Annotated in this window: 45 protein-coding genes and 1 pseudogene (1 of these 46 running past the window's edge); 29 read left to right on the top strand and 17 right to left on the bottom strand. The window is 68.3% G+C overall.

All coding sequences use genetic code 11. The annotated features are described in order from the left end of the window. Together DID98_RS36655 and DID98_RS24720 are read left to right on the top strand one after the other, a co-directional pair. Positions 1–377 (top strand): annotated as a pseudogene (locus tag DID98_RS36655) (highly repetitive protein); the annotation flags it as partial. Between the two features lie 378 nt (positions 378–755). Beyond that, positions 756–1,154, top strand: a complete 399-nt coding sequence (locus tag DID98_RS24720) for a carboxymuconolactone decarboxylase family protein (RefSeq protein ID WP_044848113.1) — start codon at positions 756–758, stop codon at positions 1,152–1,154. Positions 1,155–1,194: 40 nt separating this feature from the next. Here DID98_RS24720 and DID98_RS24715 read toward each other — a convergent pair whose 3' ends face one another. Genes DID98_RS24715 through DID98_RS24705 form a run of 3 tightly spaced genes read right to left on the bottom strand, consistent with a single transcriptional unit; the run spans position 1,195 to position 4,629 of the window. After that, positions 1,195–2,181 carry an alpha/beta fold hydrolase gene (locus DID98_RS24715; RefSeq protein WP_124571619.1) on the bottom strand — a complete coding sequence of 329 codons (987 nt, stop codon included), beginning with the start codon at positions 2,179–2,181 and terminating at the stop codon, positions 1,195–1,197. Between the two features lie 7 nt (positions 2,182–2,188). Next, a complete protein-coding gene (locus tag DID98_RS24710; protein WP_124571618.1) occupies positions 2,189–3,730 on the bottom strand; it encodes an NAD(P)/FAD-dependent oxidoreductase in 1,542 nt (513 codons plus the stop codon). Beyond that, positions 3,727–4,629: an SDR family oxidoreductase gene (locus DID98_RS24705; RefSeq protein WP_124571617.1), complete on the bottom strand. Its 903-nt coding sequence runs from the start codon at positions 4,627–4,629 to the stop codon at positions 3,727–3,729. Before DID98_RS24705 ends, DID98_RS24710 begins: the two co-directional genes overlap by 4 nt. 88 nt (positions 4,630–4,717) lie before the next feature. Here DID98_RS24705 and DID98_RS24700 point away from each other — a divergent pair, with 88 nt between their 5' ends. Beyond that, positions 4,718–5,374 carry a TetR/AcrR family transcriptional regulator gene (locus DID98_RS24700; RefSeq protein WP_124489837.1) on the top strand — a complete coding sequence of 219 codons (657 nt, stop codon included), beginning with the start codon at positions 4,718–4,720 and terminating at the stop codon, positions 5,372–5,374. Between the two features lie 173 nt (positions 5,375–5,547). Here DID98_RS24700 and DID98_RS24695 read toward each other — a convergent pair whose 3' ends face one another. Continuing rightward, on the bottom strand, positions 5,548–6,501 hold the full coding sequence (locus DID98_RS24695; protein WP_124489836.1) for a LysR family transcriptional regulator: 954 nt from the start codon (positions 6,499–6,501) through the stop codon (positions 5,548–5,550). 126 nt (positions 6,502–6,627) lie between these two features. On the opposite strand from DID98_RS24695, the gene DID98_RS24690 reads away from it, so the two are divergent. The 6 genes from DID98_RS24690 (at position 6,628) to DID98_RS24665 (ending at position 14,463) form a co-directional block, all read left to right on the top strand. After that, positions 6,628–7,272 (top strand): glutathione S-transferase family protein, encoded by a 645-nt coding sequence (locus DID98_RS24690; protein WP_124571616.1) that lies wholly within the window; start codon positions 6,628–6,630, stop codon positions 7,270–7,272. 32 nt (positions 7,273–7,304) lie between these two features. After that, positions 7,305–9,353: a pyridoxamine 5'-phosphate oxidase family protein gene (locus tag DID98_RS24685; protein ID WP_124571615.1), complete on the top strand. Its 2,049-nt coding sequence runs from the start codon at positions 7,305–7,307 to the stop codon at positions 9,351–9,353. 123 nt (positions 9,354–9,476) lie between these two features. Further along, positions 9,477–9,680: a DUF2970 domain-containing protein gene (locus tag DID98_RS24680; protein ID WP_021164122.1), complete on the top strand. Its 204-nt coding sequence runs from the start codon at positions 9,477–9,479 to the stop codon at positions 9,678–9,680. 617 nt (positions 9,681–10,297) lie between these two features. After that, positions 10,298–12,523, top strand: coding sequence for a TonB-dependent siderophore receptor (locus DID98_RS24675; RefSeq protein WP_124571614.1), 2,226 nt, complete (start codon positions 10,298–10,300; stop codon positions 12,521–12,523). 59 nt (positions 12,524–12,582) lie between these two features. Next, a complete protein-coding gene (gene pnuC / locus DID98_RS24670) occupies positions 12,583–13,194 on the top strand; it encodes a nicotinamide riboside transporter PnuC (protein WP_124571613.1) in 612 nt (203 codons plus the stop codon). Between the two features lie 60 nt (positions 13,195–13,254). Then, positions 13,255–14,463 carry a phosphotransferase enzyme family protein gene (locus DID98_RS24665; RefSeq protein WP_124571612.1) on the top strand — a complete coding sequence of 403 codons (1,209 nt, stop codon included), beginning with the start codon at positions 13,255–13,257 and terminating at the stop codon, positions 14,461–14,463. 164 nt (positions 14,464–14,627) lie between these two features. Here DID98_RS24665 and DID98_RS24660 read toward each other — a convergent pair whose 3' ends face one another. Beyond that, positions 14,628–14,918: a DUF4148 domain-containing protein gene (locus DID98_RS24660; RefSeq protein ID WP_124520340.1), complete on the bottom strand. Its 291-nt coding sequence runs from the start codon at positions 14,916–14,918 to the stop codon at positions 14,628–14,630. Between the two features lie 418 nt (positions 14,919–15,336). Here DID98_RS24660 and DID98_RS36355 point away from each other — a divergent pair, with 418 nt between their 5' ends. Further along, complete coding sequence (locus DID98_RS36355; RefSeq protein ID WP_260428111.1) at positions 15,337–15,459, top strand: hypothetical protein; 123 nt, start codon at positions 15,337–15,339, stop codon at positions 15,457–15,459. An 83-nt stretch (positions 15,460–15,542) separates the two neighbouring features. Then, on the top strand, positions 15,543–15,971 hold the full coding sequence (locus DID98_RS24650) for a VOC family protein (protein ID WP_124488815.1): 429 nt from the start codon (positions 15,543–15,545) through the stop codon (positions 15,969–15,971). Between the two features lie 489 nt (positions 15,972–16,460). Here the strand turns inward: DID98_RS24650 and DID98_RS24645 are convergent, their stop codons facing one another. Further along, on the bottom strand, positions 16,461–17,756 hold the full coding sequence (locus DID98_RS24645; protein WP_124571611.1) for an O-acetylhomoserine aminocarboxypropyltransferase/cysteine synthase family protein: 1,296 nt from the start codon (positions 17,754–17,756) through the stop codon (positions 16,461–16,463). A gap of 133 nt (positions 17,757–17,889) precedes the next feature. On the opposite strand from DID98_RS24645, the gene DID98_RS24640 reads away from it, so the two are divergent. Next, on the top strand, positions 17,890–18,558 hold the full coding sequence (locus DID98_RS24640) for an O-methyltransferase (protein WP_044848099.1): 669 nt from the start codon (positions 17,890–17,892) through the stop codon (positions 18,556–18,558). Between the two features lie 110 nt (positions 18,559–18,668). Here the strand turns inward: DID98_RS24640 and DID98_RS24635 are convergent, their stop codons facing one another. The 3 genes from DID98_RS24635 to DID98_RS24625 form a co-directional block, all read right to left on the bottom strand. Continuing rightward, entirely contained in the window at positions 18,669–19,892 is a 1,224-nt protein-coding gene (locus tag DID98_RS24635) for an RtcB family protein (protein ID WP_124571610.1), read from the bottom strand. A 197-nt stretch (positions 19,893–20,089) separates the two neighbouring features. After that, positions 20,090–20,851: a bifunctional 2-polyprenyl-6-hydroxyphenol methylase/3-demethylubiquinol 3-O-methyltransferase UbiG gene (locus DID98_RS24630; RefSeq protein WP_124571609.1), complete on the bottom strand. Its 762-nt coding sequence runs from the start codon at positions 20,849–20,851 to the stop codon at positions 20,090–20,092. A 12-nt stretch (positions 20,852–20,863) separates the two neighbouring features. Then, on the bottom strand, positions 20,864–21,490 hold the full coding sequence (locus tag DID98_RS24625) for a LysE family translocator (RefSeq protein WP_044848096.1): 627 nt from the start codon (positions 21,488–21,490) through the stop codon (positions 20,864–20,866). 171 nt (positions 21,491–21,661) lie between these two features. On the opposite strand from DID98_RS24625, the gene DID98_RS24620 reads away from it, so the two are divergent. The 3 genes from DID98_RS24620 to DID98_RS24610 all read left to right on the top strand — a co-directional run bounded on the left by DID98_RS24620 (position 21,662) and on the right by DID98_RS24610 (position 24,121). After that, the gene (locus DID98_RS24620; protein ID WP_124488811.1) at positions 21,662–22,462 is read left to right on the top strand and encodes a helix-turn-helix domain-containing protein; all 801 of its coding nucleotides are present in this window, start codon (positions 21,662–21,664) and stop codon (positions 22,460–22,462) included. 138 nt (positions 22,463–22,600) lie between these two features. Beyond that, the gene (locus DID98_RS24615) at positions 22,601–23,020 is read left to right on the top strand and encodes an ATP--cob(I)alamin adenosyltransferase (RefSeq protein ID WP_124571608.1); all 420 of its coding nucleotides are present in this window, start codon (positions 22,601–22,603) and stop codon (positions 23,018–23,020) included. A 99-nt stretch (positions 23,021–23,119) separates the two neighbouring features. Further along, complete coding sequence (locus DID98_RS24610; RefSeq protein WP_124571607.1) at positions 23,120–24,121, top strand: LysR family transcriptional regulator; 1,002 nt, start codon at positions 23,120–23,122, stop codon at positions 24,119–24,121. 160 nt (positions 24,122–24,281) lie between these two features. On the opposite strand, the gene DID98_RS24605 is transcribed toward DID98_RS24610, so the two are convergent. Next, positions 24,282–25,190 carry a LysR substrate-binding domain-containing protein gene (locus DID98_RS24605; protein WP_124488808.1) on the bottom strand — a complete coding sequence of 303 codons (909 nt, stop codon included), beginning with the start codon at positions 25,188–25,190 and terminating at the stop codon, positions 24,282–24,284. A 108-nt stretch (positions 25,191–25,298) separates the two neighbouring features. On the opposite strand from DID98_RS24605, the gene DID98_RS24600 reads away from it, so the two are divergent. Together DID98_RS24600 and DID98_RS24595 are read left to right on the top strand one after the other, a co-directional pair. Then, entirely contained in the window at positions 25,299–26,381 is a 1,083-nt protein-coding gene (locus tag DID98_RS24600; protein WP_124571606.1) for a tartrate dehydrogenase, read from the top strand. Positions 26,382–26,582: 201 nt separating this feature from the next. Next, positions 26,583–27,893, top strand: coding sequence for an MFS transporter (locus DID98_RS24595; protein WP_124571605.1), 1,311 nt, complete (start codon positions 26,583–26,585; stop codon positions 27,891–27,893). Positions 27,894–28,020: 127 nt separating this feature from the next. On the opposite strand, the gene DID98_RS24590 is transcribed toward DID98_RS24595, so the two are convergent. The 4 genes from DID98_RS24590 to DID98_RS24575 all read right to left on the bottom strand — a co-directional run bounded on the left by DID98_RS24590 (position 28,021) and on the right by DID98_RS24575 (position 33,168). Further along, positions 28,021–28,518, bottom strand: coding sequence for a shikimate kinase (locus DID98_RS24590; RefSeq protein ID WP_124488805.1), 498 nt, complete (start codon positions 28,516–28,518; stop codon positions 28,021–28,023). Positions 28,519–28,725: 207 nt separating this feature from the next. Next, positions 28,726–30,060: an argininosuccinate synthase gene (argG, locus tag DID98_RS24585; protein ID WP_044848086.1), complete on the bottom strand. Its 1,335-nt coding sequence runs from the start codon at positions 30,058–30,060 to the stop codon at positions 28,726–28,728. A 350-nt stretch (positions 30,061–30,410) separates the two neighbouring features. After that, a complete protein-coding gene (locus DID98_RS24580) occupies positions 30,411–31,481 on the bottom strand; it encodes an FUSC family protein (protein ID WP_124488804.1) in 1,071 nt (356 codons plus the stop codon). Between the two features lie 154 nt (positions 31,482–31,635). After that, on the bottom strand, positions 31,636–33,168 hold the full coding sequence (locus tag DID98_RS24575) for a diguanylate cyclase (RefSeq protein ID WP_409333445.1): 1,533 nt from the start codon (positions 33,166–33,168) through the stop codon (positions 31,636–31,638). A gap of 518 nt (positions 33,169–33,686) precedes the next feature. Here DID98_RS24575 and DID98_RS24570 point away from each other — a divergent pair. From DID98_RS24570 to DID98_RS24555, 4 genes are all read left to right on the top strand, one after another. Further along, positions 33,687–35,222: an amino acid permease gene (locus DID98_RS24570; protein WP_124488802.1), complete on the top strand. Its 1,536-nt coding sequence runs from the start codon at positions 33,687–33,689 to the stop codon at positions 35,220–35,222. Between the two features lie 361 nt (positions 35,223–35,583). Beyond that, a complete protein-coding gene (locus DID98_RS24565; RefSeq protein WP_044848083.1) occupies positions 35,584–35,829 on the top strand; it encodes a DUF3717 domain-containing protein in 246 nt (81 codons plus the stop codon). Positions 35,830–36,079: 250 nt separating this feature from the next. Then, positions 36,080–36,997 (top strand): LysR family transcriptional regulator, encoded by a 918-nt coding sequence (locus tag DID98_RS24560; RefSeq protein ID WP_044848082.1) that lies wholly within the window; start codon positions 36,080–36,082, stop codon positions 36,995–36,997. A gap of 123 nt (positions 36,998–37,120) precedes the next feature. After that, positions 37,121–37,933 (top strand): alpha/beta fold hydrolase, encoded by an 813-nt coding sequence (locus DID98_RS24555; protein WP_124571604.1) that lies wholly within the window; start codon positions 37,121–37,123, stop codon positions 37,931–37,933. Positions 37,934–37,984: 51 nt separating this feature from the next. Here DID98_RS24555 and DID98_RS24550 read toward each other — a convergent pair whose 3' ends face one another. Continuing rightward, positions 37,985–38,338, bottom strand: a complete 354-nt coding sequence (locus DID98_RS24550; protein ID WP_044848115.1) for a hypothetical protein — start codon at positions 38,336–38,338, stop codon at positions 37,985–37,987. Positions 38,339–38,712: 374 nt separating this feature from the next. After that, positions 38,713–39,333, bottom strand: a complete 621-nt coding sequence (locus DID98_RS24545; RefSeq protein ID WP_124488800.1) for a TetR/AcrR family transcriptional regulator — start codon at positions 39,331–39,333, stop codon at positions 38,713–38,715. Between the two features lie 95 nt (positions 39,334–39,428). Between DID98_RS24545 and DID98_RS24540 the strand changes: the two genes are divergently transcribed. Next, a complete protein-coding gene (locus DID98_RS24540) occupies positions 39,429–40,670 on the top strand; it encodes a glycosyltransferase (protein ID WP_124488799.1) in 1,242 nt (413 codons plus the stop codon). A gap of 16 nt (positions 40,671–40,686) precedes the next feature. On the opposite strand, the gene hutC is transcribed toward DID98_RS24540, so the two are convergent. Then, positions 40,687–41,382: a histidine utilization repressor gene (gene hutC, locus DID98_RS24535; protein WP_124488798.1), complete on the bottom strand. Its 696-nt coding sequence runs from the start codon at positions 41,380–41,382 to the stop codon at positions 40,687–40,689. A gap of 494 nt (positions 41,383–41,876) precedes the next feature. On the opposite strand from hutC, the gene DID98_RS24530 reads away from it, so the two are divergent. From DID98_RS24530 to DID98_RS24505, 7 genes are all read left to right on the top strand, one after another. Then, positions 41,877–42,650: an ABC transporter substrate-binding protein gene (locus tag DID98_RS24530; RefSeq protein ID WP_124488797.1), complete on the top strand. Its 774-nt coding sequence runs from the start codon at positions 41,877–41,879 to the stop codon at positions 42,648–42,650. A 155-nt stretch (positions 42,651–42,805) separates the two neighbouring features. Further along, the gene (locus tag DID98_RS24525) at positions 42,806–43,495 is read left to right on the top strand and encodes an ABC transporter permease (protein WP_044848077.1); all 690 of its coding nucleotides are present in this window, start codon (positions 42,806–42,808) and stop codon (positions 43,493–43,495) included. Continuing rightward, positions 43,492–44,205, top strand: a complete 714-nt coding sequence (locus DID98_RS24520; RefSeq protein ID WP_044848076.1) for an ABC transporter permease — start codon at positions 43,492–43,494, stop codon at positions 44,203–44,205. Before DID98_RS24525 ends, DID98_RS24520 begins: the two co-directional genes overlap by 4 nt. Positions 44,206–44,229: 24 nt before the next feature. Further along, positions 44,230–44,997, top strand: a complete 768-nt coding sequence (locus DID98_RS24515) for an ABC transporter ATP-binding protein (RefSeq protein ID WP_124488796.1) — start codon at positions 44,230–44,232, stop codon at positions 44,995–44,997. A 70-nt stretch (positions 44,998–45,067) separates the two neighbouring features. Further along, positions 45,068–45,502 (top strand): cupin domain-containing protein, encoded by a 435-nt coding sequence (locus DID98_RS24510; RefSeq protein WP_124488795.1) that lies wholly within the window; start codon positions 45,068–45,070, stop codon positions 45,500–45,502. 294 nt (positions 45,503–45,796) lie between these two features. Next, the gene (locus DID98_RS35930) at positions 45,797–45,934 is read left to right on the top strand and encodes an HHHH-motif protein (protein ID WP_185500349.1); all 138 of its coding nucleotides are present in this window, start codon (positions 45,797–45,799) and stop codon (positions 45,932–45,934) included. Between the two features lie 68 nt (positions 45,935–46,002). Beyond that, on the top strand, positions 46,003–46,311 hold the 5' portion of the coding sequence (locus DID98_RS24505; RefSeq protein WP_044848073.1) for a DUF3761 domain-containing protein. Its footprint extends 159 nt past the window's final position; 309 of the gene's 468 nt are visible here — the first part of the coding sequence; it begins with the start codon at positions 46,003–46,005; the stop codon falls past the right edge of the window.

Below are 46,311 nucleotides of genomic sequence, written 5' to 3'. Positions count from 1 at the left end.
TGCCCGACGTGCCGGAGGTGCCCGACGTGCCGGAAGTGCCCGACGTGCCGGAAGTACCCGAAGTACCGGAAGTACCCGAAGTACCGGAAGTACCGGAAGTACCCGAAGTACCCGAAGTACCGGAAGTACCGGAAGTACCCGAAGTACCGGAGGTGCCCGAAGTCCCCGAAGTCCCCGACGTCCCCGACGTCCCCGAACTACCGCCGCCGGACGTACCCGACGAGCCGCCGCCGGACGTTCCGGAAGTCCCCGAAGTCCCGGACGTCCCCGACGTGCTCGGCTTGATCGACGGCGTGACCGGCCCGTCGACCGAGCCGCAGCCGTACAGTGAGAGCAGCGACAGGACGGCCAGCGATACCGTCGTCTTTTTTAAGTAATGGTGCATGGTGGCCTCGACATTGGAAGTTGTGTCCGGGCCATTACTGCAAATTCCGCGCCATGACATCTTCCGCGCAATGCGCCGGCGCTTTGTTGCGGGAATCGGGAATATCGGCGCGATTTAAACGGAGGAATTGGGGGTTTCGCGTGACGGGCGCGCCGGTTGCGCCGGTGTGCGCGCCGTGATGTTCCCGTAAGGTGCCGTAACGCCGGGCTGGATGTTACGTAGCGTTCGGCCCGGTGTTCCGCGTGTGAAGCAGCCGGCCGCGCCCCGAGGGCACGTTCTTTGACGAAACACCCGCGCGCCGCGAACATGACGCGAACCCACCCGGCCGCAGGCGACGCCGAAGCGGCCAAGACTTCAGACAGGACACGACATGAGCGAACAGGACAGGGAACAGGGCAAGGCGCGCCGCACCGAAGTCATGGGCGAGGCATTCGTCGAGCGCGCGATGCGCGACCTCGACGGTTTTTCGCGTCCGCTGCAGAACTGGCTGAACGAGCACGCGTGGGGCAGCACGTGGCAGCGCGGCGGCATCGACCTGAAGACGCGCAGCCTCTGTACGTGCGCGATGCTGGCGGCGCTCGGCCGCGGCACGGAACTGAAGGGCCACGTGCGTGGCGCGCTCAACAACGGCGCGAGCCTCGTCGAGATCCGCGAGGTGCTGCTGCACAGCGCGCTGTACGCGGGCGCGCCGGCGGCGGTCGAGGCGTTTCGCAGCGCGCGCGAGGTCATCGCGGAGCTAGGGCTGTCGCTGCCCGACGACGAAGCCTGACCGGCGCGCGCCGCGGCGCGGCCGGCAGGCCCGCCGACGCTCAATGCTCGACGTGCGCGCCCTGCGCCGGCGCCTCGACCGGCGCGGCGGCGACTTCGAGCAGCCAGTCCGCCGTTGCGTCGGGAATCGTGACCGGCAGCATGTGCCCGCCTTCGACGACCTTCAACCTCACGCGTGCCGACTTCTGCGCGAGCGCTTCGCCGTGCGTGCGCCAGTTCAGGATCGGATCGGCGCGGCCGTATAGCACGTCGACCGGCAGCGCGAGGTCCGCGTAGCGGCGCACCATCGCGGGCAGGTCGACGGGGGCCGACAGCAGGTCGGTCGCCGTCGCGTAGAACACGTGCGGCCGCAGCCCGAGCAGCCCGCCGCCCTTCACCGGGAAGTCGCGCGGCACGGCTTCCGGCGCGAACACCTGATCGACGGCCTTGCGGCCGGTCAGGATCGTCAGCGGGATCGCGAAGGTCCACGACACGAAGCGGCGCACCAGCGGCGACGGCAGCATCAGCGGCTTGAACGGTGCCGGCGGCTCGGTCTGCTCGTGCGACAGCGGCGCGATCAGCGCGAGCCGGCTCACGCGCTCCGGATGGTTGAGCCCGACCGCGAGCGCGATCGCGCCGCCGAGCGAATGGCCGACGAGCACGGGCCGGTCGAGCTTCAGTGCGTCGATGAACGCGGCGATCGTGCGGGCCTGCGCGAACACGTTCGCCTGCGAGCCGGCGCCGCGCAGCGAGCGGCCGGCGCCGGGCCGGTCGACGAGGATCACGCGATGGTGCTGCGCGAGCCGCGTGAGCGGCAGGTACGCGAAATTGCGCCACTGCCCGGCGAGCCCGTGCACGAACACGAGCGGCGGGCCGCTGCCGTACTCGACGTAATGGATGTGGTCGCCGCCGATGTCGACGAAGCGGCCTTCGGGCGGAAACGCGCGCGTCACGCGACGCGCGACGTAGCCGGAAAACAGCGCGAGCGCGGCGAGCATCGCGACGACGCCGAGCAGCACGTTCTGGATCAGGTGAAGCGTATGGCTCATGTCGGCCTCAACGGGTTTCGAGTACGGGTTCGGCGACCGGCGCGGCGGCCGGGCCGGCTTTCGCGCGGCGTTCGAACTGCATGGCCGAATCGGCGAGCCCGCTGAACTTCAGCGACGCGAGATCGAGCACGTAGTTCTGGTGGAACTTCCACGGCTTGCGGTGCCCCTGCTTCGGCAGGATGCCGGCCGCGCGCTGGATGTAGCCCGAGCTCAGGTTCACCGCCGGCACGTCGCCGAGGTCACCGGCGCCGAGCCGCGGCACGCAGGTGTCGTAGCCGTTCGCGCGCATGTGGTTGAGCAGCCGGCACACGTAGCGCGCGATCAGCTCGGCCTTCAGCGTCCACGACGCGAGGTTCGGCACGTCGCTGTACATCATTCCTTTGTAGGACACGGTCTGCGGCAAATCGACCGCGCGGCCGTCGACCGTGACGCGCGCGCCGCCGAGCAGCTTCACCTTCAGCCCGGTCGCGGTGACGATCACGTCCGCGACGAGCTGCTGGCCGCTCTTCAGCTTCAGGCCGGTCGGCGTGAAGCGCTCGATCTCGTCGGTGACGATCGATGCGCGGCCCGCGCGGATCGACTTGAACAGGTCGCCGTTCGGCACGAGGCACACGCGCTGGTCCCACGGCATGTAGCGCGGCGTCAGGTGCTTCGCGACGTCGAAATCGGGGCCGAGCTGCCTGCCTGCCGCGCGGATGATGAACTGTTTCGTCCGCTCGGGCTTGCGACGCGACACGTTGTACAGGTACATCGTCAGCAGCACGTTCTTCATGCGCACGAGCCGGTGCGCGAGCCGCGACGGCAGCACGCGGCGCAACGCGTTCGCGATCCTGTCGCGGGCGGGCAGCGACACGATGTAGGTCGGCGAGCGCTGCAGCATCGTCACGTGCTTCGCATCGACCGCCATCGACGGCACCAGCGTGACGGCCGTCGCGCCGCTGCCGATCACGACGACGCGCCGGTTCGCGTACGACAGGTCCTTCGGCCATTGCTGCGGATGCACGATCCGGCCTTCGAACGATTCCATGCCGGCCCAGTCGGGCAGGTAGCCGCCGTCGTAGTCGTAATAGCCGCTGCACATGTAGAGGAAGCGGCACGTGTAGACCAGCGTGTCGAGCGCGCCGTCCCGCATGCGCTCGATGCGCACCGTCCAGCGCGCGCGGTTCGAATCCCAGTCGGCCGCGACCACTTTCTGGCCGTAGCGGATCGTCTTGTCGATGCCGTACGCGCGCGCGGTGTCGCGGATATAGTCGAGGATCGTCTGGCCGTCCGAGATCGCCTTGTCGCTGTGCCACGGGCGGAAGCTGTAGCCGAGCGTGAACATGTCGGAGTCCGAACGGACGCCGGGATAGCGGAACAGGTCCCAGGTGCCGCCGATCGCGTCGCGCGCCTCGACGATCGCGACGCTCGCATGCGGGCAGCGCTTTTTCAGGTGATAGGCGGCGCCGATGCCGGACAGGCCGGCGCCGACGATCAGCACGTCGAGGTCACGGGTATCGCCGGAGGCGGACGGCGCGTCGCGCCGGTCGGTCGTCGTCGTCGAGGTCATGCGGGATCCTTGGTCGGTGTGGTCGGCCGCGCGGCGGGGGCACGGGTGCGCTCGAGATTGCGTGCGCGGGCGCGGCGCACGTGGCGCAGCACCAGCCGCTGGTAGCCGGCGCCGAGCAGGCGCGCGAGCTTGTCGAGGCGGCGCGCGTCGGCGCCGACCAGCACGCGGCGCGCGTTGCGCTCGACGCCGGCGAGAATCTGCCGCGCGGCGTCGTCGGCCGTCGTCGCGTTGATCAGGCGGTTCGCCTGGCGGCGGTGGGTCGCTTCGTCCTGGCCCGTGAGCGCGTGGATGCTGGTGTCGACGCGGCTCGCGTCGACGATGTTGGTCGCGACGCCGCCCGGATGCACGCAGGTCGCGCTGACCGGCGCGCCGTCGAGTTCGAGTTCCATCCGCAGCGCCTCGGTGAAGCCGCGCACCGCGAACTTGGTCGCGTTGTACGCGCTCTGCGTCGGCATCGCGACGAGCCCGAACAGGCTCGACGTGTTGATCACGTGCCCGTCGCCCGACGCGCGCAGGTGCGGCAGGAACGCCTGCGTGCCATGCACGACGCCCCAGAAGTTGATGCCGACGATCCATTCGAGATCGGCGATGCGCGCAGTCTCGGCGCTCGCGGCCAGCGACACGCCCGCGTTGTTGAAGACCAGGTTGACCTTGCCGTGTTCGGCGCGCACGAAATCGGCCCACGCGAACACCGCGTCGCGGTCGGCGACGTCGAGCCGCCGCGTGCTCGCGCGCACGCCGTGCTTCGCGCACGCGGCCGCGGTGGCGGCGAGCCCGACATCGTTGACATCGGCGAGCGCGACCTCGCAGCCGCGCCGCGCGAGCTCGACCGCGAGGCTGCGGCCCATGCCCGAACCGGCACCCGTGATCGCGGCGACCTTGCCGGAAAACCCCTTCATGCGTCGTTCCTCCTGTTCCGCTTGCGCTGCATCGGCGGCGCGCCTATTGTGGTGTTATTCGTCACCACTTTAGTTTTCGGGTGTCCTGATGTCAAATAGCGAAATGGAGAAAGCACTCGAAACGGAAAAACGGGGCCGGGCGTACGGCGGCGTGGCGCCCGAGGTGCGGGCCGCCGAGCGGCGCGATGCGTTGATCCGCGCGGCGACGCGCGTGTTCGGCACGGTCGGATTCCGCAAGGCGACCGTGCGGTCGATCTGCCAGGAAGCGAAGCTCAACGACCGTTATTTCTATGCGGCGTTCGACAGCACCGAGGATCTGCTGCGCTGCACCTACCTGCATCACGCGCAGCAGCTGCACGACGCGGTCGCACGCGCGGTGGCCGAGCGCGGCGGCGATCTGCGCGAAAGCGTCGACGCGGGGCTCGCCGCGTTCTTCGGCTTCCTGCGCGATCCATGCGCGGCGCGCGTGCTGCTGCTCGAGGTGATGGGCGTGAGCGCCGATACCGACATGACGTACCAGCGGATGCTGCTCGACTTCGGCAAGCTGATCATGGCGATCGGCGCGGCCCGCGAGGCCGCGACACCCGCCGAGCGCACCGAGCAGCGGCTCATCGGGCTCGCGCTGGTCGGCGCGATGACGAACGTCGGCGCGGCGTGGCTGCTCACCGGGTATCGCGACCCGGAGGCGCAGATGGTCGCGAGTTGCAGGAAGGTGCTGCTGGGGACGTTGCGGGAAGCGGGGTAGGCGGCGCGAGCGCGTGCCTGTCGTGTGCCGTCACGCGAACGCCGCGCGTAGCTGCAAGGCCTTCGCGCAGGAATACGAATTCGCGTTGTGTACGAACCCGAAGAGACTCGAAACGCGAAGCGGTCGCCAAAAGGCGGCGCTACGCGAAGGTCATGTGTCGGACGGTTGCCTTTTCAATCGTCGGCGCGTCGCGCCCGTGTCGCGCGCACACGCGGCGCGGCGGCCGTTGCCGCGATCCTTGCCTTCATCGCGTCGATGAACGCGCGCACCTTCGGCGACGGCAACCGCGTCGACGGATACACCGCATGGATCCCGGCCCGCGCCGAGCGCCACGCGGGCAGCAGCCGCACGAGCCGGCCGGCCGCGACGTCCTCCGCGATCGAGAAATCCGTCAGGAGCCCGAAGCCTCCGCCCGCGAGCGCGATCGCGCGGCAGGCCGTCGCGGTGTTCGACACGACCGGCGCGACGCAACGCACCGACGCATGGCCGCCGCGCGCGTGGTCGAGTTCGACCGTATGCGGGCGCGACAGCGTCGACAGCATCACGAACGGCAGCGCGGCGAGCGCGTCCGGGTCGCGCGGCAGCCCGTGCCGCGCGACGAACGCGGGGCTCGCGACCAGCCATTTCTCGTACTCGCCGAGCTGCACCGCGCGATAGTTCGAATCCGCGAGGCGGCCGATGCGGATCGCGACGTCGAGATTGTCCGCGACGAGATCGGCGATGCGGTCGTTCGCGATCAGTTCGACGTCGAGCCGCGGATGCGCGTCGCGCAGCGCGACGATCGCCGGCGCGACGACCAGCGCGCCGTAGTCGATCGGCACGCTCACGCGCAGCGTGCCGCGCAGCGGCCCGGCGTCGGACGACACCGCGTCGAGCGCGCTTTCGGTCGCGCGCACGATGTCGCGGCACGCGTCGTAGAACGCACGCCCCGCATCGGTCACGCTCAACCGTCGCGTGGTGCGCACCAGCAGGTTCGCGCCGACCTCGGATTCGAGGCGCTGCATGTGCGTGCTGACGACCGTCTTCGCGAGGCCGAGCCGCTCGGCCGCGGCCGTCAGCGAGCCGGCGTCGACCACCGCGACGAAGATCGCCAGCCGGTTCAGGTTCACGTCGCGCAGATCGGCCATCGTCGATTGTCCTATGGAAGCGGATAATGTTTCAGCGATTATCCGTCTTCTGGCCGAGAACGGCGAGCGCTACGCTGGGGCCGTTCGTCGCCGATTCCCGGCGGCGCGAGATCCAGGAGCTTTCCCATGCCAGCCGCCAGCAAGCCCGCCCGTCCGGTTCGTGTCTATTCGTTCCCGCTGTCCGGGCACGCGCATCGCGTCCGGCTGTTCCTGTCGTTCCTCGGGCTGCCGTTCGAGACCGTCGACGTCGACCTCGCGGCCGGCGCGCAGCGCGAACCTGCGTTCCTCGCGCTCAATCCGCTCGGCCAGGTGCCGGTGATCGACGACGACGGCACCGTGCTCGCCGATTCGAACGCGATCCTCGTGTATCTCGCGAAGCGCTACGGCGACGCGCACTGGCTGCCCGACGATGCCGCCGGCGCGGCGACCGTGCAGCGCTGGCTGTCGTACGCGGCCGGGCCCATCGCAACGGGGCCGGCGGCCGCGCGGCTCGTCACCGTGTTCGGCGCGCCGCTCGATCATGACGCGGCCAAGCGCACGGCCGCGAAGGTGCTTGCCGTGATCGACCGGGAACTCGCCGGCAAGCCGTTCGCCGCGGGCGCGCAACCGACGATCGCCGACATCGCTGCCTACACGTACATCGCGCACGCGCCGGAAGGCGGCGTGTCGCTCGAACCGTATCCGCATGTGCGCGCGTGGCTCGCGCGCGTCGAGGCGCTGCCGGGCTTCGTCGCGATGCCGCCGACCCGCGCCGGCCTGCTCGCCGCCTGACGGCGAAGCCGCGATTTCACCGGGGGAACACGATGACCGCGCCGACTGCCGCCGTACCGGGCTGGGAACTGGATGTTGCGCCGTTTCATGTGGGCGAGCTGGCCGTGCAGCAGCGCGCGGGCGTGACGCAGGCCGCTGACGCGGCCGGCCGGCGCGGCATCCGGCGCTTCATGCCGGACCAGCACCGCACGTTCTTCGCACAGTTGCCGTTCTTCGTGCTCGGCGGCGTCGATCCGGACGGCCAGCCGTGGGCGACGCTGCGGGTCGGTATGCCCGGTTTCGTGACGACGCCGGACGCGCGCACGCTGCGCATCGACGGCGACGCGCTGCCCGGCGATCCGCTGGCCGGAGCATGGCAGCCCGGCGTGCCGCTCGGCGGGCTCGGGATCGAGTTCGACACGCGCCGGCGCAATCGCGTGAACGGCGTCGTGCGCGCGGTCGACGGCGACGCGCTGACGATCGCGGTCGAGCAGAGCTTCGGCAACTGTGCGAAGTACATTCAGGGCCGCACGCCGACGTTCGTGCCGCGCGAAGGCGATGCGTCCGTCGCGGCCGACGTGTCGGACCGGCTGAGCGACGCGGATCGCGCGCTGCTCGCGCAGGCCGATACGTTCTTCGTCGCGAGTGCGAACACGTCGGCCGGTGCGGGTGCCGCGCGCGGCGCGGATGTGTCGCATCGCGGCGGCATGCCCGGCTTCGTGCGCGTCGACGACGCGCACACGCTGACGACGCCGGATTTCAGCGGCAACCGCTTCTTCAATACGCTCGGCAACCTGCAGCACGATCCGCGCGCGGGGCTGCTGTTCGTCGATTTCGACAGCGGCGACCTGCTGTATGTCGCTGCGCACGCGGAGATCGTGTGGGACGGGCCGCTCGTCGCGTCGTTCGACGGCGCGCAGCGGGTCGTGCGGTTTCACGTGCGCGAAGTGCGGCGCACGCGGGGTGTGCTGCCGTTTCGGTGGTCGGCGGTTGAGCGGGCGCCGCAGTTTGCGGGGAAGGTGGGGGCTGGTGTGCCGGCGGTATCCGCACCTGCATCTGCGTCCTCGTCCCCCTCCAGCTGGCGCCCGCTGCGCATCGCGAAGATCGTCGACGAAGCGCGCGCGATCCGCTCGTTTCATTTCGAAGCGGCGGACGGCGACGCGTTGCCGGCCTACGAAGCCGGGCAGCATCTGACGCTGCGCGTCGCGCTGCCGGACGAAGATACGCCGACGATCCGCAGCTACACGCTGTCCGATGCACCCGGCGCATCGCATTACCGGATCACCGTGAAGCGCGAAGGACGCGTGTCGGCCTGGCTGCACGACCACGCGCGTGCCGGCATGACGCTCGATGCGCAGATGCCGCGCGGCCGCTTCACGTTCGACGTCGCGAGCCCGCGTCCGGCGGTGCTGGTGTCGGCCGGCATCGGCATCACGCCGATGATCGCGATGCTGCGCCGCGCGCTGGCCGACGACGCACCGTCGCGCCGCGTGGTGTTCGTGCACGGCGCGCGCGATACGGCCGACCGGCCGTTTTCAGCGGAACTGACGCGCATCGCGGACGCGGACCCGCGCGTGTCGCTGCACTGGTTCGACAGCCGGCCGCAGCGCGACGGCGCGGCGCGACCGGGCCGTGTCGACATCGCGCAACTGAAGCGCATCCTGCCGTTCGACGACTACGATTTCTACCTGTGCGGACCCGCCGCGTTCATGCGCGATATGTACGACGGATTGCGCGCGCTGAACGTGCCGGACGAGCGTATCCGCTTCGAGGCGTTCGGGCCGTCGAGCGTCGTGCGCAGCGCGACCCGCGCGGCCGGGGCGCCGCCGGCGGCAAGCGTGCCGGTCGTGTTCCGCCGCTCGGCACGCGACGCCGCATGGACGCCCGCCGACGGCACGCTGCTCGAATTCGCCGAAGGCCGGGGCGTGGCGGTGCCGTCCGAATGCCGGTCGGGGTCGTGCGGCACATGCGCGACGCGCGTGCTGTCCGGTGCGGTCGATTACGTGCAAGCGCCCGACGCGCCGGTCGAACCGGGCTGTGCGCTGCTGTGCGTCGCGCGGCCCGCGACGGGCACCATGGAGGCGCTCGTGCTCGACCGCTGATGGCCCCTGCGACACGCCGCCGCAGACGGCCTGCTGCGCGAAAAGCACGCGCAACTGCTTCTTTTTTCGAATGCCGGCCGGATCGACGATAGCGTCAACCGATTCGATGAAAGGAGCACAACCATGAAACTGCTCGGCATGATCAAGCTGGTCCTGTGGAGTTTCTTCGGCGTACGCAACAGCAAGGCGCACGCGGCCGATCTCGCGAACGTCAACTATACGTTGCTGCCGTTCGTGGCGATTGTGCTCGCGCTGCTGGTCGGCGCGGTCATCTACGGCGTCGTGCATCTGGTTGTCGATCCGACCGCGACGATGCAGGGGTTCTGAACGTTGGGTGAACCGGCAGCGGGCCGTCATTCCCGCTCCGGTTTTCGCTCGTTCGACCGGCGCGTGACTGCACCGGTTGTCGAGGTCGCCGCGCGCGATGCGCATCGCGATCGCATCGCCGCCGCTGTCGCACCATTCGAAGCGTATTTCCCCCATCCCGCCGTTCCCGTCTCCCGTTCCACCCGATTCCACGGCCTTCAGCCCCGCCCGGGGTAAAATGCGCGCCACGCCGCGATGTCGCGCGCGACGGGCATGCCGCCGTTCCGACGAACGGCGTACGCAACTGCCCGGCGCCCGCAACCGGGGCGTTCGAAGCGAACCCCGCATGACAAGACCGCGCGACGCAGCCGGCCGCCCGACATGCTCGCGATCCAGGATCGACGGCTGCGTCGGTGCCCCGCGCGTCACCGTCATCCGATGTCCCATCCTGCGCTTTCCCGATCGATCGGCACGCATGCTGCCCGATCGTCAGATTCGTCTGATGAATGTCGTGTCGACGTTCGTGCCCGGCGTCCGCAGGACCGTCGCGGGTTCTTGCATGAGGTCGCGCTTCGCAGCGGCGCAAAGCGTTTCGAAGGTTTCGACAGGGTCGAGTGGCGAGTTTTCCATCCAGAACAATGACGGTGAATAGAACAACAGCGTCGCCCGCACGGCGGCGGCGCGCGAAGGCCGGGCTTGGCGTCGGTCTCGGCATCACGCTTTTCGCGGCGCAGGCCGCCGTGGCGCAGGGCGACGCGCCGGACGCGGGTGCGACCGGCAGCGCGACGCTGCCGGCGATCACGGTGAGCGGCGAGCGCGGCAACACGCTGCGCGCACGCACGGCGTCGGTCGCGGGGCTCGACGACGCGCCGCTGCGCGACACGCCGGCCTCGGTCAACGTCGTCACGCGGGCGCTGATCGACGACCAGCAGGCGAAGCGCTTGAGCGACGTGGTGCGCAACGACGCATCGGTCGTCAACGACTACGCGCCGGTCGGCTACTTCGAAGGCTTCGCGATCCGCGGCTTTCCGGTCGATCTCGCGAGCGCGATCCGGATCGACGGGCTGACGGTGTCCGGCGAGCAGAACGTGCCGCTCGAGAACAAGGAGCGCGTCGAGATCCTGAAGGGGCTGGCGGGCATCGACAGCGGCGTGGTCGCGCCGGGCGGCGTGATCAACTTCGTGACGAAGCGTTCGGCGAACGTCGCGAGCGTGACGGGCGGCGTCGACAGCCGCGGCTCGACATCGGCGGCCGTCGATCTCGGCCGCCGCTTCGGCCCCGACAATCAGTTCGGCTTCCGGATCAATGCCGCGAAGGAGAACATGCACTCCTATATCGACGGCACCAACGGACGACGCACGTTCGGGTCGATCGCCGCCGACTGGGACATCAGCCCGCGCGCGAGCCTGCAGTTCAACGCGGAATTCCAGCAGTGGATCCAGCGTTCCGCGCCCGGCTACCAGCTGCTCGGCGGCACCGCCGTGCCGTCGGTCAAGACGACGTCGAAGGCGCTCGGCACGCAGCCGTGGGCGAAGCCGGTGACGACCGATGCGCTGAACCTGAACGCGCGCTTCGACTACCAGTTCAACGACGACTGGAAGGCCTACGTCGCCGCCGGCCGCAGCCGCACGATGATCGACGACAACAGCGCGTTCGCGTACGGCTGCTATTACGCGGCGAGCTGCGCGGCCGGCACGACGTCGCCGTTCTTCTTCGGCGCGAACGGCGACTACGACGTGTACGACTTCCGCAGCCCGGGCGAATACCGCCGCAACGACGACCTGCGCGCGGTCACGACCGGCAAGTTCGCGACGGGGCCGCTGCGGCACGAGCTGACGCTCGGCGTGAGCGTGCAGCGCCGCGTCGTGCACATGGCGAATGCCGTGTACGACTACGTGGGCAGCGAGAACATCTATGGGCCCGACGTCGCGTTCGCACCGTCGCCGAACACGGCCGGGCCGTCGTATCCGCAGCTCGACGCGTGGCAGTACGGCGTGTTCGGGCTCGACCGCATCAGCATCGGCGAGCACTGGCAGGTGCTCGCGGGCGGCAAGGAAGTGCTGCTGCGCCAGCGCAGCTGGAGCAGCCTCGACGGCGACGCGACGCACACCGACCGCTCGGTGTTCCTGCCGCAGGTCGCGCTCGTCTACAAGCCGGTGAACGTGCTGTCGCTGTACGCGTCGTACAGCAAGGCGCTGTCGCTCGGCGACCAGGCGCCGGTGCGCGCGACCAACGCGTATGCGTTCCTGCCGCCGGTCGAATCGCACCAGTTCGAGCTCGGCGCGAAATACGACTGGCTCGACCGGCTGAGCCTCACGGCCGCCGTGTTCTCGATCAGCAAGCCGTTCCAGTTCGCCGACCCCGATGCGTCGGGCACGAGCTATACGTTCGTGCAGCGCGGCACGCAGCGCCACCAGGGGGTCGAGCTCGGCGCGGCCGGGCGCGTGACCGAGCGGCTCGGGCTGACGGCCAGCGTCGCGGCGATTCGCGCGCGCGCGTACGACTCGGGTTCGCCGGCGTACGAAGGGCACCAGATCATCAACGTGCCGGCGCTGCGCGCGTCGCTGTATGCGGACTACGCGGTGCCGGGCGTTGCCGGCCTGAACATGCTCGGCGGTGTCGAGTACAGCGCGGCGCGCAACGCGAACGAAGAAGGCACCGCGCGCGTGCCGTCGTGGTTCGTGTTCAATCTCGGCGCGCGCTATACGACGAAGATCGCGGGCCATCGCACGGTGCTGCGCGTGTCGGTGGACAACCTGTTCAACAAGTTCTACTGGCGCGACGCGGGCGAGCAGCAGGGCGACGCGTACCTGTTCCCCGGCGCGCCGCGCACCGCGCGCGTGTCGTTGACCTATGATTTCTGATCGTCCGGACCCGGCCGCGTGATGCGCGGCCCCGGCAGCCAACCAGGAGAGCACAGACGATGTCCCCACTCGAAATCGCCGGCGTGATCGTCAGCGCGCTCGCGATCTGGCTGACCGCGAAGCGGCGCATGCTGTGCTGGCCGGTCGGGCTCGCGTCGGTCGCGCTGTACGGCTGGATCTTCTTCGACGCGAAGCTGTATTCCGACATGCTGCTGCAGGGCGCGTTCGCGGTGCTGCAGGTGTACGGCTGGCGCCGCTGGATCGCGCAGCGTACGCTCGAGGCGGGCGGCGGCGCGGCGCCGCAAGGCGACGTCGCGCCCGTCACCGGCGTGCGGCCGCGGCAGATGCTGCCCGATCTGATCGCGGCCGTCGTCGGCAGCGCGCTGCTCGGCGGGATGATGGCGCGCTGGACCGATGCGGCGCTGCCGTTCGTCGATGCGTCGCTGACCGCGTTCAGCCTCGTCGCGCAATACTGGACCGCGCGGCGCTACATCGCGTCGTGGCGGCTGTGGATCGTCGTGAACGTCGTGTACGTCGGGATGTTCGTGTTCAAGGCGCTGTATCTGACGGCAGGACTCTACGCGCTGTTCATCGCGCTCGCCGTCGTCGGCTGGCGCGACTGGAGCCGGACGGCGAATGCGCTGCGCACGACGGCGAGCCCGGCGGGCTGATCCAAGGGCTGATTCACGAGCCGATTCACGGGCTGATTCAACTACGGAGCGACGTCGTTCATGTCATTTCCACTCGAGCCGGACGCGCCTGCATCGCGTGACGTCGCCGACATGCGGGACGTCGCGCCGCCGCAATTCGGCGTCGACGGCGAGCAGGCCGAACGCGACTGGCCGCTGATGACGCACGACGAAGTCGCGGGCGTGCTTGCGCGGATCGATGGCGTCGGCGCGCCGGCGCGGCTTACGTGGCACAGCCCGCGGCCGTTCTCGGCGGCGGTGCTGGTGCACACGACCGACGCGCGCGCGCTGTTCGTCAAGCGTCATCACGCGAGCCTGCGCGACGTCGCCGGGCTCGAGGAGGAGCATCGCTTCATCGCGCATCTGCGCGATCGCGGTGTGCCGGTCGCGGACGTGCTCGCCGGTCGCGACGGCGCGACCGCGTTCGCATCCGGCGACTGGACCTATGAAGTGCACGTGGTGGCGCCAGGTGTGGACGCGTATCGCGGCGTGATGTCGTGGCAGCCGTTCACGCATCCTTCGCATGCGTACGCGGCAGGCCGCGCGCTGGCCGAACTGCATCGCGCGTCGGCCGGCTACGATGCGCCGGCGCGACCCGTGCGCACGCTGCTGTCGAGTTTCCGGGTGCTGTCGTCCGCCGATCTTCCCGGTGCGCTCGAACGCTGGGTCGATGCGCAGCCGCTGCTGGTGCGCGCGCTCGGCACGCGCGACTGGCGCGGCGATGTCGCGGATGCGATCGGCCCGTACCACGCGCGCCTCGTGCCGCTGCTGCCCGCGCTGGCGCCGCTTTGGACGCACGGCGACTGGCATGCGTCGAATCTGCTGTGGACGGACGCCGCGCCCGGCGCGCAGGTGCGGACCGTGCTCGATTTCGGCTTGTCGGATCGCACGTGCGCCGTCATGGATCTCGCGCTCGCGATCGAACGCAACGCGATCGACTGGATGGCGCCGGCCGATGCACGTCGCGTCGAGCATGAACAGATCGGCGCGCTGCTCGACGGCTACGAATCGCTCGAACCGCTGAGCGACGACGCATATGCGGCGCTGGTCGCGATGCTGCCGGTCGTGCATACCGAATTCGCGCTGTCGGAAGTCGCGTATTTCGGCTGCATCGTCAATGCACCGGACATCGTCGAGGTTGCGTACGACGGTTATCTGATCGGTCATGCGCGATGGTTCGGCGAACGCGACGGACGGCAGTTGCTCGACTGGCTGGTGCAACGCCGGCGCGCGAAGCGGGGCAGCTTGTAAAACTGCGTTGCGGACACTGTCGAGCCGGCAGTGTCGTCTGCCCGAACTTCACCTTCCTGCGGTGCTGCGATCGCACCGCACGGCACGGCCGCACGTTCGCCGCGACCCGGCGGCGCGCGGCACGCTGCCGGCGATCGCCGGGCAGCACCCACGCCTGACTCGCATCAGCGCGTCGCGAGGCTGTCGTGATTGTCGGCCTGTGGCGACTTCTCGCCGGCATGCACCGAGATCCCGTGAAGTTCCTTGTTGCGCGCGATGATCTCGCTGGTCGGCGGGTACTGCGTCTTGCTCGTCGGCACCACGCCGTCGTGCTGCGCCTGCTTGAGTTCGTCGATGACTTCCGCGCGGGTCTTGCCTTGCGTTTGAGTGTGCGTTTGCGCGAAGGCGGCTTGCGAGGCGACGCCGAGCGACAGCGTGGCGGTGACGAACAGGGCTGCGAGTCTTGCCGTTTTCATGAAGCTCTCCTTGATGTGGCCGCCGGGTGGCGATCCATGAGCGCAGTATGCGAAAGCCGCCGAGCGTGACCGTGATCGGCAGATGACAAATGCGTCAGATTGCGGGGCCGAGGGGCGTGACGTGCGGGTCTGGCCGACGTGATGCAATCGTCATGTTCGGGTCATGCATGCGATGAGCGGGACGCGGAGCATGTCGCCTGCCGACGGCCGATGGTGTCGACGGCATGCGCACCGTTCGCCGCACCGGCATGGAGGGCGGACGGTCTCGTCTAGACTTTCATTCCGGACCCGACAGTGGATCGTCCCGCCATTCGCCTGTCGTTGCTTGCCCTGCTGATTGCCCCGTTGGTCGCCGGTTGCGCGTCATCCCGTCCCGAAGCCGGGACGGTCGGATCGTCCGCGCCGAAGGCCGCGCGCGATGCGGCCCACCGGCCTGATGCCCGGCGCGCGGATCGACCATGCGGGGCATCGATGCGGCAATCCGGGCTTCTACGTGAAGACGCATCCGTGCCTGTTCCCGAAGCGCAACGTCACGCCTTGATGCAGTCATATCCCCGCGCCACATGCGCGGCTGTCGACTATAGTTATGCACGAACAACACCCATCCACGTCGAAGGCGGGCAAATGATCGATCACGTTTACATCTCAGTCACCGACATCGAGAAGTCGCTGATCTTCTACTCCGAAGCGTTGAAGCCACTCGGCTGGAGCGTATTCGGCAACTACGACTCCGCGAATGGCCCGGCGAGCGTCCCCGATCTCTACGGCATCGGCGACGATGTGTACGGCAAGGGAGAGGGGGTTGGATCAAGTATCTGGCTACGGAAACGTCAGCCGGGCGAGACCGGCCTTTACCTGGGGATCGTCTGCGATACGAACGAACTGGTCGACGCTGCCTACGCAGCCGCAATCAAGGCCGGCGGCCTCGATGAGGGAAGACCGGCGGATCGTACCTACTTCGCCCCCGGCTACTACGCCGCCAACGTCGCCGACCTCGACGGCAACCGTCTCGAGTTCGTACACAAGGCGTGGAACCCCAAGCGACGCCCATAGCAATCCAGTGGATGCACGGGTGTCGTCGCGGTCCGTATCGCCTTGAACGATCCCGCACCGGATAGACGGCTGCTTCGCGAACGTGCGGTTGGCCGAACCGGATCGGCAAGCCCTGTCCACGGAATTCCGCAAACGAGCAAAAAAAGGCCCGGCACTCGCAGTGTCCGGGCCAACGCGTGATCGTGCCGTGCGACAGCGATACGCTTGCGTGGTTCGCAACGGGCATCACCCGTCACGCATTCGATGGTATGCGACGCGATCCATCGCGAACCTGATCGGAAGATGAAATTTTCGTCACGCCGCGTATCGGTGCGCGATCGACATTCCGATCAGAAGCGATGGCGTAGTCCGAGATTGACGATCCCTTGCGTAGCCGTAGGCGCCGATGCGGGTGCTGCGACGCACGATGGTTGCATGCCGAACGTGGCCCCAGGCATCGACCGGCGATTGAACGTCTTGAAGCGGGCGTGTCGGCACGCCCGCATCGGCTCACAGCTGCGCGAGCGCCTGGTCGAGATCGGCGAGCAGGTCGTCGATGTGCTCGATGCCGATCGACAGCCGCACCGTTTCCTCTTTCACGCCGGCCTTCGCGAGCTCGGCCGGCGACAGCTGGCGGTGCGTCGTCGAGGCCGGATGCGTCGCGAGCGACTTCGTGTCGCCGATGTTGACGAGCCGCGTGAACAGTTTCAGCGCGTCCTGGAACTTCGCGCCGCCGTCGCGTCCGCCCTTCACGCCGAACGTCAGGATGCCGGGCGCGCGGCCCGACAGGTAGCGCGCGACGAGCGCATGATCCGGGTGATCGGGCAGCCCGGCGTAGTTCACCCATTCGACGTGTTCATGGCGCGCGAGATGCTGCGCGATCTTCAGCGCGTTGTCGCTGATGCGCTCGATGCGCAGCGCGAGCGTCTCGATGCCTTGCAGGATCTGGAACGCGTTGAACGGCGAGATCGCCGCGCCCATGTTGCGCAGCGGCACGACGCGCGCGCGGCCGATATACGCGGCCGGCCCGAACGCTTCGGTGTAGACGACACCGTGATAGCTGACGTCGGGCTCGTTGAGCCGCTTGAAGCGGTCCGCGTGCTGCGCCCACGGGAACTTGCCCGAATCGACGATCGCGCCGCCGAGGCTCGTGCCGTGGCCGCCGAGATACTTCGTCAGCGAGTGCACGACGATGTCCGCGCCGTGTTCGAACGGACGCAGCAGGTACGGCGACGGCACCGTGTTGTCCACGATCAGCGGGATACCGTGGCGATGCGCGACTTCCGCGAGCGCGGCGATGTCGGTCACGTTGCCGAGCGGATTGCCGACCGATTCCGCGAAGATCGCCTTCGTGCGCGCGTCGATCAGCGGCTCGAACGACGCGGGGTCGCGCGGATCGGCGAAGCGCGTCGTGATGCCGTATTGCGGCAGCGTATGCGCGAACAGGTTGTAGGTGCCGCCGTACAGCGAACTGGCGGACACGATGTTGTCGCAGGCTTCCGCGATCGTCTGGATCGCGTACGTGACGGCCGCCTGGCCCGACGCCAGCGCCAGCGCGCCGATGCCGCCCTCGAGCGCGGCGATCCGCTGTTCGAGCACGTCGGTCGTCGGGTTCATGATCCGCGTGTAGATGTTGCCCTGGACCTTCAGGTCGAACAGGTCTGCGCCGTGCTGCGTGTCGTCGAATGCGTACGCAACGGTCTGGTAGATCGGCACCGCGACCGCGCGCGTGGTCGGGTCGGGTCGATAGCCGCCGTGCACGGCGATGGTTTCGAGGCGCCAGTTCGAAGAGGCCTGATCGGTCATGAGTGCTCCATCTGTTGTTGTCGTGGTCGAGCGATTATAGGAGCAGGTGCGCTGCCGTCCTTAGAACGAATGGTTTGTTGCTTATGGGGCCGCCGCGCATAGAATGCGTTTTTCTTCCGATGAAGGGTGCGCGATGGACCAGGATCAGTGGAACAAGGTGGATGCGTATTTCTCCGCGACGCTCGTGCCGACCGACGACGCGCTCGACGCCGCGCTCGCGGCGAGCGACGCGGCCGGGCTGCCCGCGATCAACGTCGCGCCGAACCAGGGCAAGCTGCTGCAGCTGCTCGCGACGATTCGCGGCGCACGGCGCATCCTCGAAGTCGGCACGCTCGGCGGCTACAGCACGATCTGGCTCGCGCGCGCGTTGCCGCCGGACGGCCGGCTCGTGACGCTCGAACTGAACCCCGATCACGCGAAGGTCGCGACGCGGAACATCGCGCGCGCCGGGTTCGCGGATGTCGTGTCGGTGGTGGTCGGCAGCGCGAAGGACAGCCTCGCGCGGCTCGTCGATGCGGGCGAGGCGCCGTTCGACTTCATCTTCATCGACGCGGACAAGGACAACAACGCCGCTTATCTGGACGCCGCGCTGAAACTGTCGCGGCCCGGCACGGTGATCGTCGTCGACAACGTCGTACGAGGCGGGCGCGTGGCCGATCCGGACAACCGTGAGCCGGACGTCGTCGGCGTGCGCGACGGGTTCGCGCGGATCGTCGCCGAGCCGAACCTCACGACGACCGCCTTGCAGACGGTCGGGCTGAAGGGCTGGGACGGGTTTTCGATCTCGATCGTCGGCGCGTGACGTGACGGTGGCGCATCACCGCGGTCGTCGGCCGCACCGGACGTGCGATACGGTCGCGGCCACGGATCTTTCATCGAGCGCGGCCGCCCGGCCTTCGGCCGCGCGCCGCGCTATCCTTTCACGCACACCACCTGACGCAGCGTGTGCACCACTTCGACGAGGCTGCGCTGCGCCGCCATCACCGCATCGATGTCCTTGTAGGCTATCGGGATCTCGTCGACGACACCCGCGTCCTTCCGGCATTCGACGCCGCGCGTCGCCTTGACCTGGTCGTCGACCGTGAAGCGGCGCTTCGCTTCGGTCCGGCTCATCGCGCGGCCGGCGCCGTGGCTGCACGAGCAGAAGCTCTCCGGATTGCCGAGCCCGCGCACGATGAAGCTTTTCGCGCCCATCGAACCCGGAATGATGCCGAGCTGTCCCTTCTGCGCGGATACGGCTCCCTTGCGCGTGACGAGCACGTCCTCGCCGAAGTGGCGTTCGCGCTGCACGTAGTTGTGGTGGCAGTTCACCGCGTGCTCGTCGACCGCGAACGGTTTCGCGATCACGCCGCGCGCCGCGCCGATCACCGCGTCCATCATCGCCTGCCGGTTGCGGCGCGCGTAGTCCTGCGCCCAGCCCACCGCTTCGACGTAGTCGTCGAAGTGCCGGCTGCCCTCGGTGAAATACGCGAGGTTGCGATCCGGCAGGTTCGCGATGTGCTGCCGCATGTCGGCCTGCGCGAGTTCGATGAACAGGCTGCCGATCGCATTGCCGACGCCGCGCGAGCCGCTGTGCAGCATGAACCACACGCGATCCGCTTCGTCGATGCACACCTCGATGAAGTGGTTGCCCGTGCCGAGCGTGCCCAGATGCGCGTAGTGGTTCGTCTTTTCCAGCTTCGGATACTTGCCGACGATCCGCTGGAAGCCCGGCAGCAGCGACTTCCACGACTCCGTCACGGCGGCCGGCGTGCGATCGCCCCATGCGCCCGGATCGCGGCGGCCCGGCGCGCGGCCGTGCGGCACCGCGCGTTCGATCGCGCTGCGCAGCCCGCCGAGCGCGTCCGGCAGGTCCGCCGTCGTGAGCGTCGTGCGCGCGGCCATCATCCCGCAGCCGATGTCGACGCCGACCGCGGCCGGGATGATCGCGCCCTTCGTCGGGATCACGCTGCCGATCGTCGAGCCCTTGCCGAGGTGGACGTCGGGCATCACCGCGACGTGCTTGAAGATGAACGGCATCTGCGCGGTGTTGCGCAATTGCGTGCGCGCGTCGTCCTCGACCGCGACGCCTTGCGTCCACATCTTCACCGGCTTGCCCTTCGCCAGTTCCATCACCTGAAAATCATCGTGACTCATTTGCTTCACCTTCGAGCGCCCCTTCAGTCGTCCGGCGCAAGCTCTTGAACGCATGATGCTTCCATCTATTCTTGTCTTTTTCTTCACTGGCTGCCGGCCGACGTGCGTTGGCCGAATCGGGGTACGACGCGACCGGGTCGACTCGATTCGCGGAGTGCTCGCTGCACGGTAGCCGCGCGTGAACGATGTTCCACCATTCACGCGCGGCAGATCGCGATGATCTCCGCGCTGGCCGCGTCGTCGAACGGCGCGCCTTGCCAGTCGCCGTACCAGTGCGCCGACGAGAAGCCGGCGGCCGCGACACGCGCCTGCAGGTCGGGTTGCGCGATGAAGCGCAGCCGGCTCGCGTTCTTCACCTGCGTATCGTCGCGATGAAAGCGGTAGACCGTGTCGAACGACACGATCGGACCGTCGACCGCGGTCACCGCATGATGGAGTTCGACGCTGCCGAATTCGGGCGAATCGATGCGGGTGGCCGACGCCGCCGGAGTCCAGCCGAGCCACGGCTCGACACGCGGATTACGGGTTTCGAACAGGAAGCGCCCGCCGTCGGCCAGCACGCGCCGCGCGCCGCACAGCGTCGCATCGATCTCCGCGTCGGTCAGCAGGCACTGGAACGCGTGCCCGGTCATCACGACGGCATCGAACGGCGCGCCGGGCGGCAGGCCGCCGAGATCGCACGCGAGCCAGCGCACCGCGCCGGCGCCCGGCTGGCGTCGCGCATGGTCGATCATCGCGGGTGCGGGGTCGATCGCGACGACGTCGTGCCCGGCCGCCGCAAGCCGGCGCGCGAACGTGCCGGTGCCGCAGCCGAGATCGAGAATCCGTTGCCGCCCGGTGCCGAGGCGCGATGCGTAGAACGCGAAGTCACGATCGCCGGCGTTGAACCGGTCGTAGACCGCGACGAGGCGCGGATCGGCATAGAGGATTTCGCCGGCGGCCGCCGCGTCGGACGTCACGCGAAACCCGCGTCAGCGCTGTTGCACCGCGACGCGCAGCCCGAGCGCGATGAAGATCGAGCCGATGATCTTTCCCTGCCAGCGCGTGAGCCACGCAAGCCGCTTCACGACGCGGCCGAGCGGACGGATCGAGCATGCGATCAGCGTCGTATAGAGCGAGCTGAGCACGACGAAGATCAGCCCGAGCACCGCGAACTGCACGAACGTCGAGCCGCGTTCCGGATGCACGAACTGCGGCATGAACGCGAGGAAGAACAGCGCGGTCTTCGGATTCAGCACTTCGGCGGGAATCGCCTGCAGGTACGCCGTCAGCGGCGTGACGGGCGGCACCTTCGGCAGCGACGGATCGGACGGCCCGTCGAGCAGCGCACGCACGCCGAGGTAGATGAGGTAGGCCGCGCCGACCAGCTTCACGACGTTGAACGCGAGCGCCGACGTCATCAGCAGCGCCGACAGCCCGACGGCGGCAAACAGCGTATGCACGAAGTCGCCGCTCGCGACGCCGAGGCCGGTCAGGATGCCGGTCTTGCGGCCGCCCTGCACGGTGCGGCTCAGCACGAGCAGCACGGCGGGGCCCGGGATCAGGAACAGGCCCAGGACGACGGCGGTGAAGGTGGCCAGCGTGGTCAGGTCGAACATGGCGGCTCCGGCAAGGTTGGCGAGGCGGCGGGGGATCGACGCATTGTATTCGGATCGGCGCGCGTCTGCCGATGCCGGCCGGGAACCGCGCAGCCGCGCCGGCGCCTTTCTGGTATAAGCACGAAAGGCCGCGCGGGCACGCCGTCCGGCCGCTTTCGACACCATCGTTCCATGCGCGACCTGCCACCCGTTACCGCCCCCGCTGCCGACGCCGACGTCTATCACGTGCCGCGCCCGCTCGTCGTGTTCGGCGGCTCGGTCGTCGAGCCCGAATGGCGGCTCGAACGGCACAGCCATCCGCAGGCGCAACTGCTGTACACGCTGAGCGGCGTCATCTATTGCGAGATCGACGGCGGCGTGTGGAGCGCACCGCCGCAATGCACGGTGTGGATTCCGGGCGGCGTCACGCATTCGGCGCGCGGTTCGGCCGGCGCGACGTTCTACGCGGTGCTGGTGGAGCCCGATGCGGCGCCCGGCCTGCCGGCGCGCTGCTGCACGCTGGGCATGTCGCCGCTGTTGCGCGAACTGCTGCTGAAGGCCGCGAGCTTCCCGAGCCTGTACGACGTCGACGGTCCGCAGGGGCGGCTGATGGCGACGCTGCTCGACGAACTCGTCGCGGCGCCGGTCGAGGACCTGTATCTGCCGATGCCGGCCGACCGCCGGCTGCGCAGGCTGATCGATCACCTGCTCGACGACCCGGCCGACAAGTCGCCGCTGCCCGAACTCGCGCGCCGCGCCGGCGTCAGCGAGCGCAGCCTCACGCGGCTCGCCGCGAAGGAACTCGGCATGAGCCTCGGCGACTGGCGCCGGCGGCTGCACGTCGCGCTGTCGCTGCGGATGCTGACGGCGGGCCGCCGCGTGCACCAGATCGCGATCGACCTCGGCTACGAGAGCGCGAGCAGCTTCGTGACGATGTTCCGCAAGGCGACCGGCAAGTCGCCGACCCAATACCTGACCGACCGGCAGCGCTGACCGTGCCGTGCTGAGCCGTGCAGTGCCAGGTCGGCACGCGCGCGCTTGACCGGATCGAACAAGCGGTTGGCCGGCACGAGAAATGACGGGACGGGCGTCGCTCCTTAACATGAGAATCATTCTCATCTGGAGGCAGACATGCAGATCGTCACGACTGAATTCCCGTTGGTGTGGTTGCGTTACGCGCGTTCGCCGTCGAGCGATCCCGCGCACTTGCTGGCCGAACTCGACGCGTTGCTCGCGCGCCGCGAACGTTTCGTGTTCCTGACCGACGATGCACCGTCCGGCGACGATCGCGATGCGCAGGATCACGAGATGCGCAAGCAGCTCGCGAAATGGAGCAAGGCGAATCGCGCGCAATCGCGCGAATGGATTCCCGCGATGATCGCGGTCGAGCCCGACGCGCAGCGGCGCGCGGCGCTCGATGCGTTCTCGGCCGCGTTCGAGAAGGTCTGGGGGTATCCGTTGAACGCGGCGGCGAATCGTGACGAGGCGCTCGCGCTGGCACGGCAGCTGCTCGCCGCGCCGGCCCGCGCGGCCACGGCCACGCGCGACTGAACCGGTCGCCGCGCCGGCGGCGCGGCTCGCTCACTGACAGGCATGCGCCGCGTCGCGTTCGCGCGTGATGCGTGATGCCGTATTCCGCGGGAGTTTCCGGTGGACAATCCGATTCGCGCGATGCGCATCTTCACGCGCATCGTCGAGATGAACAGCTTTACGCGCGCGGCGCACTCGCTCGGCATTTCGCGCGCGACCGCGACGCGCACCGTGCAGGAACTCGAGGCGGCGCTCGGCATGCCGTTGCTGGTGCGCACGACGCGCGCGCTGCGGGCGACGCCGGAAGGCGACGCGTATTACCGGCGGTGCCAGCGCATCACCGCGGACGTCGACGAGCTCGAAGCGAGCCTGCGCAATGCGGCGCGGCATCCGAGCGGGCCGCTGCGCGTCGAGTTGCCGGGCGCGGTGGCGGACGCGATCGTGCTGCCGGCGCTTGGCGCGTTCCATGCGCGCCATCCCGAACTCGTGCTGATGCTGGGCGTGTCCGGACGCGCGGCCGACCTGATCGGCGATGCGGTCGACTGCAGCATCCGGCTGGGCGCGCTGCCCGATTCGTCGCTGGTTGCGCGCCTGCTCGGCGCACTCGAGCGCGTGACCTGCGCGAGCCCCGCGTATCTCGAGCGCTGCGGCGTGCCGCGTTCGCTCGATGCGCTCGCCGGGCATCGCGCGGTCAACGGCGCGTTCGCGTCGGCCCAGCGCACCGCCGAACTCGAATTCGCGATCGACGGCGCGGTGCGCAAGATCCGGCTCGATGGCATCGTCAGCGTTGACGACGAGCAGGCGTACCTGGCGTGCGGCGTGCATGGCCTCGGGTTGATCCAGCCGCCGCGCGTCGTCGCGCAGCCGCTGATCGACGCGGGACAGTTGCAGGAAGTGCTGCCGCGGTGGCGGCCGGGCGCGGTTTCGGTGTCGGCCGTCTATGCGAAGCGCCGGCACGTGTCGCCGGGCGTGCGCGCGTTCGTCGACTGGATCGCGGAGCGTTTCGAGGATGCCGCGCAGGACCGGGCCGGTGTGAGCGTGCCTGGGGCAGCGCTGCGGCAGATGGCAGCGACGGCGATCGCCGCGTGCGAGCCCGACGGGAGGCTGGCGGCCGCGGCGTGACGGCGGGGCGCGCGTCCGGATGTGCCAATATTCTGGCGATTTGTGGGCCGGTTCGCCAAAATACTGGCATTCCGCCAGCCGGTGCATCGTCAGACTCAATCAGTCGAACCGGTCGCGCCGCGATCCTGATACGTTCGCGTGCATTGGCGCCCGCCTCCCGTCACCCACCCAGCTCCCCCGCCAGAAAATCCACGAACGCGCGTATTCGCGCGGACATCTGATGCCGCTGCGCATACACCGCGTAGATATCCGCGCTCGGCGTTTCGTAGTCGGGCAGCACGACGACGAGGCGCCCGTCGGCCAGGTAGTCGCGGATATCCCACTCGGCGCGCATCAGGATGCCGTGCCCGTCGAGCGCCCACTTCACCGCGATCTCGCCGTCGTTCGTCGTCAGGTTGCCGTTGATCCGCACGGCTTCCGTGTTGCGCGCCGCGCCGCGTCCGCTCGCCAGCCGCCAGATCCCGTAGCCTTCGTCGCCTTGCCGGATGCCGATGCAGTTGTGCCGCGTCAGCTCGTGCGGCGTGCCCGGCGTGCCGTGCCGCGCGAGATACGCGGGCGCCGCGCACAGCAGCCGGCGGTTCGGCGCGAGCCGTCGCGCGACGACGCGCGTATCGGGCGGCTCGCCGAAGCGGATGCACACGTCGAACGCGTCGTCGGTGAGCGGCGGCGGCATCACCGACAGTTGCAACTGCACCGACACCTCCGGAAAACGCGCGACGAAGCGCGAGATCGCGGGGCCGACGTGGCTGCGCCCGAAGCCGAGCGTCGCGTTCACGCGCAGCAGCCCCTTCGGCCGCTGCCGCGCGCTGCCGAGCAGTTCGCCCAGTTCATCCATCTGATCGAGGATCCGGCGCGCGTAGTCGAGATACACGTCGCCCTCGGGCGTCAGCATCATGCGCCGCGTCGTGCGGTTGACGAGCGTCACGCCCGCGCGCCGCTCCATCTGCGTGAGCCGCTTGCTGACGGCCGCCGCGGTCAGCCCGAGCTCGCGCGCGGCCGCGCTCAGGCTGCCCGCCGCGGCCAGCGTCGAGAAGAAGCCGAGATCGGCCGGCTGGACGGTATCCGCCATGACGGGATTCATGAATTGAAGTTAAAGATGCTTTGAGTATAGCCCCGGTTTCCACACTTCCAGTTCGGTAAAGTGCGTTCACGCTCACGATCAATCGAGGATGTCAGCATGAAGACCTACCGTATCGCGACCATTCCCGGCGACGGCATCGGCAAGGAAGTGGTGCCTGCGGCCAAGCAGGTGCTGGAAGCGCTGGCCCGCGGCAGCGACCGCTTTGCGTTCGAGTTCGAGGATTTCGACTGGGGCGCCGATTACTACCGCCTGCACGGCGCGATGATGCCGGCCGACGGCCTCGACGCGCTGCGCGGCAAGGACGCGATCCTGTTCGGCTCGGCGGGCGACCCCGACGTGCCCGACCACGTGACGCTGTGGGGCCTGCGCCTGAAGATCTGCCAGGGCTTCGACCAGTACGCGAACGTGCGGCCGACGCGCATCCTGCCCGGCATCGACGCGCCGCTGAAGCGCTGCGGGCCGGCCGACCTGAACTGGGTGATCGTGCGCGAGAACTCGGAGGGCGAATACGCGGGTGTCGGCGGCCGCGTGCACCAGGGGCATCCGATCGAGGCGGCGACCGACGTGTCGATCCTCACGCGTGCCGGCGTCGAACGCATCATGCGCTTCGCGTTCCGGCTCGCGCAGTCGCGTCCGCGCAAGCTGCTGACCGTCATCACGAAGAGCAACGCGCAGCGTCACGCGATGGTGATGTGGGACGAGATCGCGAAGCAGGTCGCGCAGGAATTCCCCGACGTCACGTGGGACAAGGAACTCGTCGACGCCGCGACCGCGCGCATGGTGAACCGCCCGGCGTCGCTCGACACGATCGTCGCGACCAACCTGCACGCGGACATCCTCAGCGATCTCGCGGCCGCGCTCGCGGGCAGCCTCGGCATCGCGCCGACCGGCAACATCGATCCCGAGCGCCGCTATCCGTCGATGTTCGAGCCGATCCACGGCTCCGCGTTCGACATCATGGGCCGGGGCCTCGCGAATCCGGTCGGCACGTTCTGGTCGGTCGTGATGCTGCTCGAGCATCTCGGCGAGACGGCAGCGGCCGCGCGCGTGATGCAGGCGATCGAGGCCGTGACGGCCGATCCGTCGCTGCATACGCGCGACCTCGGCGGCAGCGCGACGACCGCGCAGGTGACGGCCGCGGTCTGCGAGCGCGTCGCGCACGCGGCGGTCGCCGCCTGACAGTAACGAGAACGGCGACGAGGACGGCGACGGCCGCACGCGCAGCCGGTCGCCTTCCGTTCGCCGCCCCCCGGATTTTCTGCCCGCGACTCGCGCATTCGACGCGAGCCGGGCGCCGGCGCGCACGCTTCGTCGTAATGCCGGCGGTACCCACCGAGCCCGCGCGGACAGCGCGCGACTCGACCTCGAAGGAGGAGACACATGCAAGCGGATCTGGAAACCCGCGTCGCGCGGAAACTGATGTGGCGCATCATTCCGTTCGTGATGCTGCTTTACTTCGTCAGCTTTCTCGATCGCGTCAACGTCGGCTTCGCGGCGATGACGATGAACAAGGCGATCGGCCTGTCGCCGACCGCGTTCGGACTCGGCGGCGGCCTGTTCTTCATCGGCTACTTTCTGTTCGAAGTGCCGAGCAACCTGATTCTCCATCGCGTCGGCGCACGCATCTGGATCGCGCGCGTGATGATCACGTGGGGCATCGTGTCGGCGGTGTCCGCGTTCGCAGCCGGGCCGACGAGCTTCTACGTGTTGCGCTTCCTGCTCGGCATCGCGGAAGCCGGCTTCTTCCCCGGCATCATCCTGTACCTGAGCCTGTGGTTTCCCGCGAAGCAGCGCGCGGTGGCGGCCGCGTGGTTCATGGCGGCCGCGCCGATCTCGACCGCGATCGGCTCGCCGCTGTCGGGCGCGATCATGCAGATGCCGCCGCTGTTCGGGCTTGCCGACTGGCAGATGCTGTACATCGTCGAGGCACTGCCCGCGGTCCTGCTCGGCTTCGTCGTGCTGAAGTGCCTGACCGATGCGCCGTCGAAGGCCGCGTGGCTGCGGCCGGACGAGCGCGACTGGCTGGTCGCGAAGCTGAAGTCCGAGGCCGACGCGCGGCACGCGCATGCCGGGCACACGGCCGGCGCGTGGCAGGCGCTGCGCGACCCGCGCGTGCTGGCGCTCGCGCTGATCTACTTCGGCACGTCGGCGGGGCTCTATACGCTCGGCCTCTGGGCGCCTCTGATGGTCAGGCAGTTCGGCTTCACCGCGTGGCAGACGGGCCTGCTGACCGGCATCCCGAGCATCGCCGCGGTCGTCGCGATGATCGGCTGGGCGCGGCATTCGGATCGCACCGGCGAACGCACGTGGCATGTCGTGATTCCGTGCGTGCTCGCGTGCATCGGCTTCGTGTTCGCGGGGCAGGCGAGCACCGCGCTCTTGACCGTGCTCGCGCTGGTCGTCGTCAACATCGGGATCAGCGCCGCGAAGGCGCCGTTGTGGGCGATGCCGAGCGCGTTCCTGTCCGGCGCCGGCGCGGCCGCGGGGATCGCGATGATCAACTCGATCGGCAACCTCGGCGGCTTCGTCGGGCCGTTCGCGATCGGCTGGCTGAAGAACGTGACGGGCGGCTATGCGGCCGGGCTGTACGTGGTGGCGGGCACGCTCGCGGTGTCGGCGGTCGTCACGCTCATGCTGAGCCGCAAGGGGGCGCGCGAGCAGGTCGTGCCGGGGGTGCGGCATCATCATTGAATTGCAGGCAGCGCGTGTTGCCGGACGTGGCGACTGTGCGGAGGGTGCCGGCGCTCGCGTGCGCGAGGCCTTTGCCCACTACGCGGTGTGACGCGACTTCCGCCCCTCGCGCGCGCCGGTTTCCCCGCTACACGTTCGGCGATTGCGCGCTTCGTGCGATCTCCTGCGCACACGCATCGGCCGACGCTTTCGACGTGTCGACGAAGCAATCGCTGAACGCGCGCGCCGCATACCCTTCGCGATACATCTCGGCGATACGTTGCCGCTCCCAGTCCGTCAGCGCGCGCGTGCCGCGATCCGACGCCGCGATCGCTTCCGGCGGCGCGAGCGTCACGACGAACAGGCGCGCGTCGCGTGCGTCGCAGGCTGCGCGCAGCCGGTCGAATTCCGCGTCGCCGATCGGATAGGCGATCACCAGATGACGTTCGCGTGCCTGCGCGATCTCTTTGACGAGGCGCGCCAGCGCGATCGCCCACTGCACGTCGAACGGGGTGTCGTCGGGCGCGTCGTGATCGTCGCCGTCGATGAAGCGCGCATCGGGCAGTCGCTGCGCGAGTGCGCGACCGATCGTCGTCTTGCCGCTGTTGATCGGGCCGTTCAGGTGGATGACGGTGAGGGAAGTCATGAGCCGGGCCGGAAATCGGACGACTGGCAGCTTGCCACGATTGCCGTAGCCTTGCAGCGCCGTTTGCGCGTGACGCGGTGGCGCGAGTAGAGCAGGAAGGGAAAGAAGCGGAGGAAGAAGCAGCAGGCCGCGCGTGCACCGATGCACATGCGGCCTGCCCGGCCGGAGCGCGTATCGGCTACGCGCCCCGGCGTCGAGCGAAGTGACTTACTTGTCGTCGCCCTTGATCTGCGGCAGCGCCGACGCTTCACCCGGCGTCAGCAGGCCGACTTGCGAATACACGCGCAGCTTGTCGCGCGTATCGGTGATGTCGAGGTTGCGCATCGTCAGCTGGCCGATCCGGTCGCGCGGCGAGAACGTCGACGCCACCTTCTCCATCGACAGGCGTTCCGGCTGATACGTGAGGTTCGGCGACTTCGTGCTCAGGATCGAGTAGTCGTTGCCGCGGCGCAGTTCGATCTTCACTTCGCCGGTGATCGCGCGCGCGACCCAGCGCTGCGCCGTTTCGCGCAGCATGATCGCCTGCGGGTCGAACCAGCGGCCCTGGTACAGCAGGCGGCCGAGACGGCGGCCGTTCTCGCGGTACTGCTCGATCGTGTCTTCGTTGTGGATGCCGGTGACGAGACGCTCGTATGCGATGTACAGCAGCGCGAGGCCCGGGGCTTCATAGATGCCGCGGCTCTTCGCCTCGATGATGCGGTTCTCGATCTGGTCGCTCATGCCGAGGCCGTGGCGGCCGCCGATGCGGTTCGCTTCCAGCAGCAGCTCGACCTGATCCTTGAACTCGACGCCGTTCAGCGCGACCGGCTGGCCGGCTTCGAAGCGCACCGTCACTTCCTCGGCGGCGATCTTCACGTCGTCGCGCCAGAACGCGACGCCCATGATCGGGTTCACGATCTTGATGCCGCTTTCGAGGCTTTCGAGGTCCTTCGCTTCGTGCGTCGCGCCGAGCAGGTTCGAGTCGGTCGAATACGCCTTCTCGGCCGACATCTTGTAGGCGAAGCCGGCCTGGTTCATGAATTCGGACATTTCGGCGCGGCCGCCGAGTTCGTCGATGAACGTCTGGTCGAGCCACGGCTTGTAGATCTTCAGGTCCGGGTTCACGAGCAGGCCGTAGCGGTAGAAACGCTCGATGTCGTTGCCCTTGTACGTGCTGCCGTCGCCCCAGATGTTGACGCCGTCTTCCTTCATCGCGGCGACGAGCATCGTGCCCGTCACGGCGCGGCCGATCGGCGTCGTGTTGAAGTACGTGACGCCCGCGGTCGTGATGTGGAACGCGCCGCTTTGCAGCGCGGCGATGCCTTCGGCGACGAGCTGCGCGCGGCAGTCGATCAGGCGGGCGCCGGCTGCGCCGTATTCGATCGCGCGTTTCGGGATCGCGTCGTAATCGTCTTCGTCGGGCTGGCCGAGGTTCGCCGTGTATGCGTACGGGACGGCGCCCTTCAGTTTCATCCAGTGCAGCGCGGCGCTGGTGTCCAGGCCGCCGGAGAAGGCGATACCGACCTTCTGGCCGGTCGGGAGGCTTTCGAGAATCGTGCTCATAGGAATTACCGTGGATTGAAGCCGGTGGGATCGTATTTCGCGGAATATGCGAGTATCGGCTGTCCGGGAAGTTGGGGCAAGACCTGATTTTCGCGCCAATACGTCTTCGGGCCTGTCGCGACGGGCCTGGCGGGCGATTAACCGGCCGGAGAATCCGGCGCGAAACGGCCTCGGACGGCGGTCGAAACTGGCGAAGGCGCGCCGGCGCGCACGCCCGATTGGCGGGGCCAGATCGGTCGGCCGGTGCGGCATCCGCGCTCAGGATGCCGGGCCACCTTTATGAAAGGCTAATGAAAGATGCCCTGAGGCGCCCGGCGTCCGTCGGCCTTCGAATCGTCAAAGCTCCAGGTTCAGATATTCCACGCCTGCGCGGTATCGAGCAGTTTCTCGCGCAACTGATCCACTTCGCCGGCCAGCTTGGCCGTGATCGACACGTAGCCCGACAACTGCGCCGGCGGGGCGTCGTGCGGCGGCTCGGCCGGCCGGCGGCGCGGTGCGAGCCGGCTCGGCGTGCCGAACTTGAGCGCGCGGCTCGCGCCGACGAGCGTGTCGCGGATGCGCCGGTTCATCGCCTTCATCTCGGTGCGCATGTATTCGCGCGCGGCGAGGTCGTCGCGGGCCGGCACCGTGCTCGACAGGATCTCCAGATAGCCGATGCACAGGCGCAGGCCGCGCTGGATCGCCTCGAGCTGCGTGACCGGGATGTCGCATTCCTTCGACACCGACGGCATCAGCGAGCGCAGCTGCACCAGCAGCGCGCTCAGCGCGGCCATTTCCTTCAGGTGCGCGTCGTCGCTCACGTGGCGGTCGCCCGCGAGCCGCGCATGCACGGCCGCGCACGCGCGCAGCGCGTCGGCGAGCTTGTAGCGCCACGAGTAGGTCGCATAGAGCGGCAGCGCGAACGAGAACGCCAGCGCGATCGCGATGCCGGTCAGCACGTTCACCGCGCGCCACAGGCCGTCGACGATCTCGTTGTCGCCGTGCCCGGCGACGATCACCATCGTGATCGCCGACAGCAGCGCGATGTAGCCGGCCTTGCCGATCGCGTGATACGCGCAGAGCCCGCACGCGATCGCCATCAGCAGGTAGATCGCGAGCGGCGCGTGCAGGACGGAGTAGAGCAGGATCAGCCCCAGCCCCGCGAGCGCGCCGATCGACGTGCCGAGCGCGCGCTCGGCCGCCTTCTTGCGGATGTTGCCGTGGTGCTGCAGTCCGCCGACGACGATCAGCACGGTGATCGTCGACCATTCGCCGTGCGGCACGCGCAGGCCGGTGGACAAGGCGATCGACACGAGAATCGCGAGCGCGACGCGCGCCGCATGGATCAGCTTCGCGTGCCGGTAGCGGCGGTACGGGTCCAGCAGGGGACGGAGCGCGTGGCGCAGGAGCGGCGGGAATCGGGCAGGGAACTGGGCGGTCATGACGGAGCGGGGGTGGCCGGCGGGATGGCCGGAATGCGCGTGCGGCGCGGGCGGGCCGGCGCCGCGCCGCACGCGCGGCTGACGTAACGCTAGCCGAACGCGCGCGGGCTGTCCACGACGGCGCGGCGCGGCGCGGGTGCCGCCGGCCGCCGCGTCACGCGTCGGCCGTATTCGCCTCGGCGTTCGACACGCGATTGCGGCCGCCGGACTTCGCGTGGTACAGCGCCGCGTCGGCCTGCCGCAGCAGCGTCGCGGCGTTGACGCGCCCGCCGGCGCTGGTCGCCGCGCCGATGCTCGCCGTCACGTGCCCGTACGGGCTGCGGACGTGCGCGATGTCGAGCCCGGCGATCGCACGGCGGATCGCTTCGGCGACGGTCGCCGCGCCCTGCGCGTCGGTGTCGGGCAGCGTGACGACGAATTCCTCGCCGCCGTAGCGCGCGACGTGGTCGCTGTCGCGGCGCAGGCAGCGCGACGCGGATTGCGCGACGCGGCGCAGCACGTCGTCGCCGGCGAGGTGGCCGTAGTAGTCGTTGAACGCCTTGAAATGGTCGACGTCGACGAACAGCACCGACAGCGGCCGGCCGCTGCGCGACGCGCGCTGCGCCTCCTTCGCGAGCACGGCATCGAACGTGCCGCGGTTGTCGAGCCCGGTCAGCGAATCGGTATGCGCGAGCCGGTACAGATTCAACTTGGTGACCTGCCGGCGCTCGAGTTCGCGCGACAGCGCGAGCGAGCCCCCCAGGATGAACACGGTAAACAGGCCCATCAGCACGGCGGTCCAGATCGCGCGATGGCGCCACGGCGCGTAGATGTCGATCTCGGCGGGCGCGACGTCGACGATCAGCGGCAGATGCGCGAGATGCTTGTAGACGTAGATGCGCCGCACGTCGTCGATCGCGCCGACGCCCGTCAGCACGCCTTCGCTGCTGCGCTGCGCCTTGATGAAGAGCGGGGAGTGGTGGAGGTCGAGGCCGACCACGCGCGGATCGTACGGCAGGCGCGAGACGAGCGCGCCATTGTCCTCGACGATCGCCGCGCTGCCGTGCTGGCCGACCGCGAGCCCGTCGAGCAGCGCGCGGAAGTAGCCGATGTTGAGCGTGCCGACGACGATTCCGCCGAAGCGGCCGTCGGCCAGCGTGATCCGGCGGCTGAGCGCGATCGTCAGCGCGCCGCCGCGCAGCCGGGACGCATAGGGCCGGCTGATATAGAGGCCCTGCACGAGCCGGTCGCGATGCACGGCGAAATACTCGCGGTCGGCGAAATTGCCTTGTCGCGGCGGCGATGCGGCCGAATCGATCACGATATTGCCGTGCGGATCCATTACGAAAATGGCGCCGAGATACGCGCCGGTCGCGGCGCGGTCGAACAGCAGCCGGTGACGCTGGCGCGGCGGCAATGCCGTCAGTTCCGGATCGGCGAGCCCGTCGACGACGTTTTGCAGCGAAAGATCATACAGTTCGATATTGCGGGAAATATCGCGCTCGATCAGCAGCATCAGGTTGCGCGCATTTTCGACCGCATGGTCATACGCGTCGTGGCGTGCCTCGATTAAAAGCGACGTCGAGAGTCCCCAGCTGAACAGCAGCAGCACGACGCCGGCGACGAGCACGCCGCGGGGCGACAGTATGCGTGCCACGGCCGTCGCGGTATGACGGCGCAGCGTAGCGAGCGGCGTGGGTGGCATCATCCTCGGGGCAGGCGGCGGATATGTGCGTCGTCGACGATTCCGCGCTCTGATTAATTCGCATTAGTCGGCATTATCTCGCGAATTCCCGAAATTCGCCGCTCGATGCAAAACATGCATGCGCCAATCCGATTCGGAACGATTACGCATCATTACCTTGAGCCGGGCGTTCGTTTCGATTTGAATCGCGATTATGGGTAGACGGTATTTTGTCTGATTATTAGGGCATATCGATCGATTTTGTCGTTTTAATACAGGATCGGGCTATTGCGCCGGCGCGATTGCGTATCGGGCGGGGAGGTGCACCGTCGCGGCTCACCCCGCGTCGGCATGCGGCGCCGGGGTGTCCGGACCCGAGCGGTTCCGACGGCGAATCAGGTAGAATCCGCGCTTCGCCGCTGGCGCCCGGCGCGCAACGCGTATCGGGGCCGCATCGAATGCATCGCAGCAGGCGGCGCGACGCGCCCCGATCCCGCATGCGCCGGCCCCGGATGCCGGCCCGCTCAACGTTCGTCTCGTTTATGTCCGCAATCCCGAATTCCGACCAACCCGGTTCGTCCGCGAACCCACCCAAGCTTCATCGCGCGCTGAAGGCGCGCCATCTGACGATGATCGCCATCGGCGGCTCGATCGGCACGGGCCTGTTCGTCGCGTCCGGCGCGTCGATCTCGCAGGCCGGCCCCGGCGGCGCGATGGTCGCGTACATGCTGATCGGCCTGATGGTCTATTTCCTGATGACGAGCCTCGGCGAAATGGCCGCGTTCATGCCGGTGTCGGGCTCGTTCGCGACCTACGGCGCGAAATACGTCGACGAAGGCTTCGGCTTCGCGCTCGGCTGGAACTACTGGTACAACTGGGCCGTGACGATCGCGGTCGAGCTGGTCGCCGCGCAGCTCGTGATGCACTACTGGTTCCCGGACGTGCCGGGCGTCTGGTGGAGCGCCGCGTTCCTCGGCGTGATGTTCCTGCTCAACGCGCTGACCGTGCGCGGCTTCGGGGAAGCCGAATACTGGTTCGCGCTGATCAAGGTCGTCACCGTGGTCGCGTTCATCGGCGTCGGCCTGCTGATGATCTTCGGCATTCTGAAGGGCGCGCCGGGCAACGGCTGGGGCAACCTGACGATCGGCGACGCGCCGTTCGCGGGCGGCCTGCCGGCGCTGATGGGCGTCGCGATGATCGCGGGCTTCTCGTTCCAGGGCACCGAGCTGATCGGCGTCGCGGCCGGCGAATCGGAGAACCCGCGCACGACGATCCCGCGCGCGGTGCGTCAGGTGTTCTGGCGGATCCTGCTGTTCTACGTGCTGGCGATCTTCGTGATCGGCGTGCTGATTCCCTACACCGACCCGAACCTGCTGAAGAGCGACGTGACCGACATCGGCGTGAGTCCGTTTACGCTCGTGTTCCGCCACGCGGGCCTCGCGTTCGCGGCCGGCGTGATGAACGCGGTGATCCTGACGGCCGTGCTGTCGGCCGGCAACTCGGGCATGTACGCGTCGACCCGGATGCTCTACAACCTCGCGACGGAAGGCCGTGCGCCGAGGCTGTTCGCGAAGCTGTCGCCGGGCGGCGTGCCGCGCAACGCGCTGTACGCGACGACCGCCGTCGGCGCGCTGTGCTTCTTCACGTCGCTGTACGGCGACAAGACGGTGTACCTGTGGCTGCTGAACACGTCGGGGATGACGGGTTTCATCGCGTGGCTCGGCATCGCGATCAGCCACTACCGGTTCCGCAAGGGCTACGTGAAGCAGGGCTACGCGGTCGACCAGCTGCCGTACCAGTCGAAGTGGTTTCCGTTCGGCCCGCTGTTCGCGTTCGTGCTGTGTCTCGTGATCGCGCTCGGCCAGGACTACCAGGCGTTTCTCGCGAACCGGATCGACTGGGCGGGCGTGGCCGCGACCTACGTCGGCATTCCGCTGTTCCTCGTCGTGTGGCTCGGCTACCGGCTCCTGAACAAGAGCCGCTTCGTGCGCTACGAGGACATGGAGATCGCGCCGTGGGCGGCCGCGAACCGCAGCGCGCAGCTGCAGCGCGTGGAGAACCGCGAAACCGTCGGCTGATGCCGGTGCGGCCACCGGCCGCGTGGTGCGCGATGAAAACGGGAAGCCCGCGGGCTTCCCGTTTTTCGTTGGGACGTCCGGGCGACGCGGGGTGCCGCCGACGTCGGTAGCCGACGCGTGCGTCGTTCCAGATACCGTTCCAGCCGCCGCCGACCCCGCTTTTTTTGTCGGCTTTGCGCTGCACGGGGTCAAAGCCGGTTATATTTCCCGACCCTACCGGGCCACGGTCCGGCCGGCGCGACGAGCGCGGCGCGGATCGGGCATCCGGCGCGCGCCTGTTGCGGCGGCCGGCGGCGCCCGGCGTTTCCATCGTTCCGCCGCGGCCGGCCCGGCCCGCGGAGCGCGCAATCCAGAGGAATCCATGAGCGCATCACCCGCCGAGCGGAAGGCCGGACCCGTTTCCATCGTGCGAATCGAAGCCGCGATCAACGCGTGGCGCGAAGTGTATCCGCCGGCGCCGGACGGCGAGGACGGCTACGCGCTCGACGCCGGCAGCAACTGCCTGGCCGAGCTGTACGGCACGATGATCTGCTATCGGCTGCCGGACGTGCCGCTCGACTCGCTGAGCGACGCGCAGCGCGATGCGCTGTACGCGACCGAGGCATGACGCGCGGTCGGGACGCTGCCGCGACGCGGCGTCGATGAAGCAACGGGAAGCCTGGCGGCTTCCCGTTTTGCTTTGCGGCTTTGCGCGGTGCGCCGCCCGCGAGGGCGGGCGCGGCGCGGCTCGCGCCGGTATCGGCGCGGGCTGAGGTATCGTCATGGCATCGGGAGCAGGCGCTCACGGGACGACCGGCGCGGCACGTGTGTGCGCGGGGCCGAATGAACGTCCGTGGCCTGTCCGGGAGGGTTCGAACATGGAGTTGAGACACCTCCGCTACTTCGTCGCGGTTGCCGAGGAGCGGAATTTCACGCGCGCGGCCGAGCGCCTGCACATCGCGCAGCCGCCGCTCAGCCGGCAGATCCAGCAGCTCGAGGACGCGCTCGGCGTGCCGCTGTTCGAGCGCAACGCGCGGCCGCTGAAGCTGACCGACGCGGGGCGGTTCTTCTATTCGCACGCGGTGCAGCTGCTCGCGCAGACCACCGAGCTCGAATCGATGACGAAGCGGGTCGGCAAGATCGAGCGCAGCATGTCGGTCGGCTTCGTCGGCTCGACGCTGTACGGGATGCTGCCGAAGATCATCCGGCGCTTTCGCAGCGAGTATCCGGCCGTCGAGCTGAGCCTGCACGAGATGTCGACGATGGACCAGATCAAGGCGCTGAAGGAAGGGCGCATCGACGTCGGGTTCGGGCGCATCCGTCACGAGGACCCGAGCGTGCGGCGCGTCGTGCTGCGCGAGGAGCGGATGATCGTCGCGCTGCCGGTCGGTCACGTGCTCGACGGCGCGAAACCCGTGCTGTCGCTGCACGATCTCGTGAACGACACGCTGATCATCTTCCCGAAGGCGCCGCGGCCGAGCTATGCGGACCAGGTGCTCGCGGCATTCCACGATCGCGCGCTGCAGCCGCGCAAGATCTACGAGACGCGCGAACTGCAGATCGCGCTCGGGCTCGTCGCGATGGGCGAAGGCGTGTCGGTCGTGCCGCACAGCGTGTACGGGCTGAAGCGCGACGACATCAGCTACAAGCCGCTCGACGATCCGAAACTCGTGTCGCCGATCATCATGAGCATGCGGATGCTCGACGAATCGGAGGACATCCGCGCGATGCAGGCGCTGATCTACCGGCTGTACGACGAGTCGCAGATGGAGTATCTGCCGCCGCAGCCCGAATGAGCGCGCGGGCGGTGGGGGCTTGCTTGACGCCGCGCGCGTCGGCCGGCCACCATCGTCGGCATTCTGCGGTCCGCCCGCGTGCGGCCGCCTTCATGCAGCCTTCATGCAGACGATGACATGCACATGACTGAAATCGTGACCGAGGAGACCTGGGTCGAGACGCCGCAAGGGCGTCTCTTCGCGAAGCGCTGGCGCGGTGCGCCCGCGCAGGCGACGGCCGCGACCGGGCCGGCCGCGCCGATCGTGCTGCTGCACGATTCACTCGGCTGTGTCGAACTTTGGCGCGACTTCCCCGCGCAACTCGCGCGCGCCACGCAACGCGACGTGATCGCATACGACCGGCTCGGCTTCGGCCGGTCCGACCGCCATCCGGGACAGCTCGGCACGACGTTCGTGCGCGACGAGGCCGATCAGGGCTTCCGCGCGCTGCTCGAACGGTTCGGCATCGATGCGTTCGTGGCGTTCGGGCACAGCGTCGGCGGCGGCATGGCGGTCGGCTGCGCGGCCGCGTATCCCGCGCGTTGCCGCGCGCTGGTGACGGTCGCCGCGCAGGCGTTCGTCGAGGATCGCACGCTCGACGGCATTCGCGAGGCGGGGCAGCAGTTCGACGCGCCGGGCCAGCTCGAGCGGCTCGTGCGCTATCACGGCGACAAGGCCGAATGGGTGCTGCGTGCGTGGGTCGGCACGTGGCTGTCGCCGGCGTTTCGCGACTGGAGTCTCGACGACGCGCTGCCGCGCGTGCGCTGCGCGACGCTCGCGATTCACGGCGAGCAGGACGAATACGGGTCGGACGTGCATCCGAAGCGGATCGCCGCGCGCGTCGCGGGGCCGTCGTCGTTCCTGCTGCTCGACGGATGCGGACACATGCCGCATCGCGAGCGGAGCGGCGACGTACTCGCGGCCGTGGCGAGGTTCCTGCGCGGTGGGCTCGCCTGAACGGCCGGGCGCAGGCGCGCGATGCGACCGGCGGGCCGAGCCCGCCGGCGCTCAGAACGACAGCTGGATCGCGAGATCGAGCGCGAGAATCGCGATCGAGCAGCCGATGCCGAGGACCACGTTCGGCAACCGGTGTTCGAAGTCGCGATTGTCGCGGCGCATCGCGGCGCCGAGCAGGAAGATCGCCTCGACGACGATCTGCAGCCCGACGAACAGCAGCATCAGCAGGTACTCGTAACCCATCTGCTTGAACGCGGCGAATTGCATCCCGTGATCGCGGATCCATTGGCCGACGCGCAGCAGTTCGTAGACGAACAGCAAGGCGGGAAACAGGTAGCTGATGAAATACGTCGGCGCCGTGGCGTGCCGTAGTTCGAGGTGGAAGTGCTGATGCATGGTAGCCATCACGAAGCCCTCCTTGCAAACGCATGATTGCGGTCGCGACGGCGGCGCGACGACGTGCGGACTAAGGGATTGCCCGAGGCATCGTGCGGGGCCGTACGACATCAGCATACTGCTGCGCGGAAGATTTGGCATCCCGTGCGTGCATGCGTTGTAAAAATCCCGGCGCATCGCGCGAAGCATGCAGCGGCTTCCGCTCGCGGAGCGCGACGCGTCGGCCGGTTGCGTGTCGCCCGCGTTGCCGGGCAGCAGCGATTCCGGATGGTGTTCCAGATCGCAGGCCAGCGCGCGCGCCCGGCGTGCGCGTGAATTGCGTGAGCGCCGTGCACGTTCGATGCGCACGCACCTTCCTGCCCGAGCGTCGCCTCGGCGGCCGCTCAGCCTTTCGCTTGCGCGCCTTCGACGAACAGCTTCGCGACCGACCGGAATTCCCGCTTCAGCGATAACCCCGGCACGGTCAGCCAGCGCAGCATCGCCGCGAGATACAGATGATGGAACCACGTGGCGAGCTGGTCGGCCGCCAGCGCCGGGTCCAGTTCGCCCGCCTGCTGTCCGGCCGCGATCAGCTGCTGCCACACGAGCGCGATGTCGCCGCCGCCGTCTTTCCCGCTTTCCGCTTCCGTCACGCCGATGCTCAGGAACCGATGCCGCAGGTAGGCGAGCAGGTACACCGGGTGCTGCTCGCACCACGCGGCCGACGCGTCGAGCACGCAGGCGATCCGCGACGCGAAGGTCTTCCGTCGCGCGACGTCGCGCTGTAGGTGCGCGAGGTCGCGCGCGAGTTCGCCTTCGAGCCAGTGCGCGAGCACGGCTTCCTTCGTCGGAAAGTGGTTGTACAGCGTTCGTTTCGCGACATCGGCCTGCGCGGCGATCTGCTCCATCGTCACGGCATCGTAGCCATGCACATCGAACAGGCGGGCGCCGGTGTCGGCGAGATGCGCGAGCATCTGGATGCGCTTGCGTGCGCGGCGGCCCGGATCGTCGGTCGTCGTCGGCATGGTTCGGTATCGAATGAAAGTGCACGAATTGCATTAGTATACGACGTGCATTTTTATGAATCCACTTGCCTGCATCGTGCAGGGGGAGTTCACGCATGAAGCTCGTCATCGTCACTTACGGCACCGAAGGCGACACGCGTCCGCTCGCGGCGCTCGGCCGTGCGCTGCTGGATGCGGGCCACGAGGTCCGGTTGCTGGCCGACGCCGCGACGCTCGGTTCGGCCGCCGCGCTCGGGGTGCCGTGCGCGCCGTTGTCCGGCGATATCCGCGCGGCGATCGCGCCGGATGGCGCGTTGTCCGACGCGGTGCGCGGGCGCGGCGGCTTCAACGACACGTCGAAGGCGCTCGCGGCGATCGCGAATGCGAACACGGCGGCATGGATGCGCGAAGTCGCGGCCGCGTCGGCCGGTTGCGATGCGATCCTGGTGTCGGGGCTGGCGTCGTTCGTCGGGCTGTCGGTCGCCGAGTATCGCGGCGTGCCGGCGATCGGCACGGGGATGATTCCGATCACGCCGACCGCGGCATTCGCGTCGCCGTTCCTGCCGCCCGGCAAGGTGCCGCGCCGGCTGAATCGCGCGAGCCACCGGCTCGTGAACGCGCTGCTGTGGCACGCGTTCAGGAACGCGACCAATGCAGCGCGCGCCAGCGTGTGCGGCCTGCCGGCGCGCCGGCACGTCTGGACCGATCATCCGATGCTGTACGGCGTGTCGCCCGTGCTGCTGTCCGATCCGGCCGACTGGCCGTCACACGTGCAGGCCTGCGGTCAGTGGCACGCCGACGCGCCGGCGTGGACGCCGCCGCCCGCGCTGGCGACCTTTCTCGGCGCGGGCGAGCCGCCCGTGTACATCGGCTTCGGCAGCATGGCCGGGTTCGATCGCGCCGCGATGGTCGGCGCGCTGCTGCAGGCGCTCGACGGCCGGCGCGCGCTGTTCCATCCGGGCTGGAGCGGCATCGATGCGTCGATGCTGCCGGCGCACGTGTGCGTGATCGGCGAGACGCCGCACGACCGGTTGTTTCCGCATGTATCGATGGCGATCCACCACGGCGGATCGGGTACCACGCATTCGGCCGCGCGGGCGGGCATTCCGTCGGTCGTCGTGCCGTTCGCGGGCGATCAGTTCTTCTGGGCGAACCGGCTGCATCGGCTCGGTGTGGCCGATGCGCCGGTGGCGGGCCGGCGCGTGGACGCCGCCGCGCTCGCACGCGCGATCGCGTTCGCGGCGCGTGCCGACACGCAGGCGCGCGCCGCCGGACTCGGTGCGCGGATCGCACGGGAGGACGGCGTGCGGCGGGCGGTCGCCGCGATCGAGCGCTGGGGGCGGCCCGGCATGCGGTGAACGCGCCGGCGCCGCGTCAGAAATGCCCGGTGAACCGGTAGCGGCTGCCCGGGTGCCACAGATTGGCCACCGACGCGACCATCCCCTGCGACCATGTGCGCCGATGCAGCAGCAGGCAGGGCTCGCGTTCGTCCATCGTCAGGTGGCGGCGCGTTTGCGCATCGGGCATCGCGGCCTCGATCCGGTATTCGACCCGCTGCAGCGGCGCGACGCGCGTGAGGTACTGGTTCGGCGTCGTCGTCGTGAAGTCCTGCAGTGCGTATTCGGGCGCGCAGGCGGGATTGACCCAGCGTTCCTCGAGTTGCACCGGCGTGTCGTTCTCGAAGTGCAGCACGCGTGAATGGAAGATCGGGCTGCCGGCGTCGAGCCGCAGCTCGTCGGCGAGCTTCGCGTCGGCGATGGCCGCGCCGACCTCCAGCACGTGCGCGCGATATGCATGGCCGCGCGCGGCGACTTCGTCCGAGATGCTGCGGATCGCCACCAGCGTCGATTCGTATTTCGGCGACGCGACATACGTGCCCGAGCCGCGCGTGCGCGTGAGCACCTGCTCGGCCGTCAGTTCGCGCAGCGCGCGGTTGACCGTCATCCGCGCGACGTTGAATTCGCGCGCGAGCTCGTTTTCCGACGGCACCTGGTCGCCTTCCGCCCACTCGCCCGCATGGATGCGCGCGAGGATGAAGTCCTTGATTTCCTGATAGATCGGTGTGGTCATTGCATTGCTGTTCGAGAGACGGCGGCCGCGTGCCGTCGCGCGCGGGCCTTCGTGCGGTGTCCGGGCGGAGTGTACCGGGTTCGACGCCGCGCGGGCCCGACTGTGGGCCCGGGATTCGGGTTATTCCGGCCCGCATCCGGCGCGCCGGCCAAGGGCCCGCGGGGCCCGTACGGGCCGCGGCCGCCGCGCCGGCGAGCCCGGCAAACGAAAAGTATAGACAAATGCATGGGCGGCGACGATGTGCCGAATCCGCACCGAAACAAGGGGTTCAGCTTCATGTAAGGTGTAGCGAATTGAAATATAAGGAAAATTCGCTCAGGTAAACAATCCGCCGACAATTAGAGATAAACACGGATTGCTGCCAGTGACCTGAAAAAGGCAAAGTTGTATGTACAACTTGGAGAGTCGTCTGACGGATGACCTCCCGGTTGGAAGGGTTCGCGGCGGCGACGCCCGACGGGACCCGTGCCCAGTTCGCCTATGACAGGAACGCCATGAAGAAACTCGCGCTCAGTATTGCCCTTGCCTGCCTCGCGGTCGGTGCCCACGCCAAGGATTGGTCGACGATCCGGTTTGGCGTCGACGCCAGCTATCCGCCGTTCGAATCGAAGGATGCAAGCGGCAAGGTCGTCGGCTTCGACGTCGATCTCGGCAACGAGATCTGCGCGCGCCTGAAGGCGAAATGCGTGTGGATCGAGAACGACTTCGACGGGATGATCCCGGCGCTGAAGGCGAAGAAGTTCGACGGCGTGCTGTCGTCGATGTCGATGACGCCGGCGCGTGCCGAGCAGATCGCGTTCTCCGACAAGCTGTTCAACACGCCGACGCGCCTCGTCGCGAAGAAGGGCGCGAACCTGCAGCCGACGGCCGAATCGCTGAAGGGCAAGTCGGTCGGCGTCGAGCAGGGCACGATCCAGGAAACCTACGCGAAGGCCTACTGGGCGCCGAAGGGCGTGCAGGTCGTGCCTTACCAGAACCAGGACGGCGTGTACCAGGACCTGATGTCCGGCCGCCTCGACGCCGCGCTGCAGGACGCGGTGCAGGCCGATATCGGCTTCCTGAAGACACCGCGTGGCGCGAACTTCGAATTCGCCGGCAAGGACATCGACGATCCGAAGACGCTCGGCAACGGCGCCGGCATCGGCCTGCGCAAGGACGACGCCGACCTGAAGGCGAAGATCGACCATGCGATCGCCGACATGATCAAGGACGGCACCTACAAGAAGCTCGAGAAGAAGTACTTCGCATTCGACGTGTACGGCGGCTGACGCCTTCGCGGCGCGCACCGGCCGTGGCGCGCGCCGCCCGCTTCGCGTGATGCCTCTGGCTTGATGAGCAGACGGCATCAGGTAGTGCGCAGAACTCGTTTGATGCGCGGTTAATGGCTATTGACAATCCAGCCACATCGTTCTGGATCCCTTATATGATCTTCCAAGGATTTGGCCCGCTGTTGTGGGCCGGCACGGTCGAGACCGTGAAGCTCGCGGTGCTGTCGCTTGCCGCGTCGCTGATACTGGGCCTCGCGGGCGCGGCAGCGAAACTCTCGACCAACCGCGTGCTCAAGTCGGTCGGCACGTTCTATACGACGCTGATCCGCGCGGTACCCGATCTCGTGCTGATGCTGCTGCTGTTCTACGGGATCCAGATCCTGCTGAACGACGCGACCGACCTGCTCGGCTGGGACCAGATCGACATCGACCCGTTCGTGGCCGGCGTCGTGACGCTCGGCTTCATCTACGGCGCGTACTTCACCGAGACGTTCCGCGGCGCATTCCTCGCGGTGCCGCGCGGCCAGCTCGAGGCGGGCTTCGCATACGGGATGAGCGGCTGGCGCGTGTTCCACCGCATCCTGTTCCCGCAGATGATGCGCTTCGCGCTGCCGGGCATCGGCAACAACTGGCAGGTGCTCGTGAAGGCCACCGCGCTCGTGTCGATCATCGGCCTCGCCGACGTCGTGAAGGCGTCGCAGGACGCCGGCAAGAGCACGCTCGATTTCTTCTTCTTCACGCTCGCGGCCGGCGCGATCTACCTCGCGATCACGACGGTGTCGAACGTCGTGCTGCACCACCTGGAGAAGCGTTATTCCGTCGGCGTCCGGAGGCTTGCACTGTGATCGAACTCGTCAGCCAGTACTGGCAAAGCTATCTCTATACCGACGGTTACCGCTTCAGCGGCCTCGCGATCACGCTGTGGCTGCTGGTCGTGTCGATCGCGTTCGGCTTCGCGCTCGCCGTGCCGCTCGCGATCGCGCGCGCGTCGTCGAACCGCTGGATCTCGGGCCCCGTGTGGCTCTATACGTACGTGTTCCGCGGCACGCCGCTCTACGTGCAGCTGCTGATGTGCTACACCGGCATCTACAGCCTGCAGGTCGTGCACAACCACGTGCTGCTCGACACGTTCTTCCGCAACGCGATGAACTGCACGCTGCTCGCGTTCGTGCTGAACGAATGCGCGTATGCGACCGAGATCTTCGCGGGTGCGATCAAGGCCACGTCGGCCGGCGAGATCGAGGCCGGGATGGCCTACGGGATGTCGCGCTTCAAGCTCTATACGCGCATCATCCTGCCGTCCGCGCTGCGCCGCTCGCTGCCGAGCTACAGCAACGAAGTGATCCTGATGCTGCACGCGACGACCCTCGCGTTCACCGCGACCGTGCCCGACATCCTGAAGGTCACGCGCGACGTCAACTCCGCGACGTACATGTCGTTCCAGGCCTACGGCATCGCCGCCGTGCTGTACGCCATCGTCGTGTTCACGCTCATCTGGGCGTTCCGCAAGCTCGAGACGCGCTGGCTCGCGTACCTCTCGCCGCGCAGCCACTAATGCATTCGCAAGGAAGGACCAAGCATGTACAAGCTCACCGTTGACAACCTGCACAAGAAGTTCGGCGACAACGAGGTGTTGAAGGGCGTATCGATGAAGGCGAAGGCCGGCGACGTGATCAGCATCATCGGCTCGAGCGGCTCCGGCAAGAGCACGTTCCTGCGCTGCATCAACTTCCTCGAGCAGCCGTGCTCGGGGCAGATCACGATCGGCAGCGAGCCGATCCAGACCGCGCGCGACCGTAACGGCTCGCTGCGCGTGGCCGACCAGAAGCAGCTGCAGCGGATGCGCACGAAGCTGTCGATGGTGTTCCAGCACTTCAACCTGTGGTCGCACATGACGGTGCTCGAGAACGTGATCGAGGCACCGATGGCCGTGCTGGGGATCGGCAAGGAAGAGGCCGTTGCGCGGGCACGCAAGTATCTGGAGAAGGTCGGGCTCGCGCCGCGCGTCGAAGGCATGTATCCGTCGCACCTGTCGGGCGGCCAGCAGCAGCGTGTCGCGATCGCGCGTGCGCTCGCGATGGAGCCCGAAGTGATGCTGTTCGACGAGCCGACGTCGGCGCTCGATCCGGAACTCGTCGGCGAAGTGCTGAAGGTGATGCAGAAGCTCGCCGAGGAAGGCCGCACGATGGTCGTCGTCACGCACGAGATGGGTTTCGCGCGCAACGTGTCGAACCACGTGATCTTCCTGCATCAGGGGAAGATCGAGGAAGAGGGCGATCCGCGGGAGATTCTCGTCAACCCGAAGAGCGAGCGGCTCGGGCAGTTCCTGTCGGGGCGGCTCAAGTAAGCGGGGGCCGCCGCAGCCTGGAACGCTAAATGCTTGTTTCGGACGACTCTTTCGATCGAGGAGCGCCGCGATGAGCACGCCGACCCCTACCGCGTTTTCCCACGTGAAGCCGCAGGACACCGCATATCAAGGCGAAGGCCTGCGCGACTTCTTCCTGTATCGCGATCTCGGCATCGCGGCCGCGACGAACGGCAAGGTCGTCGCGCAACTCGTCAGGGCGAATCATGCACCGGCGGCGGGCACCGGCTGGCACCGTCACGAGGCCGAGTTCCACATCGTGATGATGCTGAAGGGCTGGGCGCGCTTCATGTACGGCGATCGCGAGACGCTGGTGAGCGCCGGCGACTGCGTGCACCAGGCGCCGGGAATCGTGCACTACCTGTTCGACTACTCGCCCGACATGGAGTACCTGGAGATCGTCGGGCCGGCCGATTTCAAGTCGATCGACGTCGAAGGGCCGTGCGCGGTGCCGGCGCCGACGCCGTGGGGCGACGCGGGCGCGTAGCCCTCCGTCGCATCGGATGCGAGGCATCCGCGTGCCCGAGAAAGACCGCCTTCGGGCGGTTTTTTTATGGATCCTGTCCGGGCTTCGGGTTCTGACCGGGTCATTCGACATCCGAAGCATTTGCCGCGTAAGGAAATCGAAAAGACAGGTGGCAATTTGTCAGCTTCGCGTGATGTTTCGTTACACCGTGTCAAAGATCGTCAATTCGATGCAGGTGCGGTGCACGGCGCGTCGGCGACCGGCGTTAAGGACGTAACAGCCGGACCACCGGCTGGCCTACCCAGGAGAATGTCCATGACCCGCATCGCGAAGATCCTGACCGTGACGGCCGTCGCCTGTGCCACCCTCGTGCCGGCGCTGGCCGAAGCCCATTCGCACCGTGTGTGCCATTTCGATCACCACCATCACCGCGTGTGCCGCTGGGTCCGTTGACCCGCGACGCGTTATTCCCGGCAAAGCGTCGGGACGCTTTTCCCGTTCAGGCAAATCAGGAGAGGATCATGAAAAAGACGATGTTGATCGCCGCGCTCGTCGCCGGCATGGGTGTGTCGATCGGTGCGTTCGCACAGGTTCCGGCCAGCGCGCCGGCCGGTACGACCGGGCTGTGCAAGGACGGCTCGTTCTACTCGGGCGCGTCGAAGAAGGGCGCGTGCGCCGGCCACAAGGGCGTGAAGACGTGGTATGGCGCAGCGTCGGCAGCCGCGGCGAGCGCACCGGCCGCGGCCCCCGCGAGCGCGGCTGTCGCTTCCGCCGCATCCGGCGCCGCCCCGGCGAAGAGCGCGCCCGCGACGACCGCCGCGGCGGCGCCC

The sequence above is a fragment of the Burkholderia sp. Bp8984 genome (genome assembly GCF_003853755.1).
In the GTDB taxonomy this organism is placed as follows: domain Bacteria; phylum Pseudomonadota; class Gammaproteobacteria; order Burkholderiales; family Burkholderiaceae; genus Burkholderia.
This window is presented reverse-complemented; position numbering and strand designations above follow the sequence as displayed.

Bases quoted from the DNA above. Each gene is read 5' to 3' on its own strand.
- DID98_RS24645 (WP_124571611.1), bottom strand. From the start codon at position 17,756: ATGACCGATCAGGCCTCTTCGAACTGGCGCCTCGAAACCATCGCCGTG.
- pnuC (WP_124571613.1), top strand. From the start codon at position 12,583: ATGTCCCCACTCGAAATCGCCGGCGTGATCGTCAGCGCGCTCGCGATC.
- DID98_RS24615 (WP_124571608.1), top strand. From the start codon at position 22,601: ATGCAGATCGTCACGACTGAATTCCCGTTGGTGTGGTTGCGTTACGCG.
- DID98_RS24715 (WP_124571619.1), bottom strand. From the start codon at position 2,181: ATGAGCCATACGCTTCACCTGATCCAGAACGTGCTGCTCGGCGTCGTC.
- DID98_RS24690 (WP_124571616.1), top strand. From the start codon at position 6,628: ATGCCAGCCGCCAGCAAGCCCGCCCGTCCGGTTCGTGTCTATTCGTTC.
- DID98_RS24565 (WP_044848083.1), top strand. From the start codon at position 35,584: ATGAGCGCATCACCCGCCGAGCGGAAGGCCGGACCCGTTTCCATCGTG.
- DID98_RS35930 (WP_185500349.1), top strand. From the start codon at position 45,797: ATGACCCGCATCGCGAAGATCCTGACCGTGACGGCCGTCGCCTGTGCC.
- DID98_RS24675 (WP_124571614.1), top strand. From the start codon at position 10,298: ATGACGGTGAATAGAACAACAGCGTCGCCCGCACGGCGGCGGCGCGCG.
- DID98_RS24700 (WP_124489837.1), top strand. From the start codon at position 4,718: ATGTCAAATAGCGAAATGGAGAAAGCACTCGAAACGGAAAAACGGGGC.
- DID98_RS24530 (WP_124488797.1), top strand. From the start codon at position 41,877: ATGAAGAAACTCGCGCTCAGTATTGCCCTTGCCTGCCTCGCGGTCGGT.
- DID98_RS24570 (WP_124488802.1), top strand. From the start codon at position 33,687: ATGTCCGCAATCCCGAATTCCGACCAACCCGGTTCGTCCGCGAACCCA.
- DID98_RS24525 (WP_044848077.1), top strand. From the start codon at position 42,806: ATGATCTTCCAAGGATTTGGCCCGCTGTTGTGGGCCGGCACGGTCGAG.
- DID98_RS24620 (WP_124488811.1), top strand. From the start codon at position 21,662: ATGCGCGACCTGCCACCCGTTACCGCCCCCGCTGCCGACGCCGACGTC.
- DID98_RS24625 (WP_044848096.1), bottom strand. From the start codon at position 21,490: ATGTTCGACCTGACCACGCTGGCCACCTTCACCGCCGTCGTCCTGGGC.
- DID98_RS24575 (WP_409333445.1), bottom strand. From the start codon at position 33,168: ATGATGCCACCCACGCCGCTCGCTACGCTGCGCCGTCATACCGCGACG.
- DID98_RS24545 (WP_124488800.1), bottom strand. From the start codon at position 39,333: ATGCCGACGACGACCGACGATCCGGGCCGCCGCGCACGCAAGCGCATC.
- DID98_RS24705 (WP_124571617.1), bottom strand. From the start codon at position 4,629: ATGAAGGGGTTTTCCGGCAAGGTCGCCGCGATCACGGGTGCCGGTTCG.
- DID98_RS24600 (WP_124571606.1), top strand. From the start codon at position 25,299: ATGAAGACCTACCGTATCGCGACCATTCCCGGCGACGGCATCGGCAAG.
- argG (WP_044848086.1), bottom strand. From the start codon at position 30,060: ATGAGCACGATTCTCGAAAGCCTCCCGACCGGCCAGAAGGTCGGTATC.
- DID98_RS24590 (WP_124488805.1), bottom strand. From the start codon at position 28,518: ATGACTTCCCTCACCGTCATCCACCTGAACGGCCCGATCAACAGCGGC.
- DID98_RS36355 (WP_260428111.1), top strand. From the start codon at position 15,337: ATGCGGCCCACCGGCCTGATGCCCGGCGCGCGGATCGACCATGCGGGG.
- DID98_RS24595 (WP_124571605.1), top strand. From the start codon at position 26,583: ATGCAAGCGGATCTGGAAACCCGCGTCGCGCGGAAACTGATGTGGCGC.
- DID98_RS24665 (WP_124571612.1), top strand. From the start codon at position 13,255: ATGTCATTTCCACTCGAGCCGGACGCGCCTGCATCGCGTGACGTCGCC.
- DID98_RS24580 (WP_124488804.1), bottom strand. From the start codon at position 31,481: ATGACCGCCCAGTTCCCTGCCCGATTCCCGCCGCTCCTGCGCCACGCG.
- DID98_RS24560 (WP_044848082.1), top strand. From the start codon at position 36,080: ATGGAGTTGAGACACCTCCGCTACTTCGTCGCGGTTGCCGAGGAGCGG.
- DID98_RS24635 (WP_124571610.1), bottom strand. From the start codon at position 19,892: ATGAGTCACGATGATTTTCAGGTGATGGAACTGGCGAAGGGCAAGCCG.
- DID98_RS24515 (WP_124488796.1), top strand. From the start codon at position 44,230: ATGTACAAGCTCACCGTTGACAACCTGCACAAGAAGTTCGGCGACAAC.
- DID98_RS24680 (WP_021164122.1), top strand. From the start codon at position 9,477: ATGAAACTGCTCGGCATGATCAAGCTGGTCCTGTGGAGTTTCTTCGGC.
- DID98_RS24540 (WP_124488799.1), top strand. From the start codon at position 39,429: ATGAAGCTCGTCATCGTCACTTACGGCACCGAAGGCGACACGCGTCCG.
- DID98_RS24720 (WP_044848113.1), top strand. From the start codon at position 756: ATGAGCGAACAGGACAGGGAACAGGGCAAGGCGCGCCGCACCGAAGTC.
- DID98_RS24660 (WP_124520340.1), bottom strand. From the start codon at position 14,918: ATGAAAACGGCAAGACTCGCAGCCCTGTTCGTCACCGCCACGCTGTCG.
- DID98_RS24640 (WP_044848099.1), top strand. From the start codon at position 17,890: ATGGACCAGGATCAGTGGAACAAGGTGGATGCGTATTTCTCCGCGACG.
- DID98_RS24510 (WP_124488795.1), top strand. From the start codon at position 45,068: ATGAGCACGCCGACCCCTACCGCGTTTTCCCACGTGAAGCCGCAGGAC.
- DID98_RS24685 (WP_124571615.1), top strand. From the start codon at position 7,305: ATGACCGCGCCGACTGCCGCCGTACCGGGCTGGGAACTGGATGTTGCG.
- DID98_RS24555 (WP_124571604.1), top strand. From the start codon at position 37,121: ATGACTGAAATCGTGACCGAGGAGACCTGGGTCGAGACGCCGCAAGGG.
- hutC (WP_124488798.1), bottom strand. From the start codon at position 41,382: ATGACCACACCGATCTATCAGGAAATCAAGGACTTCATCCTCGCGCGC.
- DID98_RS24710 (WP_124571618.1), bottom strand. From the start codon at position 3,730: ATGACCTCGACGACGACGACCGACCGGCGCGACGCGCCGTCCGCCTCC.
- DID98_RS24650 (WP_124488815.1), top strand. From the start codon at position 15,543: ATGATCGATCACGTTTACATCTCAGTCACCGACATCGAGAAGTCGCTG.
- DID98_RS24605 (WP_124488808.1), bottom strand. From the start codon at position 25,190: ATGGCGGATACCGTCCAGCCGGCCGATCTCGGCTTCTTCTCGACGCTG.
- DID98_RS24695 (WP_124489836.1), bottom strand. From the start codon at position 6,501: ATGGCCGATCTGCGCGACGTGAACCTGAACCGGCTGGCGATCTTCGTC.
- DID98_RS24550 (WP_044848115.1), bottom strand. From the start codon at position 38,338: ATGGCTACCATGCATCAGCACTTCCACCTCGAACTACGGCACGCCACG.